The sequence below is a fragment of the Pseudomonas sp. MSSRFD41 genome (genome assembly GCF_014230245.1).
Classification (GTDB): Bacteria; Pseudomonadota; Gammaproteobacteria; order Pseudomonadales; family Pseudomonadaceae; genus Aquipseudomonas; species Aquipseudomonas piscis.
Genome location: NZ_JACKZK010000007.1, coordinates 57,672 through 111,781 on the forward strand (window position 1 = coordinate 57,672; position 54,110 = coordinate 111,781).

Here is a 54,110-nt window from a genome sequence, read left to right on the forward strand (position 1 = left end):
GGGGCCCTGGGCACCGTGGCGCTGTTCCTGCTCTATCCGTTCCTGGCCACCAAGCGCCTGGTGGGCACCGAGATCGCCCACGCCGTGCCCCTGACCCTGGTGGCGGGCCTGGGCCACGCCAGCATGGGCAACATGGACTGGCAGCTGCTGGGGTTCCTGCTGATGGGCTCGCTGCCGGGCATCTGGCTGGGCAGCCACATGACGGGCCGGGTCTCCGACGAACTGCTGCGCCCGTGCCTGGCGGTGATGCTGTTCTCCATCGGCTACAAGCTGGCGTTCTGAGTTTTCGCGCCGGGCCATTCGGGCCCGGCGATCATCCGCGCCGGGCGCAGGCCCGGCGTCGCTTCAAGAAGCCTTGCCCAGCCATTCCTGCGCCGAGCGCCATAGGCAGATCCCGAGGAAATAGGCCGAAGCGGCCAGCCACAGGCCCATGATCGCCGGGTTGTGCTGCGGGTGGCCGAGGATCAGCAGGGCACCGCTGAGCAGCCAGACGAAGGTCACGATGATGTTCACCGGCATCCACTTGCGGACCCGGAACGGATGCAGGAACTGCACCCGGGTGGCCGTCAGCAGGGCCAGGACGACGATGCCCAGGAGGGTGGTCCAGGGGCCCGGCTCGATCAGGTAGAGGCACAGCGCGACCACATTCCAGGCGGCGGGAAAGCCCTGGAAGTAGTTGTCGTGGCTCTTCATGTTGACGTTGCAGAAACACAATAGCGACGACAGCAGGATCAGCGAGGTCGCCAGCAAGGCGCTGTATTCCGGCAGGGGAATGTAGCGGTAGATGAACAGCGCCGGGATGAACACATAGGTCAGGTAGTCGATCACCAGGTCCAGCACCGAGCCGTCGATGTTGGGCAGCACCGAACTGGTCTTGACCTTGCGGGCCAGGGAACCGTCGACGCCATCCACCAGCAGCGCCACGCCCAGCCACAACAGGCAGGCCTTGGGCTGGTTGTCGAACAGCGCCAGGGTCGCCATCAGGGCGCTGAGCACTCCGGTAGCGGTGAAGCCATGGGCGCCCCAGGCTTTGATTCTGGCGATTTGCATTGTCGTGATCACGGGGCGTCTCTCCGGCGGCTTGGGTACCCGGCCGGTTGCCTGCAAGACGCTGGCAACCCCGGCCCGGTTGCAGTTATCGACCGGAAAGCGGCGCGGAAGGTTCAGCGTGCAAGCCTGCGCCTGCAAATCCGCGGGCTCCCGGACCCGGTCATGGCGCAGCCGATCCGCCGCTGGCCAACCTTGCCTGGGTAAACGGTCGAGGGGGATTGATTGAGTCTAGGCGCCCTGGCCAAGGCGACAAGCCAGGCGCCACCTGGCCGTTGCCGGCCCGTGGCGCCTGGCTCGGGGGGCCGTCGAGGAGCGCCCTTAGCGTGCGTTATCCAGGGCTTCGAGGATCCTGTGGGCGGCCTTGATCCGTTCCTCGTTGGGGTAGTTCTTGTTGGCCAGCAGCACGATGCCCACCTGCTGGCCCGGTACGAACAGGACGTAGGCGCCGAAGCCGTTGGTGGAGCCGGTCTTGTTGTACAGCGCGTCGGCCTTGGGCGGCTGGGTCGGGGTCAGCCATTGCACCGGATGCGGCTCCAGGGCCATGGGTGTCGAGTTGCCGGCCATCAGCCGCGCCAGGGGCACGGGGTAGGCATAACGCTCCCAGCCCAGGCCCTGGGTCATGTCGCCCACCTGGTAGTAGCCGCTTTGGGTGCTGGCCAGGGCCTTTTGCAGAGTGCCGTCGAGCTGGCCCGGTTGCAGGTTGTCGGCAACGAACTGCAGCAGGTCCGGGGCGCTGGTCTTGACCCCGTAGGCTTCGGCGTCCAGGGGGCCGGGACCGACGCGCACTGGCCGGTTCTGCTTGTCGTAGCCCTGGGCGTAGTGCTCCAGCTGGTCCTTGGGCACATGGATGTAGCTGTGCTTGAGGGCCAGCTTGGGAAACAGCAAGCCTTGCATCAACTGGTCGAATGGCTGGCCCAGGCTACGGGCGGCCAGGTAGCCGAACAGGCCGATGCTGGGGTTGGAATACTGGCGCTGGGTGCCGGGTTCGAAGCGGGGTTTCCAGGTGGTGTAGTAGTCCAGGGTCTTGGCTTCGCCCTGGACCTCGTCGGGGAACTGCAGCGGCAGGCCGCCAGCGGTGTAGGTGGCCAGCTGCAACAGGCTGACGCCGTCGAAGACGCTGCCGTGCAGGGCTGGCAGGTACAGGCTGGCGGAGTCTTGCAGGGCCAGCTTGCCGCTGGCCTGGGCATAACCGCCGAGGGTCGCGGTGAAGGTCTTGCTCACCGAACCCACCTCGAACAGGGTGTCGTTGTCCACCGGTCGCTGATTGTCCTTGGAGGCGATGCCGTAGTTAAAGTAATGTCGCTGGCCGCCGACGATGATCGCCACCGCCATGCCGGGGATACCCTGCTGGTGCATGAGGGGACGGATGGTGGCATCCACCGTGGCTTTCAGCGCGTGCTCGGGACTGGTTTCGGCCAGGGCCTGGGGCGAGAGGGCGAGCAGCGCGCAGGCGCTGATCATGGCCAATCCGGTCAAGGTTGTTTGCCGCATGATTGTGGGTTTTCCATGTTTTTTAGTGGTATTGGCCGCAGGCTTCCAGCGGCTCCGCAGCCCGCGCGAGCGGCTTGAGTGCTCCGGGGCACAAGGCCCTGGTTCTTTCCTGGCAGGGAAGGACAGCGTGAAGGTCGCACGAGCGCCGCCAAATTTAGGCAGTCTGCGGGGGATCGACAAACGACGATATCTCGCACTAGCCATTAGAAAAACTAAGGCTTTCATATGCTCAGACCTCATCTGCCCCTCAATGCCCTGCGCGCCTTCGAGGCTTCCGCGCGCCATTTGAGCTTCACCCGCGCGGCCATCGAGCTGTGCGTGACCCAGGCCGCCGTCAGCCACCAGGTCAAGAGCCTGGAGACCCAGCTCAACGTCACCCTGTTCAAGCGCCTGCCCCGGGGGCTGATGCTCACCAGCGAGGGCGAGACCCTGCTGCCGGTACTGCGCGAATGCTTCGACCGCATCGCCCAGACCCTGGGGCGCTTCGAGGGCGGCCACTACCGCGAGGTGCTGACGGTGGGGGCGGTGGGCACCTTCGCCGTGGGCTGGCTGTTGCCGCGCCTGGGGGATTTCCAGGCGCGCTTTCCCTCTATCGATCTGCGCCTGAGCACCCACAACAACCGGGTGGACGTGGCCGCCGAGGGCCTGGACTACGCCATCCGCTTCGGCAGCGGCGCCTGGCACGGCACCGAGGCGTTGCAGTTGCTGCAAGCGCCACTGTCGGTGTTGTGCGTGCCGCAGATCGCCCGCCAATTGCAGGCCCCGGCGGACTTGCTGGGCCAGACCCTGCTGCGTTCCTATCGCACCGACGAATGGCCGCAGTGGTTCGAGGCCGCGGGCCTTGGGGCCAATACATTGTTGCCGCAAAGCATCGTCTTCGATTCGTCCCTGGGCATGCTCGAGGCGGCGCTGCAGGGCGTGGGCGTGGCCCTGGCGCCGCCGGTGATGTTCGAGCGGCAGCTGGCCAGCGGCGTGATACAGCGACCCTTCGCGGTAGGCATCGTCACCGGCAGCTACTGGCTGACCCGCCTGCAATCCCGGGCGGAAACCGCGGCCATGAGCGCCTTCAAGGGCTGGCTGCTGGAGCAGGTAGCTTGCCATGCCCCGTGAAGTGTCGATTGCGGCTGTCCCTGGACGTGACTCCGGGTTCAGGTTGCTTGGCCAAGTCCCGGGACCTGGGCACAATCACCGGCCTTGCCGCGCAGCGCCGCATCGCTGGAGCTATTCGAAGACAAGACGCGAGGACAGGCATGTCGAGGTTCGATCCACCGCGCGAGACTGAGGATCCGGACGCCGTCCCGCGTCCGGTTTGCGTGTTGCGCATCTCGGCCCAGGAGGAGCGCTGGGAGCGCCCCTGGCACAGCCACCGCAAGGCGCAGTTGTTGTTTCCCCGGGCCGGGGTACTCAGCTGCGAAAGCGCCGAGGGCCTGTGGCTGGCACCGCCGCAATGCGCGGTGTGGATTCCCAGCACGGTCGCGCACCGGGTCCAGGGGCTCGAGCATGCCCAGGGTTACTGCCTGTTCGTCGAGCCGGAGCAGGCCCGGGACCTGCCCGATGTCTGCTGTACCCTGGCGGTCTCACCCTTGTTGCAGGAGCTGTTGCGTCGTTGTGCGCAGTTGCCGCAGCTCTACGATCTGGACGGCGCCCAGGGGCGATTGATGGCGGTGGCCCTGGACGAACTGGCCGTTGCCCCACGGGAGCAGATCCACCTGCCCATGCCCCGGCATGGGCAACTGCGCCGCCTGGCCCAGCAGATCCTCGAACAGCCGCAGCGGCGCCTGAGCCTGGAGCAGTGGGGCGAGCTGATCGGTCTCAGCGAGCGCAGCCTGAGCCGCTTGATCCTGGCCGAAACCGGCCTGAGTTTCGGGCGCTGGCAGCGCCAGTTGCATATCCTGCTGGGGCTCAAGCAACTGGGGCGCGGCGATTCGGTGGAGCGGGTGGCGCTGAACCTGGGCTATGACAGTGCCAGCGCCTTCATCCGCATGTTCAAGAAGGCCGTGGGCCAGCCGCCCGGGCGTTTTTTCGCCGAGCGCCGCCAAGTCCTGGACAGCGACCTGTAACCCCGATTCACAGCTATTCCTGTAGCCGCCGAGCCTGCGAGGCTGTGCCAAGGCCCGCAGGGCCTTCAGCGATCGACCGACCATCCGGGATCTGCAAGCGCTATGCGCCCGTGCGCAGCCTGCGGCAGCGGCTACACGACGCGGCGGCCTGGCGGGGATCTTTGGCTGGATTGATCAATAACTTGTCGATCTTGACTGATGCGGACAGTTTTTCTCTCGAAGATGATAGGCATTCTTGTTTGGAAGCCATCATGAGGTGTCCCATGTACTTCGATCACCAGCATTTCCCCCTGGTCTGGATGCGTAACGCCGCCCCCGGCCCGGACCTTGAAACCGACCCCTTCCAGCAACTCGAGCAACTCATGGAGCGCGGCCACGCCTTCGTCCTGTTGAGCGAGGGCATGCCCGATCCGCAAGAGCGCGCCAGCGAACAGAGCCTGGCCTTGCTCAAGCAGGGATCGTTGTGGATGAAACGCCACAGGGCGGCGCTGCGGCGATGGATCAAGGCGATGATCGTGGTCGCCCCGGAGCCCGAGGCCCAGGCCGGGGTCGAGGCCTTTGCCGGCAATTACGAGAAGTTCTGGGGGTATCCGCTGTTGCACAGCGCCTCGCCATTGGCGGCGGCGCACCTGGCCCAGCGCCTGCTCACCCCGTCACGTAACAACCAGCACAACTGGTAGGGGCGGCCATCACTCGTGCTGGTGGCCGGGCCAGGTTTCCGTGGGGAAGTAGGCTTCCAGGCCCGGTTCCAGGTGCTCGATCCCGGCCTTGATCCAATAGCAGGTCAGGCGCGAGTAGTTGTCCAGGTCGCCGCGCACCAGGCAGGTGGAACTGTGCCCCGGCCAGCTGAAGCGCAACACTTCGGCTTCGCCCATCACGGCCCGCTCCACCTTGCCGATGGCCGTGGTGGTCTGGCCATTGAGGGTCTTGACCAGGGTCAGGGCCTGGTTCTCGAAGCGGATCACCGCCGTGCCGGAGTAAGTCGGGCCACCGTCGGGCTCCTTGCCGATGAACAGGTAATGCCCGGGCACCAGGCTGTAGTAGATATGCGGTTCGGGAGCCTGGGCGGCGTGGGCGGCCAGGCTGCCCAGCAGCACCCCGAGCAGCGTGGTGGTCAGGCGCGGTAGAAGTGGCATCGGGCTTCGATCCTGTGGGGAGAGGGGGATGATTCCAGACTCGACGGCACAGATAAATACCTGTGCCGTCCGAGGGCACTGCGCTGATCAGGGATGTTCCATCACGACCAGGGCCAGGGTGTCCGGTTCCAGGGCCTCGAACAGATGGGCGCTGCTGGCGCTGTACTTGATGTAGTCGCCGGGCTCCAGGCTCAGCGGCTGGTCCAGCGGGCCGGCCAGGGCTCGGCCGCGGCACAGCAGCACATGCTCCACCGTACCCGGTGGGTGGGCCCGGGAGTGTCGGGGCCGACCGGGCTGGGCGAGCACCCGGTACAGGTTGCGCTGCGCCCCGGGCGGGCAGTTGTCCAGCAGCGTGGCGGCATAGGGTGCATCTTCGGCGTGCACGGTCATGCCTTCGTGCGCGCGGATCACCTTCAACTGCGGGGCGGGCTGCTCCAGGAACTTGGTGACATGCAAGCCCATGGCCATGGCCAAAGCCCACAGTGTCTCGATGCCGGGATTGCCCACCCCGCCTTCCAGTTGCGACAGGGTGGATTTCGCCACCCCGGCCCGCTTGGCCAGCTCCGAGACGGACAATCCAGCGTTCAGGCGTTCGCGCTTGATGGCATGGGCCAGCAGGCCGATGGGGGACAGTTCGTGCATTTCGTTCGTTTTATCGTTCATAACGTCTATTAAATCATCCTTGAAGTGCTTGACGGGCATAAATCGTTCTGTTCATTATGTTGATCTATCGTTCGTTTTAGTGAATATCGCTCGTCGTGTCCCGGAGTTTCTCATACCGGGTCGCCCCCGGGCGCCAGCAAATAGGAAGCACAGGATGCAGACCAAGACTCGCGGAACCCTGGAAATGCTCGCGGCCATGGCTATTTCCGGCACCGTGGGCTGGCTGGTGGTGGGCTCGGGGCAGGCGCCCTGGGTGGTGGTGTTCTGGCGCTGTGTATTCGGGGCGCTGGCGATGCTGCTGGCTTGCGCCGGCCTGGGCCTGTTGCGTGGCTTGCGCCTGAGCGGGCGCCAAGTGGCGCTGATCGCCCTGGGCGGCTGCGCGCTGATGCTCAACTGGGTGTTGTTGTTCAGCGCCTACAGCCAGGCGTCGATCGCGGTGGCCACCGTGGTCTACAACACCCAGCCGTTCATGCTGGTGGCCTTGGGGGCATTGCTGTTCGGCGAGCGCCTGACGCCGGGCAAGCTCGGCTGGCTGGCCCTGGCCTTCGCCGGGATGCTGTCCATCGTCTATGCCCGGCCTGCCTCGGGGATGGTCGGCGGCGACTACCTGCTTGGTGTCCTGCTGGCCCTGGGCGCGGCCTTCTTCTATGCCATCGCCGCGGCCACCACCAAGCATCTGCGCGAAGTCCCGGCGCCCTTGATCGTGCTGCTGCAGATGCTGCTCGGCATACTGCTCAGCGCGCCCTTCGCGCTGGTTTCGCTGCCAGCGCCCGCCGGCGAGGCCTGGTTCTACCTGGTGACCATCGGCGTGATCCACACCGGCTTGATGTCGACCTTGCTCTATGGCGCCATCCAGCGGCTGTCCACGGTGCTGGTGGGGGCCTTGTCGTTCATCTATCCGCTGGTGGCGGTGCTGGTGGACTGGCTGGTTTTCGGCCACCGACTGGGTTGGCTGCAGGTCCTGGGCGGCGCGGCCATCCTGCTGGCCGCTGCCGGGCTCAATCTCGGTTGGAACCTGCGCCTGCGCAGCATCCGCCAGGGTAGGGCGACATGGGACTGAGCCTGCGCCTGCTGGACTTTCCGTATGCCCAGGCGTGGCAGTTGCTGCATTGCCTGGCCCACCTGCAACCGTGCCTGGGGGATTGGCTGGTGGCCGGGCAGACCCACCTGTTCGTCGAACCACCAAGGTTCTATAGCCGCTAGGAGGCGAGCGGTCGGCACGTCCATTGCCGGCATTAATGCGAAGCATTACTATTCCCGCCCCATCTTTCCAGCGCATCGCGATGACAGCCAAGCCGCCCCGCAGACCAGGCTTTTTCGAGCATTACGAAGAGTTGATCGGCACCTGGACCCGGCGCTTGCGCAATCGCCAGCAGGCCGAGGACCTGGCCCACGACACCTTCGTCCGGGTGCTGGAATCCGACGCCGCCAGCGTGCAACAGCCGCGGGCCTACCTGCACCAGACCGCGCGCAATATCGCCGTGGATGCCTTTCGCCGTGAAGACCGGCGCGCCGGCCTGGAAGAACACCAGGCCCAGCTTGGCGTGTCGCCCAGCGGCGATCCCGAACATTTCATGCAGGCGTTGCAATTGGCCGCGTCGGTCGAACGGGCCTTGGGCGAATTGCCGGTGAACTGCCGCAAGGTGTTCGTCTGGCAGAAGATCGAGGGCCTGACCCAGGCCGAGATCGCCGAGCGCCTGGGGCTGTCAAAAAACATGGTGGAAAAGTATATGATCCGCACCCTGCGGCACCTGCGCGAGCGCCTGGATGGGCCGCTGCCATGAATCCCAAGGCTTCTTCACCCTCTGCCAAACAGGAATCCGCATGATGGACAGCCGCGCTTGTGCCTGTGGACAGGCCAGGGTTCGCGATGAGGCGGCGCAGTGGTTCGTGCGCCTGCAAGAGCCCGGGCTGAGCCAGGAACAACAGGCGGATTTTAACCACTGGTTGGTCGAGCACCCGCAACACCGCCATGAGTGGCAAGTGCTGCAGTCGTTGTGGGCCGCTGCCGAGCTGGTGCCGGTGGCGCGCTTGCAGGCCCTGTGCGCCGAGCCTGCGGCAACCGGCAGGCGGCGCCCGTGGTGGCGCGTCGCCGCGGCCGCTGCGGTGCTGGCCGTGGCGGTGGCCCTGGGTACGTTCAGCGGCCTGGGCCCGACGACGTCCTATAGCGCCAGCTTCGCCACCGCCCTGGGCGAGCGGCGCCTGGTGGCCTTGCCCGACGGTTCGCAGGTCGAACTCAACAGCCGCAGCCGGCTTGAGGTCCGTTATGCCCAGGACCAGCGCCTGGTGGAGCTGGAGGAGGGCGAGGCCCTGTTCAGCGTCGAGCACGACAGCGCCCGACCCTTCGTGGTGAATGCCGGCCCGGGCAAGGTCACGGTGACCGGGACCCGTTTCGACGTGCGCCGCGATCCGCAACAGACTCGGGTCGTGGTGGCCCAGGGGCGAGTCAAGGTCCAGGGCCGGCAGGCTGGCGTCGATGACTTCATCACCCTGACCCCGGGCCTTGGGACCCATGTCGACGCCCAGGGCCGGGTGGCCACGGCCTACGCGGTGAATCCCGAGAATTCGACGGCCTGGCGCCACGGCAAGCTGGTGTTCGACAACGCCCGGCTGGCCGATGTGCTGGCCGAGGTCGCGCGCTACCGCCAGCAGCCGTTGCACCTGGCCAGCCCGGCGCTGGGTGAATTGCGCCTGACCAGCGTATTCAAGTCCGATGACACCGACGCCCTGCTCAAAGCCCTGCCGAGCATCCTGCCGGTGGCGGTACGCACCCGGGCCGACGGCAGCCAGGAAATTTTTTCCCGTTAGATTCAGGTTTTTTTTCAGTTCGTCGTCTTCTTGTCCAACGCAACTGGTTTGCATTAACAGACGCACCCTGGTGCGATCCACGGGACAGCCGCCGACGTGACGAAAATAACCGTTCTTCCTGCCGTATCACCCTTGCCCACCCGCCGCTGGCTGCCTCTGGCGCTGGCCCTGGCGGTGTCGGCCGCATGGCCCCAGGCTCAGGCCGCACAGGGCACCAATGCCATCCACATCCAATCCCAGCCCTTGGGCCAGGCCCTGGGCCAGCTGGGTTTGCAGACTTCGCTGCAACTGTTCTTCAGCCCCGAGCTGGTGGCCGGCAAGCAGGCCCCGGCGGTGGAGGGCCACCTCTCCCCGGAGCAGGCCCTGGGCCAGTTGCTCCAGGGTAGCGGCCTGCAGTACCGGATCGACGGCAGCTCGGTGACCTTGAGCCCGGCCCCGACTGCCGCCGCCGGTAGCCTGCAACTGGACTCCACCAGCATCAGCGTGGTGGGCGATTGGCTGGCCGATGCCGATGCCGAGAAAGTCCGGAACCATCCGGGGGCACGCACGGTGATCCGCCGCGAGGCCATGGTCGAGCAGGGCGCGATGAACGTCGGCGATGTGTTGCGCCGGGTGCCGGGGGTGCAGGTGCAGGACGCCAACGGTACTGGTGGCAGCGATATCGCCCTCAACGTCGGCGTGCGTGGCCTGACCTCGCGCCTGTCGCCGCGCTCCACGGTGCTGATCGACGGTGTGCCGGCGGCCTTCGCCCCCTACGGCCAGCCGCAGTTGTCCATGGCGCCGATTTCCTCGGGCAACCTGGACAGCATCGATGTGGTGCGCGGCGCCGGTTCGGTGCGCTACGGGCCGCAGAACGTCGGCGGGGTGATCAACTTCGTGACCCGGGCCATTCCGGAGAAAGCCACCGGGGAAATCGGCACCACCCTGGAAACCTCGCGGCGCGGTGGTTGGAAGCATATCGACACGGCGTTCCTCGGCGGCACTGCCGACAACGGCCTGGGGGTGGCGCTGCTGTATTCCGGGGTCAATGGCAACGGTTATCGCGAGCGCAACAACGGCAACGACATCGACGACGTGATCCTCAAGACCCACTGGGCGCCCACCGACCAGGACGATTTCTCGCTGAACCTGCATTACTACGATGCCACCGCCGACATGCCCGGCGGCCTGACCCAGAAGCAGTACGACGCCCACCCCTACGACTCCGACCGGGATTGGGACAATTTCAGTGGCCGGCGCAAGGATGTGTCGTTCAAGTACTTGCGCCAGGTGGACGACCGTACCCAGTTCGAGGTGCTGACCTACTACTCCGACAGCTTCCGGGGCAGCAACATCGCCGCCCGCGACCAGAAGACCCTGGTGTCCTACCCGCGCACCTACTACACCTTCGGCATCGAGCCCCGGGTGTCCCAGGTGTTCGACCTCGGGCCCACCACCCAGGAGGTGAGTGTGGGTTATCGCTACCTGAAGGAAGGCATGCATGAGCAGGCCAGTCGCGTGGCCCTGGTGAACAACCAGCCGGTGCTGACCAAGGATTCCGATGGCCACGTCTACCAGGATCGCACCGGCGGCACCGAGGCCCATGCCTACTACATCGACGACAAGATCGACGTCGGCAACTGGACCATCACCCCGGGTATCCGCTTCGAGGACATCAGCACCCGCTGGCATGACCGGCCGGTGCCGGGCACCGATGGCGCGCGGGTCCAGGAGAAGCGCCGCAGCATCGACAGCAACGAGGCGTTGCCGGCCCTGAGCCTGATGTACCACCTGTCCGATGCCTGGAAGCTGTTCGCCAACTACGAGACCTCCTTCGGCAGCCTGCAGTACTTCCAGCTGGGCCAGGGTGGCAAGGGCGACCAGACCGCCAATGGCCTGAGTCCGGAGAAGGCCAAGACCTACGAAATCGGCACGCGCTACAACGACGATGCCTGGGGTGGCGAGGTGACGCTGTTCTACATCGACTTCGACGATGAACTGCAATACATCAGCAACGACGTGGGCTGGACCAACCTCGGCGCCACCAAGCACCAGGGTCTGGAAACCTCCATGCACTACGATCTCGCTGCCCTGGACCCGCGCCTGGACGGCCTGACCGCCAACGCCGGCTTCACCTATACCCGGGCCAGCTACGAAGGCCAGATCCCCGGTTTCAAGGGCCGCGACCTGCCGTTCTATTCGCGCCAGGTGGCCACCCTCGGGCTGCGCTACGACATCGACCACTGGACCTACAACATCGATGCCTTCGCCCAGTCCGGGCAGCGTTCGCCAGGCACCGGGGTGAAGAGCAACGGCAGCTTCACCGGCCACTACATCACTGAGGGCAGCGCCGACGGCCAGTACGGCGACATGCCCGGTTATGTGCTGTGGAACATCCGTGGTGGCTATGACTTCGGCCCGCAGCTGTCGAACCTCAAGCTGGGAGCCGGGGTGAAGAACGTCTTCGACCGCCAGTACTACACCCGCTCCAGCGACAACAACTCGGGGATCTACGTGGGCGCGCCACGGACCTTCTTCGTCCAGGCCAGCGTCGGTTTTTGAGACGTACCGCCGCTGCTGGCTTCGTGTAGCCGCTGCCGCAGGCTGCGTACGGCTGCGCAGCAGACGCTGGTGTTGTCGGCGCGTCGGGCCTGGCACGCCGGGTGCTGCGCCCCCGTGCGCAGCTTCGCAGGCTCAACAGCGGCTACCTGGCCGGGGTGCTCAGACCTTGAGCACCCTGCCGCTGGCGGCCACTGCCAGGAGCGCCGCGGCGATCAGGCCGAAGGCCGCGCTCAGGCTGCTGCCATGGGCGATGAAGCCGATCACCGCCGGCCCCGCGAGGATGCCGGCATAACCCAGGGTGGTGATGGCCGGGACGGCGATGGCCTCGGGCATGACCTGCTGCTTGCCCACCGCGGTGTACAGCACCGGCACTATGTTCGAGCACCCCGCGCCCACCAGGGCATACCCCAGCAGCGCCGCTTCCCAGGCCGGGGCCAGGGTGGCCAGCAGCAAGCCGGCCGCCGCGGTGGCGCCACCGCTGACGATCACCCGCCGGGCGCCCAGGCGATGGACGATGGCGTCGCCGGTCAGGCGCCCGACGGTCATGGTCAGGGCGAAGGCGGCATAACCCAGGCCGGCGTAGGCGGTGTCCAGGCCGCGCTCGGCGGTGAGGAACACCGCGCTCCAGTCCAGCACCGCGCCTTCGGCCAGGAACACCACGAAGCACAGGCACCCGATGAACAGCACCACGCCGTGGGGCACGGCAAAGGCCGGTCCCGAACTCTGGCTGCCGTAGGGCAGCATGTGCGGCGCGGACCTGGCCAGGGCCAGCAGCATCAGCGCCACCGCTACCAGGGTCGCCCCCAGGGGCGACAGGCCCAGGCCCAGCAGGGCGCTGACGCCGGCGGCGCCGACGATCCCGCCGAGGCTGAACATGCCGTGGAACCCCGACATCATGGTCTTGCCGCTGGCTCGCTCGACGATCACCGCTTGCAGGTTGACCGTGGAGTCCACGGTGCCGAGCCCGGCGCCGAACATGAACAGGGCGAACATCAGCGACGGCGCCGACGCCAGGATCGCCAGCAAGGGCAGGGCCATACAGATCAGCAAGGTGCCGGCGGCCATCACCCGCCGGCAGCCATGGCGCGCGGCCAGGGCGCCGGCGATGGGCATCGCCAGGATCGAGCCCACGCCCAGGCACAACAGCAACAGGCCCAGGGTGCCTTCGTCGAGTCCGGCCCGGCTCTTGGCGTAGGGCACCAGGGGAGCCCAGGCGGCGATGCCGAACCCGGCGATGAAATAGGCCACGCGGGTGGACATCTGTTCGAGGCGGCCGGGAGTGGCCTGGAAGTGGGTGTTGCTGGCAGTCATAAGAATCCTTGCTGGCCGGGCATCGAGTGGCGGTAACCGCCGCTGGCGCCGGGAGGCCGGTCGTGCTGTTTCCTCGACCCGGAGTGGGTGGGGGGCGGTGTCGGTGGCGTCTTCAATATGGATCGGGAGCATGGGCGAACGGACAGCCAGGGCCGGCCCGTGAGGTCGTTGCCTGAACGGCCCATGGCGGCGGATGACGCTGTCACCTGTGGCCGATTCGTTCGCTGCCGGCCGCCAGGTAGCGCAGGGCATCCCATGCGGCCGAGTCGGGGATTGTGACAAATCCGGCGAGCCAAGGTTGCAGAAATCACCCTGCAAGTCCTGCCCGCGATGAGCGTCGCGGTCGACCAGCCCATGGATGTCGAACAGGTGCCGTGCTGCCCGGGCCCCCCTTGCTCCGGGTGCAGGGCAGGCGCCGGCAGTGCTTGAGGCTGTCATCGAATCAGCTCGCGGGGCCGGAATAACTTGCGCGGGCCGGGTGTTGGTTACGCATAATCGCGAGCCGTCGCGCCATATCCTTTCACTGCCGCCTGCCGTATCCGGAGTCCCCCCCATGACCACCAGCCTCGATGCCTACGACCTCAAGCTGCTCGCCGAGCTGCAGCGCGATGCCAGCACCGCGCAGAGTGAACTGGGGTTGCGGGTCAACCTCTCGACCGCGGCGGTCAACCGGCGCCTCAAGCGCCTGGCCGAGGAAGGGGTGATCGAACGCTATACCGCGGTGGTCGCTCCCGATGCCCTGGGCCATGAGCTGAGCATCATCGTCGAGGTGGAAGTCGAGAGTGAGCGGGGCGACCAGCTCGATGCGCTCAGGCGCAGCTTCCAGGCCTGCCCCCAGGTCCAGCAGTGCTACTACGTGGCCGGCGAGTGCGACTTCGTGCTGATCTTCTGCGTGCGCAGCATGGCCCAGTACAACCAGCTGGCCCGCGAGCTGTTCTTCGACAACGCCAACGTCAAGCGCTTCAAGACCCTGGTGGCGATGAACCGGGTCAAGGTCGGACTGCAAGTCCCCACCGCCTGAGGTTCAGCCTTGCTGCAGGGCCTGGACCAGGAAGTCGACGAATACCCGGACCTTCTGCGACAGGTGCCGCTGGCTCGGATACAGGGCGTAGATATGCCGGCTGGGCAGGCTTTGCTCCGGCAACAGCCGCTGCAACTGGCCGCTGTCGAGCAGCGGTTGGGCGACGAAGCCGGGCAGGGCGCCGATGCCCAGGCCGGCCACCAGCATGTCGGCCAGCATCAAGCTGTTGTCCACCGCGAAGTGCACCGGCAGCTCCAGCCGGGTGTGGCCTTCAGGACCTTCCAGTTGCCAGCGCCCGGGGTGCTCGGCCAGGCGATAGGCCAGCCAGCGATGCGAGTGCAGGTCGGCGATGCCCACCGGTGTGCCCTGGGCCTGGAGGTAGGCCGGCGCGGCGCAGATCACCTGCTCGACCTGGCCCAGGTGGCGGGCGATCAGCGATGAGTCTTCCAGTTGGCGGCGGATCCGCAGCGACACGTCGAAACCCTCGCCCACCACATCCAGCACCTGGTCGTTGAGGGTCAGGTCCACTTGCAGTTGCGGATAGCGCTCCATGAAGGCCACCAGGATCGGCGACAGCACCTTGAGCCCGAACGACAGCGGCGCGTTGACCCGCAGGCGCCCGCCGGGCTCGCTCGACCCGGCCTGGGTGGCGCGTTCCAGGGCGTCCAGTTCGTCCAGCAGGTGGCAGCACTCGGTGAAGTAGCTCTGTCCGGCTTCCGACAGGCTCATGCGCCGGGTGGTACGCAAAATCAATAAGCTGCCCAGGCGCTCCTCCAACTGCCGGACCTGCTTGCTCACCGCGGCGGTGGACTGCCCGAGGTCGGCGGCGGCGAGGCTGAAACTGGCGCGCTCCACCACCCGGCGAAAGGTGCGCATGGCCATCAGTACATCCATATTGTTTCCCCTGGGTTGAATATCTATTCACCAATCGGCTGATTATCTCCGAATGAGCGTCCAATACCATGGCCACTTCTACTTCAAAGGAGTATTGTCATGGGTATCCGCGCAATGTCGAAAATCCTCCCCGGGGTCCTGGCCCTGTCGCTCGTCAGCGCCGCTTGCAGCGCCGCCACCGCGCAGCAGCCAGACGTGGGCATCAGCCCCTGGGGGCCGAAGGACGAGATCGGCCGCCTGAACCTGATCACCCCCGCATCGCGGGCGGCAATCATGTCCCGGGTCAGCGGCGAGCAGGCCTACGACCTGGCGGTGGACTACTTCGTCGGCATGCCCAGCTGGCAGGCCGCCGGCGATCCGCCGTACCAGATGTGGATGACCCACACCCCCCACGGCAATGTGATCGCCGACCCGATGCAGGTCGGCGAGCCGATGAACCAGCACGTCAGCTACAGCGGTTCGGCGGTGTCGATGTACGCCCACATGGGCACCCACATCGACGCCCTCAACCACTTTGGGCTCAACGGCAAGATCTGGAACGGCTTCCGCGCCGACCAGCACCTGGGCGACCGGGGCTGGAATGTCACCGGGGCCGAGAAGCTGCCACCGATCATTGCCCGTGGGGTGATGATCGACGTCGCCGCGGCCAAGGGCCTGGACCAGCTGGCCGACAGCTACCGGGTGACCCGCGCCGATCTCAAGCAGGCCCTGGCCAGGCAGAAGGTGGCCCTGGAGAAGGGCGATGTGGTGTTGATCCGCACCGGGCGCATGCGTGACTACGAGAACGCCCAGGTGTACATGGCCAACCCGCCGGGCCTGAGCCTGGATGCCGCCAAGTTCCTGGTGGAAGAGGGCGGTGCCATGGTGGTGGGGGCCGACAACCTGAGCTTCGAGACCTTCCCGTCCGAGGTCGAGGGCAACTATCTGCCGCTGCACACCTACCTGCTGGCGATGCAGGGCGCGCCGATCATGGAGTTGGTGAATCTCGAGGGCCTGGCCCGGGACAAGGTCTACCAGTTCGCCTTCATCGGTGCCTCGCTCAAGTTGCGGGGTGCCGATGCGGCGCCGATCCGGCCGATGGCCCTGCCGATTCGCTGATCGCCCCTCTGGTACAGCCGCGGCATTGGCCGTAATGTCAGCGGCTGGTTTTTTTCCGGAGATGGGGCGATGGCGGCGTTCTACGATGCACGGGGCAATATCTATGGCGTGGTCTCGCCAGCGGCATTGCGGCGCCTGGGGGTGGCCCTGCCGGGCACTGCGGCCCAGGCGGCGCGGGATCGGCGGCTATGGGCCGAGCAGGCCATTGCCGCCTTGTGCGATTGGACGCCGGGCTGCCGCCCGGCCGGAGCCAAGGCCCATCGCAGCGATGGCCTGCTGGTGGGGCCGTTCCAGGAGGCGGCGCCGTTCGACCTGCTGATCGTCAACACCGACGGCACCCTGGCCGAGCGCAGCGGCAACGGCCTGACGATCTTCTCCCAAGCGCTGACCGAGCAAGGGTTGCTGCAGGGCCCGGGGCAGACCCTATTGCAGGTCCATCACGACCAGGGCGCCGGCCTCTCGCCAGTGACCACGGCCGTGGAGCCGGCCCAGGTGGCGGGTGTGCAGGGCTTCTGGCTGGATCTCGGGCAACCGGCGTTCGGTCCCGAGGCGGTGGCGGCCCTGGGCGTCGAGGCAGTGACGTTCAATGAACGGCAACTGAGCCAGGTCGGCCCGTTGCGGGCCTTGAACCCGCAATGGGAATACAGCCAGTTCGTGCGGGTCGGCAATCCCCATTGCGTGACCCTGGTGGATGAGGCCGGCGCCTTGCCGGACAACCGGCAGATGTTGGAACCGCCCCTGGCCGAGGGCCTGACCGCCACGGCCTTCGCCTTGCCGGTGGGCAGTGGCGAGCCGTGCCCGGCCGGGGTCAACCTGCAATGGGCGGCGCGCGAATCGGGGCAACGCATCGTGGCCCGGGTGTTCGAGCGGGGCGAGGGGCCGACGGCGTCCTCCGGCACCAGTGCCAGTGCGGTGGCCTGCGCCGCCTGGCGGGTGGGTTGGGTCAAGGCCGGCGAGGTCCAGGTGGTGATGCCGGGCGGCACCGCGCCGCTGCGCCTGGAAGAGCGCGACGGAGTGCTGCGCCGCGTGAGCCTGTTCGGCACCGCCCAACGCATGCCCCTGTAGCCGTTGCCGAGCTGGCGAGGCTGCGCACGGGCGCGCAGCGGCCGTGAAGACGGGCGACGCGGTGCATCAGGCGGGCCATGGATGCCGGCCTTGCGGCTCGTGCCGAGCCGTGCGCAGCCTGCGGCAGCGGCTACAGGAAGCGAGGCTGCGCCGCGGCCCTGGGGCTACAGCGGGGTGTCCAGCAACTGCACCTGGGCCATCTGGCGTTGCATCAGCACCTTGCCGTGGCGGATCGAATACAGCGGCAGGCCCTGGCTGCGGAGCATTTCGTAGTCGCTGTCGGCGGACAGGATCAGCAGGTTCGCCGGGCGTCCTTCCTCCAGGCCGTAGCCATCGCCCAGGGCCAGGGCCTTGGCGCTGTTGTCGGTGACCAGGTCCAGGGCGCCTTGCAGGTTGCTGTAGCCGAGCATGTGGCAGATGTGCAAACCGGCTTCCAGCACCCGCAGGATGTTGCCGTTGCCCAGGGGATACCAGGGGTCGACGATGGAATCCTGGCCGAAGCAGACGTTCATGCCCGCCTCCAGCAGTTCCTTGACCCGGGTGACCCCGCGGCGCTTGGGAAAGGTATCGAAGCGGCCCTGCAGGTGGATGCTTTCGGTCGGACAGGAGACGAAGCTGATCCCGGAGTGCCCCAGCAGGCGGAACAGCTTGGCGCAGTAGGCGTTGTCGTAGGATCCCATGGCCGTGGTGTGGCTGGCGGTGACCCGCGAGCCCATGTCGCGGCTGCGGGCCTCTTCGGCCAGCACTTCGAGAAAGCGCGAGTGCGGGTCATCGGTCTCGTCGCAATGCACGTCCACCAGGCAACCGGTGCGTTCGGCCAGGTCCATGAGGAACTTCACCGAGCTCACGCCCTGGTCGCGGGTGTATTCGAAATGCGGGATGCCGCCCACCACGTCGGCCCCCAGGCCAATCGCTTCCTCCATCAGTTGGCGGCCATTGCGAAACGACTCGATCCCCTCTTGGGGAAAGGCGACGATCTGCAAGTCCACCAGGTGCCGGGCCTGTTCGCGCACCTCGAGCATGGCCTTGAGCGCGGTCAGGTCGGGGTCGGTGACATCGACATGGGTACGCACCTGCTGGATGCCATGGGCGGCCAGGGCGCGCAGGGTCTTGTGGGCCCGGGTGCGGGTGTCTTCGGCGGTGATGCTGGCCTTGCGCTCACCCCAGCACTCGATGCCCTCGAACAGCGTGCCGCTCATGTTCCAGCGTGGCTCGCCGGCGGTGAGGGTGGCGTCCAGGTGGATATGTGGCTCGACGAACGGCGGTACCACCAGGTTGCCGCCGGCATCCAGGTGCTCCGGGCCGTGGGCCGGCACCGGGGGCTGCTGTTCCTGGGGCAGGATGCGGGCGATGCGCCCGTGTTCCAGGTGCAGTTGGTGCAGGCCTTCACGGTGGCGCAGGCGGGCGTTGGTGATCAGCATCGCGGTGGTTCCTCGGGCAGGCGGTCGGAAAGGTTGCCGCCGGATCCGGGCCTTGGCCCGGCGGTCATGTTCTGGATGGGGCCATGATAGACCTGCGGCGCAGCGGATAGACAACAGCGCTGGGCGGCTGTCGGCTCAAGCCGTGTCGGCGGCGATCGGCGCGCGCCCGCCCAGCAGCGTCCTGAACAGGATGTAGCCCAGGCTGGCGACGCCGATGCCCACCAGCGGCGCGACCCAGGGCGAGCAGAACGCGGCCAGGGTGCCGAGGCCGTAGGCGCCCAGGCCCGGCCAGTTCCAGGCCGGCAGCTGGCTCTCGGCCAGGCGCGGGTAGCGACCGCGCCAGCGATAGAAAAAGTCGGCCATGATCACTCCGCCAATCGGCGGGATCACCGTGCCCAGCAGGATCAGGTAGGGCACCAGCAGGTCGTACATGCCGAGCATCGCCAGTAGTGTGCCGATCACCGCGCCCACCAGGGTCACGCTCTTGCGTCGGTCGGTGCGCAGCAGGTTGCAGCCGGCCACGGCGAAGTTGTAGATGGTGTTGTCCTGGGTGCTCCAGATATTCAGCAGGAGCATGGCCATGGCTGCCATGGCGAATCCTTGCAGCAGCAGGACTTCGACTACGTCCGGTTGTTGGTAGACGATGGCGCCGTAGGCGCCGATCAGCACCATCAGGCCGTTGCCGATGAAGAAGCCGATCAGGCTGGCGGCTATCGCGACCCGTGCCGAACGGGAAAAACGGCTCCAGTTGGTGGCCTGGGTCGCGCCGCTGACGAAGGTGCCGAACACCAGGGTGATGGCGGTGGACAGGTCCAGCGCGCCGCTGGGTTGCCGTGCCAGCAGGCCGTCGAGCCCGCCGACCTGCTCGGTGGCGGTCCACATCGAGAGCACCAGCAGCAGGCCCATGGCCGGGACCGCGATCCACGACAAAAGCTCCAGCCCGCGATAACCGATGTAGGCCGTGGCGCAGAAACCCATGCCGAACAGCAGCATCAACCCCAGCACCGCGCCCTGGTCGAGCTGGAAGTACTTGCCCAGTACCACGGCGGCGGTGGCGGTGCCCCAGGCATACCAGCCGATCTGGGTGAAGCCCAGGATCAGGTCGCTGAGCTTGCTGCCTCGCTCGCCGAAGCAGAAGCGCCCCATCAAGGCCGAGTTGAGCCCGCTGCTGAAAGCGATGTAGCCCAGGCTCGCGGCGTACAGCCCCAGCAGCAGGTTGCCGAGGACGATCACCGCCAAGAGGGTGGGGAAGTCGTAGGCCACGCCCAGCTTGCCGCCGGCGAACATGGTCGCGGTGAAGAAGGTGAAGCCCAGCAGCACCATGGCCATCGAGGCCAGGCCCTTGCGGGCATGCTGCGGGACTTCGCTCAAGGGGTAGTCGTTGCCGGGTGCGTGCTGGGTCATGGCCTGTCCCTGGTTCGATTGGCGCGACGCGGTGCTGCAGGTGCCGTGCCATTTTCGACGGCCATGGCTGGACGCCGCCGCTGGAGCCGGGGCGCTCCAGCAGTTATAGCCAATCCCCGGGGCAAGACGTTGAAGCACGCTGGGGTAAAACGGTGCGCAGCCCGGTGCAACAGGCCAGGGCGCACCGATAGAGGTCAGTCCGGGTCCGGGCTGAAGATATCTTCGATGGGCATCTGGAAAGCCCGCGCGATCTTGAAGGCCAGGGGCAGGCTGGGGTCGTAGCGGCCGGTCTCGATGGCGTTCACCGTCTGGCGCGACACCTCGAGCCGGGTGGCCAGCTCGGCCTGGGACCAGCCTTGCCGGGTGCGCAGTTCGCGTACCTGGTTATTCATGAGTAGCGCCGCATGCCGACCACCGTGGCCAGGGCCCAGATCAGGCCCATCAGCGGCCACACGTAGAACATCGACAACCTGGGCAGGCCGACGGTCTCCAGGAAGCCGTAGCTGAAGGTGATCAGCGCGGTGCAGACGAAGGACAAGGCCAGGGCCTCGAGCTGGACGCGCCGGACCATTTCGTCCAGGCGCCGCAATTGCCGGACCACCGCCAGGGCCATGGCGATCATCGGCACTACCGGTACCAGGGCCAGGGCGATCTTGCCCGGGCCCGACGCCATGCCTTCCAGCCAATGGCTGCTGAACGCCACGCAGGCGATATAGGCCAGCAGGGTCAGGGTGAATTCCACGATATAGCGCTTGGCGCCCATGAGCGATCTCCTTATGTAAAGTGCGCTTTACATTAGGTGGAGCGACATGCCGCTGTCAAGCTTGCTTTACATCGGCTGGTACTCAGTCGAATTGCACCCGCGCGGTCTTGCCCTGGTGGAAGTCGAACGCTTCGTGGATGTCCCGCTCCACGGTGCGCCCCAGGGATAGCGGCGGCAGTCGGTCCAGGGCGAAGAAGCCGACCTCGCTGGCCTCGCTACCGGCCACCGGTGCCCGGCGCTGTTGCCGGTCACAGAGGAAATACAGCTTGTAGAAATCGCGATGGTCGGCCTTGTAGGGGCCCTTGGCCTTGTGCCGGATGCTGTACAGGCCGCGCACGGCCACCTCGATCCCGGCCTCTTCGTGGATTTCCTTGATCACGTTCTCGCTGGCCGACAGGCCGACATCGGCAAAGCCGCCGGGCAAGGCCCAGAGACCGTCGGTCGTCTCCCGTACCAGGAGGATCTTGTGGTCCTCGATCAGTGCGCCGCGCACTTCCACCATGGGCGTCGAATAGCGCTGGGCGAAGTCCGATACCAGTTCGGTGATGCGTTCCAGCGGCACGTTGCCCAACTGCGCGAGCATCTGGTGGGCGATCTCGGCGACTTCCCGATAGCGCTCGCGATCGTGGGCATCCTTGCAGAAATGCAGGCCGGTGGAGGCGATGGCCTGCAGGCGTTTGGCGTGGGTCAGCCAGCTGCTTTCCATGGGAGAGCTCCTGCGACTTCAAGGCGAAGAGAGTTGTTTTAGACCGCCATGGCCCAGGGATCAAGCCGGGGTTGTACGCGCCAGCCAGCGCCCGAGGTCGCAGATGGCGGCTTCCACACGGGGGCTCAGGCCGCTCCAGCTGCAGGCCAGCATCAGGTTGCGCGGCAGGTTGAAGTCCTCCACCGCCAAGCCCTGGGCGTCGCGCCCGGCGTCATCGTGGGGCACTTGCTGGCGCAGGGTGGCGGGGCCTTCGAAGTAGGCCCACACCGGTTTGCCCAGGGCGATGGCCGCGCCCACTTCGAAGGCGGTGCCGGAATCCGGCTCCAGGCCGCGAAAATCGTTGAGGTTGGCCAGCAGCGCCGTGCAGTCGCGGATCATCTGCAGGTTCTGCCGGCAGATCCACTGCGCGGTGGCCTCTGGCGCGAGGCCCGGTGGCGCCTGGTTATCCAGGGGAAACAGCCCGTGCAGGCCCTGGGCCTGGCACAGCCGCTTGAGGTACTCGCCATGGTCCTGCGCATCGGCGCGGAACACATCGAAGCCTGCAAGGTAGATACGTGGCGGCATGGGAACTCCTGTGCGGTTCAGTCCAGCGGTTTGCTCATGTACACCCGGTGCAGTCCGTTCTCCACCGCGCGGTGGGTTTCCACGTAGCCATGGCGGCGGTACAGGGCGATGTTCTCGGTCATCGCCTGGTTGGTGTAGAGGCGCACGCAACTGTGACCGGCGGCCAGGGCCTGTCGTTCGGCAAAGGCCAGCAGCTGGCGGCCATGACCACGGCCCTGGGCCCCGGGGCTGACCGCCAGGTTGTCCAGCAGCAGGGCCTCCTGGGCATCGAGCAGGACGACGAAGCCGGCGATCGCATCTTGCTCCTCCAGGACCCAGACCTGCCGGGCCAGTACCAGGCAGGAATAGTCCTCGAGCATGGGCGCCGGTTCCCGGCCGAGCCGCGCGATATAGGGCGCATAGGCGTTCTTGGCGATGCGTTCGATGGCGGCCAGGTCAGGTGGCGCGGCGGGGCGGATGGTCGGTGGCGGGGTCGAGGGCATGGCGCGAATGCTCGGGAGGCGGGAGTGGGGCAAGCATAGGCATGAAAAAACCACCCCGTGGGGTGGTTTCAGGTCGACTCATTCGCCGCGATAGATGCAACCGCTGGTGCAGGTCTCGTGGATGCGGATCGCGCTGAGTTCCGGCAGCAGGGGCTTGAGCTCGTTCCAGATCCATTTGGCGAGGACCTCGCTGGTGGGGTTTTCCAGGCCCGGGATGTCGTTCAGGTAGTTGTGGTCCAGGCGCTCGTACAGCGGCTTGAAGATGGCCTTGATTTCCGAGAAGTCGCGAATCCAGCCGGTATGCGGATCGACCTCGCCGCTCAAGTGGATCGCCACCTTGAACGAGTGGCCATGGAGGCGGCCGCACTTGTGGCCTTCAGGCACGAAAGGCAGGCGGTGGGCGGATTCGAAGGTAAATTCTTTGAAGATTTCCACGGTATCGGTCAGCTCTGTCGGATGGCATCGCCCTGGGGCGAATTGAGGCAGTCGGCGAGTTTATCAGCTTGCCCCCGGTTACGGAAAAAACCTGATCGAAGGGTTCTTGCGCAGCGATGTCGGGCATCAGAGGCGCTGCAGGCGCTCGCCCAGGCGACCCTGGCTGGCCAGTTCGAGGAACTCGTCGCCCAGGCGCCGGCTTTCATCCATGGCGCTGCGCCAGTATTTCTGCCGGCTGGCATCGTCGCCCATGAAGCGCTTGAAGTCGTTGCGGTCCGGCAGCTTGCCGTAGGGCAGGCGCGCCAGGTATTCCCGCGATGGCGCCAGCAGCAGGACATCGCGCAGGCGCTCGGGGCTGGCCCGGCGCCAGGGCAGGGTCTTGTCGAACCAGCCGGGGATCACCCGGTCGGTGAAGTGGGGATAGAGCACGATGTCGCTGCCGCTGTAGGGCAGGTCCAGGTGGTAGTCCAGCAGGCCGCCGTCGCGGAAGGTGCCGGCACCGGCGCCGGGCAGCTCGCGCACGCCCTGCATGACCATGGGGATCGAGCCCGAGGCCAGCAGCGCCTGGCGCAGGTTGCCGCGATCCAGGGGGACGAAGCGCGAGGGGAAGTCTTCCAGGGCATGCAGCGGCGGGGCCAGGCGTGGGTCGTGCAGCACCAGGCGTTCGAAATGCCGCGACAGCCGCGCGCGGCCGCGCAGGTTATCGGCGATCACCGAGGACAAGCCCAGGCCCAGGCGCCCGCGATGGTCATCGGCGAGCAGGCCGTGGCTCTTGACCACCATGATGTTCAGTCGGTAGTGGGGATTGTCGAGGATGCTGGCATCGCGGCCCTCGAGCAGGTCGTCGAGCATCTGCCGCGAGCTCTGGCTGATCTGCGCCATGGTCACGCCCTTGGCGAAACTCTGGGCGTTGTACAGCTGGCCCAGGCGGCGGATGCCTGCGGCGGCGTCCGGCAGGCAGGCGCTGGCGAACCGCCAGGAGCCCACCGAGGCGCCGATCAGCGAACGTTCGCGGGGCACCGCTGGCAACCATTCGCCGAACAGGGCCAGGTCGAGCCCCTGGATGCCCAGGGCCTTGGGACCGCCGGCAGCGCCGGGCAAGGTGCCGACTTCACCGGCGTGCAGGCCCTGGCGGCGGATGCGCGCCAAGGCGCGCGGGCCGGCCTTGAGGGTCAGGGCGGGAAACTTGATATGGATGGCAGGCATACCGGGCTCGCTTGCGGATCAGCCGTCGAGTATAGAGAAGCATGGCCATTGGGGCCGAATGAAAGTTCTGCCAGGGCGCTGCGGCAGATTCAGCTTCAATTAAGTTGCCCCGGGTATCGTGGACAGCATTGGCCATTGGCCACTGCCTTGGAGACCTGCCATGAAGACCCTGACCACCCTGTTCGCCACCACCCTGATCGCCCTCACCGCGAGCCTGGCCCAGGCCCGCGACCTGGGGCCCGACGAAGCCCTGCGCCTGCGCGACGCTGGTACCATTGCCTCCTTTGAAAAACTCAATGCCATGGCCCTGTCCCGGCATCCTGGGGCGAGCATCAGCGAAACCGAGCTGGAAGAGGAGTACGGCAAGTACATCTACCAGGTCGAGCTGCGCGACCCGCAGGGGCTGGAGTGGGACCTGGAACTGGACGCCGTGAGCGGCCAGGTACTCAAGGATCATCAGGACACCTAATGAATCGGAGATTGCCCCTCGGCAGCCGGCTGGCCCTGGCGCTGTTGTTGTTCTGCTCGCTGGCGGTGGCCCGCGACCTGGACCAGGACGAGGCCCTGCGCCTGCGCCAGCGAGGGGTGATCCTGCCCCTGGAGCAGCTGCTGCAACAAGCCATGGACCGTTATCCCGGGGCCAAGTTGCTGGAGGCCGAACTGGAAGAAAAACACGACGTGTACATCTATGAAGTCGAGTTGCTGACCGTGGACGGCGTGGTTCGCGAGCTGGACCTGGAGGCCGCCACCGGGCGCCTGTTGAAAGACGAGGAAGACGACTGATGCGCTTGCTGCTGGTGGAAGACCATGTATCCCTGGCCGACGAGTTGCTCGAAGGGCTGAACCGCCAAGGCTATGCCGTGGACTGGCTGGCCGATGGGCGCGACGCCCTGTACCAGGGGGCCAGCGAACCCTATGACCTGATCATCCTCGACCTGGGCCTGCCCGGCGTGCCGGGCCTGGACGTGCTGCGCCAATGGCGGGCCGACGGCCTGGCCACCCCGGTGCTGGTCCTCACGGCCCGGGGCTCCTGGGCCGAGCGTATCGAAGGGCTCAAGGCCGGCGCCGACGATTACCTGAGCAAGCCGTTCCATCCCGAAGAACTGCACCTGCGGGTCCAGGCCTTGTTGCGCCGTTCCCATGGCCAGGCCAACCAGCAGACCCTGCAGGCCGCCGGCCTGCAGCTGGACGAAGGCCGCCAGTGCGTGGTCCGCGATGGCCAGGACGTGCAACTCACTGCGGCGGAATTCCGCTTGCTGCGCTACTTCATGCTGCATCCGCAGCAGATCCTTTCCAAAAGCCACCTGGCCGAGCACCTCTATGACGGCGAGACCGAGCGCGATTCCAACGTACTGGAAGTCCATGTCAACCATTTGCGCCGCAAACTGGGGCGCAGCGTCATCGAAACCCGTCGGGGCCAAGGCTACCTGTTCGGCGGGGCGTCCTCGTGAGGTCGATCCAGCGCCGCCTGAGCCTGGGCCTGGTGGGGGTGATGCTGGTGGTCGGGCTGGCGCTGGCACAGACCAGCCTGTGGTTGTTCGAGGTGGGCCTGCAACGCTACCTGGAGGCTGGCCTGCGCAACGCCAGCGAAAGCCTGCTGCTGGCCCTGGTTCGCGGTCCGCAAGGTTTGCAGCTGGATGAGCGGCGGCTCTCGGCGGCCTATCAGCGGCCGTTCTCCGGGCATTACTTTCGTATCGACTTCGCCAATGTGCACTGGCGCTCCCGCTCGCTGTGGGACCAGGACTTGCCGCAACTGGAGCAGGCCGGGTTGCAAGGCAACCTGCAACTGGGCCCCGAGGGCCAGCAACTGTTGGTGCTGCGCAGCGACTACAAGCGTTTCGGCCAGACCATCAGCATCAGCGTGGCCCAGGACTACACCCCGGTGCGCGAGAGCTTCCAGCGCATGCGCCAGATTGGCCTTGGGCTGGGCCTGGCGGGGTTGTTATTGATCCTGCTGCTGCAACGCCTGACCGTGCGCCGGGCCTTGCGTCCGTTGGAGACGGCCCGCGAGCAGATCGCCCAACTGCAGCTGGGCCAGCGCTCCCAGCTCGATGCCCAGGTGCCGGTGGAGCTGGAGCCGCTGGTGGCCCAGGTCAACCATTTGCTGGCGCACACCGAAGACAGTCTCAAGCGTTCGCGCAATGCCCTGGGCAACCTCGGGCACGCCCTGAAGACGCCCCTGGCGGTGCTGCTGAGCCTGGCCTCGGGACCGAAGCTGGCGGCCCAGCCGCAGGTGCGGCGGATTCTCCTGGAGCAACTGGAACAGGTGCAGTCGCGGCTCAACCGCGAATTGAACCGGGCGCGCCTGGCCGGCGATGCGCTACCCGGCGCGCTGTTCGAGTGCGACGCCGAGTTGCCGGGGCTGCTGGCGACCTTGAACATGATCCACGGCGAGCACCTGGAGCTCAGCTACCACGCGGCGCCGGGGCTGCGCCTGCCCTGGGACCGCGAGGACCTGCTGGAACTGTTGGGCAACCTGCTGGACAACGCCTGCAAGTGGGCGGATGCGCAAGTGCGGCTGCAGGTCGAGGAGGGTGCCGCGGGCTTTTGCCTGGCGGTAGACGACGATGGCCCGGGGATTCCGGAGCAGCGCCGGGATGAAGTGTTCAGCCGTGGCGCCCGGTTGGATGAACAGACCGACGGCCACGGCCTGGGCCTGGGCATCGTGCGCGATATCGTCGAGGCCTGGGGCGGCCGCCTGAGCCTTGGGCAAAGCCCCCTGGGCGGCTTGCGGGTCGAGATCGAGCTGCCCCGGCGCTGAGCTTGCCAGGGGCCACTTTGCGCTGCTGCCGGGGGCCGGGCTGGCGGTGTCGCCGCTGTCGAAGGCGGCAATCGACTCCGAAGAGGACGTCGCCTTCGATGGCACCGAAGGCCCTGCGGGCCTTGTCGCAGCCTCGCAGGCTCGGGAGCGGCTGCGGGGTCAGACGCGGAACTGGTCCATCAGGCCCTGCTGCTGGTTGGCCAGGCTGTTCAGCGACTGGCTGACCCGCGCCGACTCGTTGGCCTGTTCCGACAGCGATTCGGTGACGTCGCGGATGGTCGCCACGTTGCTGTTGATCTCCTCGGCCACGGCGCTCTGCTGTTCGGCGGCGCTGGCGATCTGCAGGTTCATGTCGCTGATCACCGTCACCGCAGCGCCGATCTGGCGCAGGGCGGTCACCGCCTGTTCCACCTGCTCGACGCTGCCCTGGGCCTGGCGATGGTTGTTGCCCATGGAGGCCACCACGTCGCGGGTGCCGTTCTGCAACTGTTCGATCACCTGGCGGGTTTCTTCCACCGATTCCTGGGTGCGCTGGGCCAGGTTGCGCACTTCATCGGCCACCACTGCGAAACCACGCCCGGCTTCCCCGGCTCGGGCCGCTTCGATGGCCGCGTTGAGGGCCAGCAGGTTGGTCTGCTCGGCGATGGCGCGAATCACTTCCAGTACCGAACCGATCTGCTCGCTGTCGCTGGCCAGGCCTTCGACCTGGCCCATGGCGGTGCTCATGTCGGTGGCCAGCAGGTCGATGGCGCGGGTGGTGCGGTCGATCACGGTCAGGCCCTGCTGGGTCGCCTGGTCGGCATCCCGGGCGGCCTGGGCGGCCTGGGCGGCGCTGCGGGCCACGTCCTGGGCGGTGGCGCTCATCTCATGGGAGGCGGTCGCCACCTGGTCCACCTGGCGGTACTGCTGTTCCATGCCGGCGCTGGTCTGGGTAGCGATGGCCGACGACTGGTCGGCGGTGCCCCGGGCGTCCTGCACCGAGCGTTTGACCTCGGCGATGATCGGTTGCAGTTTGTCCAGGAAGCGGTTGAACCAGCCGGCCAGTTGCCCCAGTTCATCCTGCTTGTCGTAGTCCAGGCGGCGGGTCAGGTCGCCTTCGCCGCTGGCGATGTCCTGGAGCATCGCGGCCACGCCGAGGATCGGCCGGGTCACGCCGCGGGCCATCAGCCATACCAGCAGCAGGCCGACCACCGCGGCCAGCAGGCCCAGGCCCAGCTCCATCAGGGTGCCGCTGCTGTTGCTGGCATCCAGTTCGGTCTTCAGCGCCTCGGCCGGGCCCACCAGGACCTTTTCCGGCACGTCCAGCAGCACGCCCCAGGGTTTGCCGCCGGGAATCGGGGTGAACGGCGCCAGCACCTTGAGCTCGTGGTTATTGTGCAGGCTGCGGGTCTGGGTGCTGCTGGCCAGCTGGCGGATCAGCTCGGCGCCGTTGGCGCTGTCGACGCTGTCCAGGCGCTGGCTGAGCTTGCTGGCGTCGGGGCTGTAGCCGGCCAGCAGGCCTTCGGGGCTGACGATGCTGACATTGGTCTGGCCGGCGTAGAGCTTGCGGCTGGCGTTCTGGCTGACCGCCTGCAGGCTGTTGAGGTTGATGTCCACCGACAGCGAGGCGATGACCTTGCCGTCCACCAGCAGCGGGAAGACGATGCTGGTCATCAGCACCTGCTGCCCGGCGATGTCATAGAAGTAGGGCTCGATCACGCAGGGCTTGAGGGTGCTGCGCGGGCAGGTGAACCAGGCATTGGCCGGCTGGCCGCTGGGGCCGGTGCGGGTATTGCTCATGTCGCTTTCCGGCAGCGCCATGGCGGTCAGCTGGCCCGGGGTCGGTTGCGACCAGTACAGGGCGAAGCGGCCTTGCTCGTTGCTGCCCAGTTCGGTCTGGCCGTTGAACAGGCTGTCCTTGCCGTCCAGGGCGTTGGCCTCGAACACCAGGGACAGGCCCAGCAGGTCGGGATTGGCCTGCAGTGCCGACTTGACCTGGCGGGTCAAGTCCTCGCGCAGGTCGAAGGCATCGAGGAAGCGCTTCTCGGCCTGTTCACGCAGGAACAGCACCTGGCGCGAGAAACCGTGGCCGTATTGATAGGCGTCCATGAACTGCTGGCGGATCCCCAGGGCCTGGACTTCGCCCTGGGCCTCGATCCGGGCCTGGGCGGCTTCATTGAGCATCTCCATGCTCGAGGCCTTGACCATCTCGGAGCTGTGCTCCATGCGATACAGCGAAAGCCCCACCAACAGCGACACGATGCCCAACAGGCAGAGTCCGGCCAGCAAGGTGATCTTCCATTGGATGGAAAGTTGTCTGAGCGACATGGAGACGTCCTTTATTCGATAAATATCTGAGACTTTGCACTGTAGCGGCCGTTGATCGGGTTTCTTTAAACGAGCGTTCGAAATCCGTCACCCCCCATATGTGTCGCCGCTGCCGAGCCCGCGAGGCTGCGCCAAGGTCCGCAGGACCTTCAGCGTCCTGGCGACCATTGCGGCCCTGCGAGCCATACGAGGCCGGGTGCCGATGGGCGCCGGGCCGCGGTTTTGACAAGCCGGGCCCACTGCTGCAAAGTGCGCGCCCTCTAACAACAAGCTCTTTCATCCCGATGTCGGCAGCCTGCTGCCCTCCGGTCGGTCACTGGCTTTTGCGCGGCTTTTGCCCGCAGTAATGAGGTAACGATGATTAACGCAGTAATTGCCGCGGTAGGCGTGATGCTGGTGCTCAGCCTGTCCCGCGTGCATGTAGTGATCGCCCTGATCGTGGGCGCGCTGGTGGGCGGCCTCACCGGCGGCCTGGGGATCGAGGCCACGCTCAAGGCCTTCAACAGCGGCCTGGGCGGCGGGGCCACGGTGGCCCTGTCCTATGCCTTGCTCGGGGCCTTCGCCGTGGCCATCGCCAAGTCCGGCCTGGCCCACGCCCTGGCGGACAAGATCCTGCTGCTGGTGGATCGCCAGGACGCCAATGGCGGCGGCCAGGTCAAATGGTTGCTGATCGGCCTCTTGTGGGGGGTGGCCATCGCCTCGCAGAACATCCTGCCGATCCACATCGCCTTTATCCCGCTGCTGGTGCCGCCGCTGCTCTACGTGCTGACCAAGCTGCAGCTGGACCGGCGCCTGATCGCCTGCGTCATCACCTTCGGCCTGATCACCCCCTACATGTTCCTGCCGGTGGGCTTCGGCAACATCTTCCTCAACGAGATCCTGTTGGCCAACGTCGCCCGCAGCGGTGTCGACATCAGCCAGGTCAACGTCACCCACGCCATGGGCATTCCCGCCCTGGGCATGGTCTGCGGCCTGTTGCTGGCGTTCGTCAGCTACCGCAAGAAGCGCGTCTACGACCTGGGCCGGATCGAGAAGGTCGAGCAGGTCGAGGTGCAGTACAACCCGCGGACCCTGCTGGTGGCGGGGCTGGCCATCGTCGCCGCGTTCGTCATCCAACTGTTGCTGGACTCGATGATTATCGGCGCCTTGTGCGGCTTCCTGATCTTCTCGATGTCGGGCATCGTGCGCTGGCGCGAGACCGACGAGCTGTTCACCGAAGGCATGAAGATGATGGCCATGATCGGCTTCATCATGATCACCGCCTCAGGCTTCGCCGAGGTGATGAAGGCCACTGGCCAGGTCAACAGCCTGGTCCAGGCGTCGGCCAGCTGGATCGGCCACAGCAAGGGCGTGGGCGCGCTGCTGATGCTGCTGGTGGGGCTGTTGGTGACCATGGGCATCGGCTCGTCGTTCTCCACCGTGCCGATCCTGGCGGCGATCTTCGTGCCGTTATGCGTGCAGCTGGGCTTCAGCCCGGTGGCCATCGTCTGCATCGTCGGCACCGCCGGGGCCCTGGGCGACGCCGGCTCGCCAGCTTCGGACTCGACCCTGGGCCCGACCTCGGGCCTGAACATCGACGGCCAGCACCACCACATCTGGGACACCGTGGTCCCGACCTTCCTGCACTACAACCTGCCGCTGCTGGCCTTTGGCTGGGTCGCGGCCATGGTGCTCTGAGCAACGTCCCCGCCCGGGGAGCCCCGCCGGCTCCCCTTTGGCCTCAGGCCGTCTTACCGATCACTTGAGCAATGGCTTGCCCGGCGCGGGCGCGCTGCACAGGCGCACGCCCATGGCGGCCAGTACCACGCCCCCCCAGGCCAGCCAGGGCATCGGCTCGCCCAGCAGCAGCCAGGCCACCAGGGCCGCGCAGGGCGGCACCAGGAAAAACACCGCCGACACCCTGGCCGCCTCGTTACGCCGTACCAGCAGCATCAGCAAGGCGATCGCCAGCAGCGAATTGAAGAACGACAGGTAGCCCAGGGAACCGACGAAGGCCCAGTTCCACTGGATCGGCTGGGCATCGAAGGTGAAGGCCAGGGGCGAGACCAGCAGCATGCCCAGCAGGTACTGGCTGAACAGCGAAAGGATGATCGGCTGCGGGGTCGAGGCCTTCTCCAGCAGCACGCTGGCGCTCAGGCCCAGCAGCGACAGCCAGGCCAGGCCCATGCCCAGCGCGGTGAAGCGTTCCACGCCGGACTTGGCCAGGATCACCACCGCCGCCCCGAGGAACCCCAGCAACAGCCCCAGCCATTGGCGGCCGGCCACCGGCGCGCGCAGCAGCAAGGGCGAGGCGACGCCGATCACCACCGGTTGCAGCGAGACGATCAGTGCCAGCAGTCCGGCGCTGATCCCGGCATCGATGGCCAGGTAGGTCCCGGCGAAATACACGCACTGCATGAGCACGCCACTGGCGATCATCGCCAGCAGGGGCCGGCCTCGGGGCAGGGGCGGACGCTGCACCAGCACCACCGGCAGCAGCACCAGCACCACGATCACGTAGCGCAGCCAGAGGAACATCATCGGGCTGCAGTACTGCAGCCCGACCTTGACGATGGCGAAGCCCGACGACCAGAGCAGCAGGAACAGGCCGGAGATCCACAGGTCCGGCCGCTGGCGCAACGTTGGCGGCAGGCTCTTCACTGGACCGCCCCGGCCCGCAGGCCCTCGGCTTGGCGGTCTCGGGCCAGAGCCAGGGCCGTGGACAGGCTGTCGAGGCCCCCATGGTCGAGGACGATGTCGCAGGCCGGCAGCAGCACCGGCTTGGGCCGGAAACCGACGAACAACCCGGCCTGGCGGGCCATGTCCAGGTCGTTGGCACCGTCGCCGACGGCGATCACCTGCCGCGGGGCGATGCCATGGCGGGCGCACAGTCGCTGGACGATGGTGGCCTTGCCCGGGGCATCGATCACCTCGCCGAGCAGGGTGCCGCTCAGGCGCCCGTCGACCACTTCCAGCTTGTGGGCGAACGCCTCGTCCATGCCCAGGCGCTGCCTGATGCCCTGGGCCACCAGGTCGAAACCGCCGCTGACGATGGCGGTCCGCAGGCCGGCCCGGGTGGCGATGGCGATCAGTTCGGCGGCGCCGGGGGACAGCCGCACGGTGCGCTCGATCAGCCGATGCAGGTCGGCCACGGCCAGGCCGCGCAGCAAGCCGATGCGATAGCGCATGCTGGCGGCGTAGTCGTCCCGGGTGTCGCTGATCGCCCGCTCGGTGAGGCGCCCGACTTCCCCGGCGGCGCCGACGAGGCCTGCCAGGGCGACGATGGTCTCGACTTCGATCAAGGTCGAGTCCATGTCGCAGGCCAGCAGGCAAAAGTCCGCCAGGGCCAGGCCCGGGGGCAGCACCGCGAAATCCGTGGCCAGCTCGCGCAGGCCGTTGAACAGTTCCCCGCGCCGCGCTTCATGGCACGGTTGCCACTGGACCCTGAGGCCGCCGTGGTCGTGCCGGGGGGAATCGAAACCCAGCTGGTGCAGGTCGCTGGCCAGGGCCGCCTGTCGTGCCGGGGTGAAGCCGAACAGAATGAGGTGTCGTGTCATAACCTGTCGCCAAGGTGGCGCCGCCTCGGAGCGGCGCCACGTCCATGGGACGATCAGCTCCAGTAGGTCAGGGGCCGGTCGCTGCCATAGCAGCCAATGAAGGCCGCCATACCGATACGATAGCTGTCTTCGCTGGGAGTCACTGCATGCAGCATGCGCGAACTGAAGATAATCAGGTCGCCGGCATCCGGATGCAGCACCAGCGGCGGCGTCTCCACCTTCTCCGGCAGCAGGCCCTCCACATCGCGGATCAGCACCAGTTCCTCGGGGCTCGGGTCACGCAGCCACAGCTGCAGGTCGCCGCCCTGTTGCGGGGTGCGCAGGTACATGTTGGCCACCAGTTGCTCTTCGATGCCCTCCAGTTCCGGCGCATCCGACTCCTCGATGATGGTGTCGTTGTGCGGGTAGAACCGCGATGAGGATGGCTTGAACACGCGGATCGCGCCGACGAAGCAGGCATGGCCGTAGAGCCGCTGGATGTTGGCGCCACCGGGCCAGTATTCCTGCAATTGCAGGCGGATCTTGTCGGCCGGGGTCAGGTGCGGTTCGAACAGGTTGCGCAGGTCCTGGATGTTCTCCACCGCCTCGGCGTGGTACTTGCGACCGGCTTCCTGGTTCCATTCCGAATCGATGTGCGGCGTGCAGATGCGCCCGACGCTGCTGGTGTACTTCTTGTTGTAGTAGCCCAGCTTGGGGTGCTCGATGGCGGCCTCGGCGGCCCGCTCGGCGATCGCCACCGGGTAATAGCCCTTGACGTGGATCGCGCCGATCTCCCGGGCGGCCAGGGCCAGCAGGGTGTCGGTGGTCAGTTCGCTGGCCACCACCGGTGGCGCGGTTTCTCTTCTTGCAGGTTTTACGAGCATGTTCATGCATGGATCCTCTTGGGAAGTGACGTTGCGGGTCAGATGCGTTGCCGCGAAGGGCGGATGCGGATGTCGTCGATGTGCACGTGTGCGGGTTGTTCGAGCACGAAGCGGATGGCGCGGGCCACGTCCTCGGGGCCGAGGAACGGACCCTGGTCGCGTTCCAGGGCGGCGAAGCCTTGCATGTCGTAGCCGGCGGTTTCCTGGAAGCCGGTGCGCACGAACCCGGGCTCGATCAGGGTCACCCGGACCAGGCTGCTGGCCAGCTCTTGGCGCAGGGACTCCACCAGCGAATGCAGGGCGAACTTGGTGGCGCCGTAGACCGGGTTGCCGGCGGACAGTTGGCGCCCCACGGTGGAACCGATGACCACGATGTCCTGGACCCGCTCGCTGTTGCGCCGGCGTTCGAGGAAGGCCTTGGCCGCGGCGCGCAGCTGATGCATGGCGCCCAGCACGTTGACGTCCACCAGCTCTTGCCACTGCGCGCTGTCCGAGCCCAGCAGCGATCCCGGCAGGCCACGCCCGGCGCACAGTACGAAGGCGCTGGGCGGCTCGCCGAAGGCTTGCTCGCCGGCCCGCCACAGTTGCGGCACATGGGCCGGGTCGCAGGCATCCATGGCGATGCCGACGGCCTTTCTGGCGTTGTCGTTGGCCGCTGCGCAGACCTGCTCCAGGCGGGCCTGGTCGCGGCCGCTGAGGGCCACGTTGGCCCCGGCTTGCACCAGCACCTGGGCGACGGCGCGGCCAATGCCCGAGGTGCCGCCGGAGATCGCCACGGTCGAATGATTGTTCATTGCTTGCTCCTTCAAGTGGGGGTGGCCGTGGTCACCCGTTGGTCCGGGCGTACCCGAACAATCCGAGATCCTTCAAGCGCCGGACGAACGTGAACACCCAGTCCCGGGACAGTTGGGAGAACTCGACCCGGTGTTCTTGCAGGCGCGACAGGGTCCGTGAGTGGTCGTAGGTCAGGTTGCGTGCCTCGCGCGAGGCCCAGAACAGGCCCAGCGCCACTTCGGCCTGGGTGGTCTTGCCCGAGCGTTCCAGGGCGTCCTTGAGGCTGTGTGCGTGGACCCGCTTGATCGGGATGCCCAGGTCTTGCAGCGAGGCGACGAACAGGTCCGAGGAAATCGCGTAGGGCGAGTCGACGTGGTAGGTGCCGCTGCGCAGGGACGGGTCCAGGGACAGGCTGACGATGCCCCGGGCGACGATGTCCACCGGGCTGAGTACCAGCGGTTCGTCGTACTGCGCCGGTGCGTAGCCGGCATGGGCGATGGCGTTGATGCACTGTACCCAGCGATTGGCATTGGCGTTGCGCTGGAACATCGCGGTCTGGGAGTGGCCGGTGACGTTGCCCGAGCGGTAGATGAAGGCGCTGTGCCCGCGGTACGCCAGTTCCCGGACTATGCCTTCGGCGAGGAACTTGCAGCGCTCGTATTCGTTGAGGAAGTCCTGGCCCACGTCCAGCGCGTCCTCGTCGAACACCACCGGCTCGGCGCCCCGGTAGCAGCCGCTGACGGCCAGGGTCGACATGAAGTGCAGGGCCTTGGCGTGGCCGCTTTCGACGAAGCGCACCAGTTCATGGGTGGGGAACACGATATTGCGCTGCATGTCGCTGCGGCTGCCCACCAGGCGGGTATCGGCGGCGAAGTGGTAGACCGCATCGATACTCCCGGCCAGGTTGTCCCATTGGGCCTGGGACAGGCCGAAACCGGGCTGGCTCATGTCGCCGACGCAGACCTGCACCCGTTCCCGGGGCAAGGCGCTGGCATCGCTGAAGAAGTGGCTCCAGGCGGCAGCCAGGCGAGCCCGGGCTGCGCTCGGGGAGTCCGCCCGGACCAGGCAATGCAGGGTCGCGCTGCTCTGTTCCAGCAATTCGCGCAGCACATGGATGCCGATGAAGCCGGTGGCGCCGGTCAGCAGGATGTTCTGCGCCGCCTTGCCCGGCAGTGCCACGCCATGGCTGCCGATCACCGTTGCGGGGATGTTCCACAAGGCGCCGCTGGAGCTGCCGCCGGACAGCTGTACGCCGCCCGCCGAGGCCTGGCCGTCGAGCAAGGCCCCGCGCAGGGCCTGGGCGAACTCGCCGATCAGCGCCGCCGGGGTGGCCAGGGCGTTGAAGTTCAGGTCCAGGATCAATTGCTCGCCCACCAGCCGGCCGGTGAGCTTGAACTGGTTGATCCGCGGGTTCTCGCGACCGCGCAGCCCGGCGTAGGTCACGGCCGCCGGGCGCAGTTTCCAGTCATCGCGCAGGCCGAGGCGGGTCTTGCCCAGGTAGTTGAAGCAGTGGCGTGTGGCGAACGCCGGCAGCCCGCTGCTGGCATAGGAGTGTCCGAGGTGGGGAACCGCGGCCAGGGCCTGGCGAACCGTGGCGATTGGCTCGCGGGCCAGCTCGGCGGCGTCCAGGGCCAGGGGAAAGGCGGCGGTGAACCAGCCCACGGTACGCGAGATCTCGGTCTGGTCGTCGAGACTGAGGCGCCCGTGGCTCTCGAAGGTCACGTTGAGCACCGGCTCGGGCCATTGCCGGCTCGCCAGGGCCAGGTAGTGGCCCAGCAGGTACTGGTCGATGGACACCCCGCTGCGCGCCGCGCCAGCCATGATGCGCGCGGTCTGCTCGGCGTCGAAGGCGATCCAGGCGGTCTGGGCGTCTTGTTCCTGGCCGGCGGGGAACGGTTGTTGCGCTGGGCTCGCGAGCCGTTGGCGCCAGTAGCCGGCGTCCCGGGACAGGAGTTCGTGGTGGGCTTGCAGGTGCCCGACCCAGTCGGCATAGCTGGCGCAGCGCAGGGGCGTGGCGCGGTTGTCGCTGGTGTAGCGGATCATCAACTCGTCGAGGATCAGGCTCCAGGACACCACGTCCACGGCCAGGTGATGGGCCACCAGCAACAGGTACTGCTGGTGCCGGTGGGTGATCAGCTCGACGAAGAACAAGCGTCCGGCACTGATGCTCAAGCGGCTTTCCAGTACGGCATAGCGACGGTTGACCAGGTCGTCGAGGCTGGCGTCGACGGCCCCGGCATCCAGTTCGGAGAACACCTCGGCATAGGCGGCGCCGGCTTCCGATACCCAGGCCTGGCGCTGGCCGTCGAAGGCGAAGCGCGAGCGCAGCATCTGGTGGGCCTGCAAGACCTGGAGGCAGGCCTGGCCCAGGCGCTCGGCATCCAGGCGCACTTCGGCTTGCACCAGCATCGATTGGGTCCAGCGGTCGGGCTCGCGCATATCCTGTTGCAGGAACCACTGTTGCGCCGGGCCGGCGATGCCCCGGCTGGCCTGCTCGGCACGGTTGTGCCCGGGCTCGACGGGGGCGCTGGCCTGTTGCAACTGGGCCACCAGGCCGGCGAGGGTGGGGCTGCCCAAAAAGGCCCGGGCGCTGACGTCGAAACCCTCCAGTTGCAGCTCGGAGATCAAGCGCACGGCGTCCAGGGAGTCGCCGCCCAGGTCGAAGAAGTCGCTGTCGGGCGCCACGCTCGTTGCCCGGCAGTGGCGGCGGAAGGCGTTCACCAGCTTGGCGTAGGGTTCGTCGGCCTGGACCTGGTCGTCCAGGGCGCTGGCCATGGTCGCGGCGAAACCTTCCTGCAACCGGCGCTCGACGGCCTGGCGGTCAAGCTTGCCGTTGGCATTCATGGGCAGGTGCGCAAGGTTATCGAAGCGCAACGGCAACATGTAGCCCGGCACCTGCCGAGCGAGCCCGGCGCGCAGCCAGCCGTCGCTCCTGGGCGGCCCTTCATAGGCGCACAGCAGGTAGTCGCGCTCGGCGAAGCGGCGATGGACCACCACCGCCCGCTGTTCCAGCAGCCTTTGCAGCGCGCTTTCGACATGTCCCAACTCGACCCGGTAGCCGTTGACCTTGACCTGGCGGTCGGCCCGCCCGGCGAAGTGCAGGCGCCCCTGGTCGTCGAGCCGGACCCGATCGCCGGAGCGGTAGAACCTGTGGCCCTGGAATTCGACGAAGCGCCCGGCATCCAGGTCCGGTCGCTGCCAGTAGCCCAGGGCCACTTGCGGTCCACCGATGAACAGCTCGCCGATGGCTCCGACCGGACACGGGTTGCCCTGGTCGTCCAGCACCCGCAGCTGGCTGTCTCCCAGCGCCCGGCCAATGGGCACGCTGGCGTCGCCCAGTGCCGCCAACTGTTCGGCCAGCACTGGCTGGACCGTGACGCCGACCGTGGTTTCCGTCGGGCCGTAATGATTGAACAGCCGGGCGACCAAGCCGCTGGCCAGGGTGCTGCGCGCCAGTGGCGGCTCCAGGGCCTCGCCGCCGAGCAACAGCCAGCCCAGGGCCGGACGCGGCCCAGGGGCCGCCGCGGCCTGGTCGAGCAGGGTGCGCCAGTGGGTGGGGGTGATCTTCAGCACGTCGATGCGCTGTTCGCCCAGCAACCGATACAGGGCCCGGGGGTCCTTGCGTTCGTATTCGTCGGCGATGTACAGGCTGCCGCCGGTCCAGAGCGCGAGGAACAATCCGGTGTTGCCCAGGTCGGCCGCCAGGGTGCTGACATGGGCATAGCGCAGGCCGTCGACGATGCCCAGCGCCTGGGCGACGCCCTGGCAATAGTGGGCGATGTTGCGGGCCGATACCGCGACGCCCTTGGGCGTACCGGTGGAGCCGGAGGTATAGAGCACGTAGGCGGCTGCATCGCCTCCGGCACCGGTCGGTTGCGGTGCAGGGGCAGCGGCGCGGCAGTTGGCATCGAAGGCATAGCGCAGCGCGTCGTTCTGCGCATCGCGCTGCATCAGGGCGTAGCCGCCCACGGCCAGCACCAGGTCGGCGCCGATCTGCTCCAGGCGCGGGCTGGCGTCCTCTTCCAGGGAGGCGACCTCGACTATGGTGTAGGCGGCGCCGCTGAACATCACGGCCACCAGCCCGACCACCACTTCCAGGCACCTGGGGCCGACCACCGCCACCAGTTGTCCTGCGCCGATACCGCGTGCGCGGATTTGCCCGGCCAGGTCCAGGGCATCTCGTTCCAACATTGAATAAGTCATTTGCCGGGAGGCATCGCTGAGTGCGACTTGTTCTGCCGACCGTGACATCCATCCGGTCAGCCGCTCTATTAGAAGTTCAGCCATTTCCATCTCCGTTATTAGAACTTTCCTTGTGGCCAAAGTGGCCGGCCTGGAAAACATCAACAGATGAGCGAGTTGGCCTGCAGGCTATGCAGCACGGGACCTTGCGTCCAATATCGGCTGCGTATGCTTTTATATGGGCTATATATAAGTTGCCGTTGGTGAACTTCGGTGTTGACGCTTTTTGGAAGTGGGGATTATAAAAATTAGTTGTTCTTTTAACTTTGGCTTGTAAGGTTTCTTGAACTAGACCGGATAAGGAAATCACTATGAAAGGCTTGGCATTGGTAACCGGTGGCAGTCGTGGAATAGGCGCGGCGGTGGCCCGTCAGCTTGGGCTGCTGGGGTATGAGGTGTGCCTGACCTACGAGCACGACGGCGAGGCGGCCCGGCAAGTGGAGGAGGCGATCGGCGCCGCAGGTGGCGTGGCCTGGAGCTGGCAGCTGGACATCGCTTCGCCGGTGGCGGTCATGGCGTTGTTCGAGGCCCTGGATCGACGCCCGCTACCCCTGGCGTTGCTGGTGAACAATGCCGGGATCACCGAAGGTTTCTCCCGGCTCGAGGCGCTGTCCTATGAGCGCCTGGAGCATGTCTTCCAGGTCAATGTGTTCGGCGCCTTCATGTGTGCCCGCGAAGCGGTGCGGCGCATGGGGCGCTCCCACGGCGGGGCGGGCGGGGTCATCGTCAACCTGTCCTCCCGGGCCGCCGAACTGGGCGGGGGCGGGGAGTGGATCCACTACGCGGCGACGAAAGGGGCCATCGACAGCTTGACCCGCGGCTTGGCCAAGGAAGTCGCCGATGAAGGCATCAGGGTCAATGCCGTGGCTCCGGGTTTGATCGAGACAGGGTTGCACGCCGCAGCCGGAAAACCCGAGCGGTTGGCTGAGATGTCCACGGGAGTGCCCGCAGGCAGGGCAGGATTGCCGGAGGAGGTGGCCGACTGCGTGTGCTGGTTGGCCTCAGCCGCGGCGAGCTATGTCACCGGAGCCGTTATCCCGGTTGCCGGGGGCAGGTAGGGCCTGGGGGTCTTCTCCCAACAGGCTGAGCAGGGGCAGGAAATTGCGCAGGGCCACCGAGTTGGAGCTCGGCAGCCAGGCGGCGCTCAGGGGCGAGTGCAGCGGATTGCCGCGAATTCGCAGGAACACGATGCCCTGGCGCTGCTCGGCGCCGACGCTCTGGGGCACGAAGGTCAGCCCCACCCCGGCCCTGGTCAGGCCCAGGGCGGCTTGCAGGTTCTCGATCTGTTGCACGATGCGCAACTTGATCCCCAGCGGCTCGAGGTGGGACAGGATCCGGTCGGTCAGGCTCGGCAGCGGATAGCGCGGATAGAGCACGGTCTTCTCGTTATCCAGGTCCTTGAGTTCCAGGTGCTTGTGCCCGGCCAGGCGATGCCTGGCCGGGAGCGCCACCACCAGCGGTTCCTTGAGCAGCAAGCGTTGCTCGATCGCCGGGTCGTCATCGATCGGGGGCCGGGCGAAACCCATGTCGATGTGATGCTCCAGCAGCGCCGGGGCGATGTCCGCCGCCAGCAGTTCCTTGAACGATAGTTCCACATCCGGGTGGCACTGCTGGAACAGCCCCAGCACTTCCGGCAGCCGGTTGTACATCACCGAGCCGGCGAAGCCGATGGACAGGCGCCCGGTGTGGCCTTCGGCGAGGCCGCGGATCTCCCTGACGCTGGACTGCACGGCGTCGAGGATGGCCCGGACCTTGAGCAGGAATTGGCCGCCGGCCTCGGTCAGGCGCAGTGGCCGGCTCTGGCGCTCGAACAGCAGGGCGCCGAGATCTTCTTCCAGCTGCTTGATCTGTTGGCTCAGCGGGGGTTGCGCCATGTGCAACTTCTGCGCCGCACGGGTGAAACTCAGCTCTTCGGCCACCGCCTTGAAGTAGCGCAGATGGCGAAGTTCCAGGCGATGTTCCATGGGTCTGGGAGAGAATTGGCTGGCGAGCCGATGCAGATTGGAGTCGGACATAATCAAGACATTCCTTTGTATTTATCGTTGTAATTCTGCTACTGCAGGAGCTGCTTTTTCGCGAACGCGGTCTGCTTTCGCGGCCGAAAAGTATAACGTCCCGCATAGTCCCCAGCCGCGTGGGCCGGGGCAGCCAGGCCCGCTGCTGCGGGCGTTTGCGGGCAGCGGCAGGCCTGATTCAACGATATCCGGGCGGCGGCCGCAGACCGTTGTCGATCATGCTTATCAGGCTTTCGTGACGGGTCCTGGGCAGGACCGCGGGGGATGCCCGCAGCCGGCGTGGTTCACGCCGGGCGGTGCTCGGACAGGGGATGGCGGTGGAAGGTGAGGGCGTTGCGCCTCAGGCGCCGATATCGCGCATCAACAGGCCGAAGCGCAGGTCCACCTGGTCGGGAATCGGCAGGTACACGGTATGGCCGTCGCCCGGGGCCACTGCGATGGCCTGGCCCTGGGCGTCTTGCAGCTCATGCAAGTCGAAGTGGAAGTTGCCCTTGGGCGTCATCAGTTCCATGTGATCACCCAGGGCGAAGCGGTTCTTCACCTTGACCTCGGCCAGGCGGTCGCGGCGCAGTCCGGTGAGCTCGCCGACGAACTGCTGGCGCTCCGACACCGAGCTGCCGTTCTGGTAGTTCTGGTATTCGTCATGCACATGACGGCGCAGGAAACCCTCGGTGTAGCCGCGCTGGGCCAGGGATTCCAGGTCGTTCATCAGGCTGCGGTCGAACTCGCGCCCGGCGGCGGCATCGTCGATGGCCCGGCGATAGACCTGGGTGGTACGGGCGCAGTAGAAGTGGGACTTGGTCCGGCCCTCGATCTTCAGCGAGTGCACGCCCATGCGCGTCAGGCGCTCCACGTGTTGCACCGCCCGCAGATCCTTGGCGTTCATGATGTAGGTGCCGTGTTCGTCCTCGAAGGCCGGCATCTGCTCGTCCGGACGATTGGCTTCCTGGAGCAGGAACACCTGGTCGGTAGGGGCGCCCAGGCCCAAGGTCGGTTCGGGCTCGAAGGTCTGGACGATTTCCCCGAGGTCGTTCTCGGTGGCTTGCTCGGCCTTGTATTTCCAGCGGCAGGCGTTGGTACAGGTGCCCTGGTTGGCGTCGCGCTTGTTCATGTAGCCCGAGAGCAGGCAGCGCCCGGAATAGGCCATGCACAGGGCGCCGTGGACGAAGACTTCCAGCTCCATGGCCGGCACCTGCTGGCGGATTTCCTCGATTTCCTCCAGCGACAGCTCCCGGGACAGGATGATCCGGCTCAGGCCCTGCTGCTGCCAGAACTCGACGCTGGCCCAGTTAACCGTGTTGGCCTGCACCGACAGGTGGATCGGCATGGTCGGGAAGTGCCGGCGTACCAGCATGATCAGTCCCGGATCGGACATGATCAGCGCGTCGGGGGCCATTTCGATCACCGGCGCCAGGTCCTTGAGGAAGGTCTTGAGCTTGGCATTGTGCGGGGCGATGTTGACCACCACGTAGAAGCGCTTGCCCTGGGCCTGGGCCTCGCGGATGCCGAGGGCCAGGTTGGCGTGGTCGAATTCGTTGTTGCGCACCCGCAGGCTGTAGCGCGGTTGTCCGGCATACACCGCGTCGGCGCCGTAGGCGAAGGCATAGCGCATGTTCTTGAGGGTGCCGGCGGGGGCCAGGAGTTCGGGTTTGGCGAGGAGCGTCATGGGGCTGTCGGTCGCAAAAGGTCGCGAGGGTAAGGCAGCGCCCGCGGGCATTCATTGACCTGGGTCTATATCCGCTAGAGAAAATACGGCACTTGGCGACCTGGCGGCGGACTAAATCCCAGGACGCCAACCGGCGTTGACCGACCTGGACCGGACATGAATCAGAACAACCTGCAAAACAAGAGCCTGCTGCTGTTGCTGGCATTGGTCAGTGTGGCCTTCATCTGGATCTTGCTGCCGTTCTACGGTGCGCTGTTCTGGGCGGTGATCCTCGGCATTCTCTTCGCGCCGTTGCAGCGCCGCCTGCTGCTGCGCCTCGGGGGCCGGCGCAACCTGTGCTCGCTGTGCACCCTGGGCATCTGCCTGGTGATCGCCATCCTGCCGGTGATCGCCATCAGCGTGCTGTTGGTCCAGGAAGGCGCCGAGTTGTATCGCAAGATCGAGAGCGGGCAACTGGACATCGCCGGCTACCTGGAGCTGTTCAAACATCGCTTGCCGCCCTCCGTGCAGGGCTTGCTGGACCGCTTCGGCCTCGGCGAGCTCCAGGGCTTGCAGGAAAAGGTGGCCAAGGGGGCGATGCAGGGCAGTCATTACCTGGCGACCCAGGCGTTCAGCTTCGGCCAGGGCACCTTCGAATTCCTGGTGGGCTTCTCCGTCATGCTCTACCTGCTGTTTTTCTTCCTGCGCGATGGCCCGGAGCTGGTGCGCAAGATCCGCGCCGCGGTACCGCTGGCGGAATACCAGAAGCGGCGCCTGCAATTGAAGTTCACCCGGGTGGTGCGGGCCACGGTCAAGGGCAATGTGCTGGTGGCGGTGACCCAGGGCGCCCTGGGCGGGTTGATCTTCTGGTTCCTCGATATTCCCAGCGTGTTGCTGTGGGCGGTGCTGATGGCCTTTCTGTCGCTGTTGCCGGCAGTGGGCGCGGGGCTGGTCTGGGGGCCGGTGGCGGTGTACTTCCTGCTCAGCGGGGCCATCTGGCAGGGCGTGGTGCTGGGCCTGTTCGGGGTGCTGGTGATCGGCCTGGTGGACAACCTGCTACGACCGATCCTGGTGGGCAAGGATACCCGGATGCCGGATTACCTGATCCTGGTCTCGACCCTGGGCGGCCTGGCGATCTTCGGCCTCAATGGTTTCGTCATCGGCCCCTTGATCGCCGCGTTGTTCCTGTCCAGCTGGGGCCTGTTCGTCGAGACCCGGCCACGGGCGCGCTTGCCCTTGCCCTGAACGGCCTGGTGCCGGGGCTGCGGGACATCGTTCTTGCAGTCAACGTTCAGGCAGCTAGGCGTGCACTGGCTGGCGATCCAGTTGCCGGGAAAGGGCCTGGGCGGCGGTTAATGAAGCCAGGGGGCCGCTGACGGTCTCGCCATCGCGGACCAGGTACCAGCAGGCGAGCAAGCCCGATTCCCGCAGTGGGGCGGGGACGGCGCTGCCGACGACGGACATGATCTGAACCTTGGGCATGGGAAGCTCCTTTATGGGAGCGGTTACCTTACAAAGTGCCCAGTGCTACGAAAAATCACCCGGATCGATAATGGACATCGATGGCTGGGCAGGATATTCACCCACGGCGCGCGCGGGATCAGTCCACGACCTGGTCGAGCATCTGCAGCACCTCATGCTCGTTGAGCAGGCCCTTGCGCACCAGATTCTGGGTCAGCAGGGACAGGAACTTGGCGTTGCGATGGCCTTCCAGGTGCTTGAGCTCGGTCAGGGCGTCATACACCCGGCTGGAGGTGCAGAGGCCGGCAACGCGGTGCGGATTTTGCGTAGGCATGGGGAGCGTCCTTGTTGTTATGGGCGTGGGGCGATCGGACTGGATCGATCTTGCAGCCCTGGGATGACACAAACATGACCATCCCATGTCGCCCGGGGCATCCTTGGGATCGGCACACTATTGCCGGATTTGAACGCAAGTACTGTTCCAGCCACGACATTCTGCAGAATTATTCAGACATTCGGCCGGAGCCGGAATGCAACAGGCCCCGCCTTGGAGGGCGGGGCCTGTCGTTTGATCCTGCTGCCCCTTACCAGCGGCCAGGGCCGTAGTAGTAATGAGGATGGCCGTAGTAGCCACGGGGTGGCCCGTAGTAGACCGGTGCCGGGCGATAGTAGATCGGCTGTTGCACATAGACCGGTGCCGGTTGGTAGTAGACCGGAGGGGGCGGTGGGGCGGCGTACACCGGGGCTGGTTGCACATACACCGGGGCCTGTTGCACGTAGACCGGGCGATCCTGGTTGGCGACCACCGAACCCACGACGGCTGCGCCGACGACCGCACCCAGCGCGGCGGGCCCGGCCCAGCCACCGCCATGGGCGGATGCCTGGCCGGCGACAGCGAGTGCACCAATGAGCAGGGCTAGCTTGGGGATTTTGGAGATCATGGTTTTTCCTCGGTTCAACCCCTGCGTTTATGGTCTGCACCAGACTCGAGAACTGACGCGGGGATACTTCTAAGACAGTGGTTATCGCAAAATCTGCACAGCCGTTGAGTAAATGTTGTGTAAGGTCTGTACCGGTCTCTTTACCGTTATCCCTGGACGGCTAGAGCCCTTTGAACAAGCGCCGATATGATCGGGCACAAGCGGCTGGCCGACCAATCCCGTCTATCCGAAAGTGCCCGGCGAGGAGATGAAGATGCAAATGAACCCCAATAAAGACACCCAGTTGTGCATGTCGTTGTCCGGGCGTCCGGGGAACTTCGGCCTGCGCTTTCACAATCACCTGTATGAGCAACTGGGGCTGAACTTCTACTACAAGGCCTTCAGCAGCCAGGACCTGCCGGGTGCGGTCGGTGGGATCCGGGCCCTGGGTATCCGTGGCTGCGGTGTATCCATGCCGTTCAAGGAAGACTGCATCGCCCTGGTGGACGAGCTGGACGACTCGGCCCGGGCCATTGCCTCGATCAACACCATCGTCAACACCAACGGTCATTTGAAGGCCTATAACACCGACTACATTGCCGTGGCGCAGTTGCTGGCGGCCCATGCGGTGCCCAAGGACTGCACCTTCGTCCTGCGCGGCAGCGGTGGCATGGCCAAGGCGGTGGCCAGTGCCTTGCGCGACGGCGGTCATGCCCATGGCGTGATCGTGGCCCGCAACGAGGTGGCCGGCCGTGCCCTGGCCCGCTCCCTGGGCTACCAGTGGCAGGCGGAGCTGGGCAGCCTGCGTCCGCGGATGCTGGTCAACGTCACGCCGATCGGCATGAGCGGCGGCCCCGAGGCGCAGCAACTGGCCTTCGAGGCCGAGGCCATCGCCGCGGCGGATATCGTGTTCGATGTGGTGGCGGTCCCGGCCGAGACGCCGTTGATCGTACAGGCCCGGGCTGCGGGCAAGCAGGTCATCACCGGGCTTGAAGTGATTGCCATCCAGGCCCTGGAGCAGTTCGTGCTGTACACCGGCGTACGTCCGAGCGAAGAGCAGTTCCAGCAGGCCGTGGCCTTCGCCCGGGCTTGAAGGGGCCGGTGAGCCGAAGGCGCGCGAAGTGGTCGCAACCTTCGGCAGTGGCCGAGGCCTAGCCTTCCAGGCGGGCCAGGCGTTCTTCGAGGGCGGCGACCCGCGCTTCCAGTTCTTCGATGCGCTCCAGCGACACATTGGCGCCGCTGCTGCGCTCCACCGGGTTGCCACGGGCGGCGAGGATCGCCTCGATGTCCGCCGGGTCACCCAGGGCATGGGTGTAGCGGTCTTCGCGCTGGCCGGCCTGGCGCGGCAGGTGCAAGGCCAGGCCGCGGGCCACCAGGCGCTCGAGCTGGTGCAGGACCTGCTCGCTGTCTTCGAAGTCGTGCATGCGCCCGCTGCGGCTCAGCAGTTCGTTCACGGTCTGTGGGCCACGCAGGAACATCAGGCCACAGAGGATCAACTGCGCCGGTACCAGTTCCAGGGCTTTTTCCAGGCGCTGCTCCCAGCGGTCGGCGCGGCTGCCCATCTGCAGGCGAGTGAAACCCTGGGCCTCCAGGCTGCGCAGGCTCTGGCCGACCTGGCCCGGGGTCAGGTTCATCACCGGCTCGCGGCTAGTCTTCTGGTTGCAGGCGATGACCAGGGCGTTGAGGGTCAGGGGATAGGTTTCCGGGTTGGTGGCCTGCTTTTCGATCAACGAACCCAGGATGCGGATTTCCGTGCTGCCAAGACGCAGGGGTTCGCTGGAGGTTTCGTGTTCGCTGCTCATGAGTACTGCTCCCTTGGTGTCTGATGGAAAGACGCGTGGATAGCCCGCTCAGGTCGCCTGCTGGGTACTGGGGGTATCCACGGCCATGACGGCCGCTTTCGAGGGGCTCTGTTTTACCCGCAGAAGCGGTTCCTGGCCATCAGAACTTGGTGACAGGCATGCAACCGGGTGGCGGGCCACGCCTGGGCGAGGGCGTGGCCGCTGGCGGTCAACCGGGTTGTGCTTGCGTAGACACTTTTGCCGTCGCAGGTGACCGGCGGGCATCGGCTGCGGGCGGTTGCTCCAGGCACTGGCCGGCGAAGCGCGCCAGGGTGCGCAGGGCATTCCTGGCCGAGCGCAGGTAGAAGGCCTGCAGTTGGAAGACATGCCAGCGCTCGTGGTGAATCTCCAGCTCGCAAGGCACCCCGCAGGCCCGGGCGTGCTCGGCCAGGCGGCAGGCGTCGGACAGCAGCAGCTCCTGGTCACCCACCTGCACCAGCATCGGTGGCAGGCCGTCCAGCTCGGCCTCCAGGGGGCGGTGCAACAGGCCTTGATCGGGCGCGCCATAGGCTTGCAGGGCCTGTTCCAGCCAGTCGCGGCGAATCATCGGGTCCACGCCGTGGCGGCTCTGCAAGCTGGGGCCAGCCAGGGTCGGGTCGGTGACTGGCGACAACAGCATGAGCCCGGCGGCGATGCCGTCGCCCCGTTCCTTCAAGGCCAGGGCCAGGGCCAACGCCAGCGCACCCCCGGCGGAGTCGCCGGCGATCAGCAGTTGTTCGGCCGGGCAACCCTGGGCGCGGATCGCGTCATAGCAGGCCAGGCAGTCGTCCAGCCCCGCCGGGTAGGGGTGCTCCGGGGCCAGTCGATAGTCGGGGACCCAGACGGCACAGCCGCTTTCCTTGGCCAGGCGGCTGGTGACGCTGTAGTGGGTATCCGGGCTGCCGAGGCAGAACGCGCCGCCGTGCAGGTAGAGGATCGTGCCCCTGGCGGCAGTGGCCTTGGGTTCGATGATCTGCACCGGTACCCGGCCCAGGTGCGTGCGCCGCCGAGCGACCCCCAGGGCTGGCGGCATCAGCCAGGACAAGCCGGCGACGAGCTTGCGCTGGCTGGCCAGGGCCCGTGGCGGGCCGATCAGGGCCCTGAAGGTGCAGCGCAGGAACAGCCTGAGGAAGGCCGCGTTGGCCCGCTCCAGCCAGTCCCGGGGGGCGGCGATGCTGCGCCCGCTCGCCGGCGAGGCCGGGTCCAGCGGGCTGGAGAGTTGGTAGGCCGCCAGCCCGGCGTATCGCGCCAGCCAGCGATAGGTGAAGGTGAAGCCGGGCCAATTGGTGCTGTTGTGACCTTGCTCGTCCACATACCAGCTCTTGCAGCCGCTCCACACCGAGTTGGCCAGGCGTTGCTGGATCCGCAGCTGGAAGCGCCGGTGCGGGCGCTCATCCACTTCCACGGTGCGGGCGCCGCTGGCCAGCAGGGCCTGGCGAGCCTTCAGCACATGGGCGATCTGGCTTTCCAGCATATGGATGATGGAGTTGTGGCCCAGGTTGGTGTTGGGGCCGTAGAGCATGAAGAAGTTCGGGAAGCCGGGCACGCTGAGCCCCAGGTAGGCGGCCGCGCCCTGTTGCCAGGCCTGGTTCAGGTCGAGCCCGTTGCGGCCGGTGATGCGCATCGGCGAGAGAAACTCGGTGGCTGCGAAGCCGGTGCCGTAGATGATCGCATCCACCTCGTGCTGCTCGCCGTCCTGAGTCTGGATACCGTGCTCGGTGATGCGCTTGATGCCCTGGGTCAGCAATTGCACATGGGCTTGGTCGAAGGTGGCCAGGTAGTCGTTGGACAGCAGGATGCGCTTACAGCCGATGGGATAGTCCGGGGTCATCTGGCGGCGTAGCCGCGGGTTGGACACCGAAGTCTCCAGCAACTTCTGGAAAGGCCGGCCCACGGCCCAGCGCATCAGGCCGCGCAAGCGGGTGAAACCCAGGGCGCGGGACTCGAAGTGCAGGTAATGGCCGGCGCGCACCAGCTTCATCCACAGCGGGTAGCGGGCGAAACGCTGTTTTTCCCGGGGACTGTAGGGACGGTCGGCCTTGGCCATGATGTAGGCCGGCGAGCGCTGGAAGACTTTCAGCGCCGCGACCTGGGCGGCGACCTGCGGCACGAACTGGATCGCCGAGGCCCCGGTGCCGATCACTGCGACCCGCTTGCCGGCCAGGGAGTAGTCGTGGTTCCAGGTGGCGGAGTGGAATACCTGGCCGGCGAAGCTCTGCATGCCCGCCAGCTTCGGCAGCATTGGACGGCTCAGTTGGCCGGTGGCGCTGATCAGCAGGCGCGCCAGCAGCACCTGGCCGTCGTTGCAGGTCACCTGCCAGCAGCCCAGCTCCTGGTCGAAGCTGGCCTGGCGGACCTCGGCGCCGAACCGGATGAACGGTTCCAGGCCATGGCTTTTGGCGCAGTGCCGCAGGTAGGCGTGGATTTCCGCCTGGGGGGCGAAGGTCCGGGACCAGTGGGGATTGGGCTCGAAGGAAAACGAGTAGAGGTGCGAGGGCACGTCGCAGGCGGCCCCGGGATAGCTGTTGTCGCGCCAGACTCCGCCGACGTCCTGGCCTTTCTCCAGAATGACGAAGCGGCTGGCCCCAGCCTTGCGCAGGGCGATGCCCATGCCCAGGCCACCGAAGCCGGCGCCGATGATGATGGCCTCCAGGGGCTGGCTGGCGTCGGGTGCGGAGTTCGAAGCAGTGGTGGATGCTGGCATGACGACCTCGTTGTTATTGTTGTGGTGGGATGTGGCCACTTCCCGAGGGGAGACTACGAGCCGGGTGGAGCAAGCATGCAGGCAATCCGGCGCCGACCCCATGCTGGAAGGGGACAAGTGCTTTAGTATTTGGGCCAAAGCATGCTGCGACGAGCTGGCCCATGAACATTCAGTCATTCACCCGCGGATCCTCCAGTGCCCTGTTGCTGGTGAACTTCGGCCTCGAGCGGGGCCTGACGCAGACGCGCCTGTTGGCCGGCTCGGGCCTGTCCCTGGAGCAACTGCAGGACCCCAACAGCCTGTTGTCGGCGGCCCAGGAGTTGCGGCTGGTGGGTAACTTGCTGGCTTTGCTGGGGCACCCGCCGGGGCTGGGCCATGAGGTGGGCCTGCGCTATCACTTCTCCACCTATGGCTTGTTCGGCTATGGCCTGATCAGCAGCGCGACCCCGGCCGACGCCTTGCGCCTGGCCCTGCGCTTCTTGCCCCTGACCTATGCCTTCGCCTCTATCGGTTACCACCAGGAGCCCGGCCTTGGGGTGCTGACCTTTGGCGAGCCGGCGGTGGCGGACGAGCGGGTGCGGACGTTCCTGCTGGAGCGGGACATGGCCGCGGCGGCGGTATTGATGAAGGAAATCGTCGGCCAGGATTTTCGCCTGCTGCGGCTGACCCGCCGTGGTGCGCCGCCGGTTCGCCATGGCGTGGATGACGCCCGTGGGATCTTCGGCCTGGTCCCGGAGTTTCGCGCGGCCGATCATGCCCTGGCGTTCGACCGGCGCTTGCTCCAGCGTCCCTTGCCCCAGGCCAATCCGGTCACGGTATCGATGTGCGAGCAGATGTGCGCGCAGTTGCTGGAGCGTCGGCAGGCGCCCCAGGGCAGCGCCGCGCAGGTGCGTCTGCAACTGGACGCGCAGCCCGCCGGCAGCGTGCCGGACCTGCCGGGCATGGCCCGCCTGATTCACACCAGCGTGCGCACCCTCAAGCGGCGTTTGCAGGAGGAGGGCACCAGCTATCGCCAGTTACTGGCCGAGCAGCGTGGGGCCCGGGCGCTGGAGTTGCTGGCCAATCCCGCCTTGAGCCTGGGCCAGATCGCCGAGCGTTTGGGCTTCAGCGACCTGTCGAGTTTTTCCCAGAGCTTCAAGCGCTGGTTCGGCGTGGCCCCCAGCGTCTACCGCCAGAGCATTGCGCAAGACGCACCGGGTCACGGCCTGGGGCTATAATCCGCGCTCGCTGTATTCCCATCACCGTTGATCGAGACTGTCATGACCATTTCCCTGCACGCCGCTTCCGTTCCTGTTTTCAAGCAGATGCTCAAGGCCCTGAGCGATGTGTTGCACAAGGCCGAGGCCCATGCCACGGCGAAGAACATCGAGCCTGCGGCCTTGCTCCAGGCGCGTTTGTATCCGGACATGTTCCCGCTGGTGCGCCAGGTACAGATCGCCGTGGACTTCGCCAAGGGTGTTTCCTCGCGCCTGGCCGAGATCGAGCTGCCCAAGTATGACGACAGCGAAACCACCTTCGCCGAGCTCCAGGCGCTGCTGGCCAAGGTCCTGGCCTTCCTCGACACCATCCAGCCGACCCAGGTCGACGGCAAGGAAGGCATCGAGATCGTCACCCGCCCGGGTACTCCGAAAGAGAAGCGCTTCAGCGGCCAGTCCTACCTGCTGAGCTACGGCCTGCCGCAGTTCTTCTTCCACGTCACCACCACCTACGCCATCCTGCGCCACAACGGCGTGGAAGTGGGCAAGCGTGACTACATGGGCGCCTTCTGATCCCGCTCCCGACTGGGTTGCAGGCATGAAAAAGCCCGGCCAGGTTAACCCTGGCCGGGCTTTTCAATGGGGCGCAATCAGGCGGCTGCCTGGCCCTTGTCTTCCTGGGCCATGCAGGCTGCTGCGGTGAAGAGCACGTCGGTGGAGGAGTTCAGCGCGGTTTCCGCCGAGTCCTGCAGGACGCCGATGATGAAGCCCACGGCCACCACTTGCATGGCGATTTCGCTGGGGATGCCGAACAGGCTGCAGGCCAGCGGGATCAGCAGCAGCGAGCCGCCGGCGACGCCGGACGCACCGCAGGCGCAGATGGCCGCGACCACGCTCAGCAGCACGGCGGTGGGCAGGTCCACGGCGATGCCCAGGGTGTGCACGGCGGCCAGGGTGAGCACGGTGATGGTGATCGCCGCACCGGCCATGTTGATGGTGGCACCCAGGGGGATGGACACCGAATAGGTGTCTTCATGCAGGCCCAGGCGCTTGCTCAGCTCCAAGTTGACCGGGATGTTGGCTGCCGAGCTGCGGGTGAAGAAGGCGGTGATACCGCTTTCGCGCAGGCAGGTCAGCACCAGCGGGAAGGGGTTGCGGCGGATCTTCCAGTAGACGATCAGCGGGTTCATCACCAGGGCCACGAACAGCATGCAGCCGATCAGCACCGCCAGCAGGTGCAGGTAGCCGAGCAGGGCATCGAAGCCGGAAGTGGCCAGGGTCGAGGCCACCAGGCCGAAGATCCCCAGGGGCGCGAAGCGGATCACCACCCGCACGATCAGGGTCACGCCGCTGGACAGGTCCTCGAGCACGTTGCGGGTGGCTTCCCCGGCATGGCGGATGGCCACGCCCATGCCGATGGCCCAGGCCAGGATGCCGATGAAATTGGCGTTCATCAGCGCGCTGACCGGGTTGTCCACCACGCTCAGCAGCAGGCTTTGCAGGACTTCGCTGATACCGCCGGGAGCGCTGACGGCCACGTCGTGGGTGGCCAGCACCAGGGACGACGGGAACAGGCTGCTGGCGATCACGGCCACCACTGCGGCGGCGAAGGTGCCCAGCAGGTAGAGCACCAGGATCGGCCGGATGTGGGTTTCCTGGCCGTGCTTGTGGTTGGCGATCGACGCCATGACCAGCACGAACACCAGGATCGGCGCCACGGCCTTGAGCGCCGAGACGAACACCTTGCCGATGAAGGCGGTGGCCTTGGCCGCCTCGGGCGCCAGCAGTGCCAGGGCGATGCCGGCAATCAGGCCGATGACGATCTGGGTCACCAGGCTCAGGCGTTTGAGGGATTGCAGGAAAGAGGGAGGTGAAGCGCTCATGAAGGTATCTCTGTTTTTTTAATGTGCAGTGCGTATTGGCGGTCCCGCAGGGCGCGGCCTCGGGATTGAACCGCGACACCAGGCTGCGGTCGGAAAAGCAACGGACGCTCGGGCCGGTCACGTGACAGGCGCTTGCCCGGTGTCCGTTTGGGGCAGGGAGCGGACTTTAGCACAGCAGGCCCGGCTTCCCGCGCCGATGTGACGATCTGCCACTTGTCGGCAGCCGGGATAGGCGCCTGAGGTTGCCTTGACCCGGACCCGCTCTGTTAGTATTCGCCATCCCTTTTTTCCTACCGCTCAGCGCGCCCTTCGGGCCTCGCTGTCATGCGTCGTCGCTGGAGTTTTGCATGCTGTTTCCCATCCTGCTGTTATCGGCCGCGGGCTTCACCATCCTGACCACGGAGTTCGTGATCGTGGGCCTGTTGCCGGCGATCGCCCGCGACTTGCAGGTCAGCGTGTCCCAGGCCGGCTTGCTGGTGACCCTGTTCGCGTTCACCGTCGCCGCGTTCGGCCCGTTCCTGACCGCCTATTTCGCGCGTTTCCCGCGCAAGCAGCTGTTCATTGTCGTGCTGGTGCTGTTCGGCCTCTCCAATACCGTGGCGGCCCTGGCGCCGAACATCTGGGTGATGGCCTTCGCCCGGCTGGTGCCGGCCCTCGGGTTGCCGGTGTTCTGGGCCCTGGCCAGTGAAACCGCGGTGGATATCGTCGGACCGGACGATGCCGGGCGTGCCATCTCCAAGATCGGTTTCGGCATCGTCTGCGCCACGGTATTCGGGATTCCGGTGGGCACCCTGATCGCCGACGTCTTCGGTTGGCGCAGCGCGTTCGCCATCCTCGCCCTGGTGGCCTTTGCCAAGGCACTGCTCTTGTACCTCTACTTGCCCAAGACCGCGGTGCATGACGAACAGGCCAGCCTGGGCTCGCAGTTTCGCATCCTGCGCAATCCGCTGATGCTCGGGCATGTGCTGCTGTCGATCCTGGTATTCAGTGGCATGTTCACCGCCTATACCTACCTGGCGGACATCCTCGAGCGCCTGGCCGGCTTCAACGGCACCCTGGTGGGCTGGTGCCTGATGGGCTTCGGCGCGGTGGGGCTGATCGGCAACTCCCTGGGAGGCCGGGTGGTGGACCGCCATCCGCTGATCGCCTCGATGGTGTTCTGTGCCTTGATGATGGGCGGCATGGTGGCCCTGGTGCCGAGCATTCACTCGACCCTGGGGCTGGCGGCGGCCATGGGGGTCTGGGGCATGACCCAGGCGGCGATGTTCCTGGTCAGCCATGTGCGGATGATGAAGGCCGCCCCGCAGGCGCCGGCGTTCGCCGCCTCGCTGAACATCGCCGGGGCCAACATCGGCGTGGGCCTGGGGGCGATGGTCGGCGGCCGGGTGATCGATACCTTCGGCCTGGGCCACCTGGGGTTCACGGCGGCCGGTTTCATCCTGCTGTCCATCGTCCTGGCGATGCTGCTGATGAAGGCGGAGGCCGCTCCCCAGGCCTGCGCGTCCTGAGGTTCAGTGGCCGAGGGGCGTGAACAATTCGCGTCGCGCCCCTTCGGTGATGGCCACGATGCCGGGATGCTTGACCTTGCGCTCCACGGAAATGGCATAGAACGACTCGGCCACGGCGTCGGTCTGGCCAAGCAGCTGCACCCCATATTGCTGGCGCACCTCATCGGCGATCACGCTGGGGGCGATGAAGATACCGCTCCCGGACTGACCGAAGGCCTGCATCAGGGCGCTGTCGTCGAACTCCCCGATGATCCGCGGCTGCAGTTGCTGCTCGGCGAACCAGCGTAGCAAGCGGCTGCGGACCACGGTTTCCTGCCCGGGAATCAGCAGTGGCGCCCCGTGCAGGCCATGGGGAA

At 66.5% G+C, this 54,110-nt stretch carries 53 protein-coding genes and 1 pseudogene (2 of these 54 cut by a window edge); 23 read left to right on the forward strand and 31 right to left on the reverse strand.

Annotation, left to right across the window (positions count from 1 at the left end):
• A protein-coding gene (locus tag H7A76_RS13175; protein WP_185698897.1) for a sulfite exporter TauE/SafE family protein crosses the window boundary here: on the forward strand, window positions 1-282 show its 3' portion. 501 nt of this gene lie to the left of the window's left edge; the window shows 282 of its 783 coding nt (coding positions 502-783); its start codon lies beyond the left edge, outside the window; it ends in the stop codon at window positions 280-282.
• Between the two features lie 63 nt (window positions 283-345).
• Here H7A76_RS13175 and pcsA read toward each other — a convergent pair whose 3' ends face one another.
• Both pcsA and ampC read right to left on the reverse strand, forming a co-directional pair.
• Window positions 346-1,062, reverse strand: a complete 717-nt coding sequence (gene pcsA, locus H7A76_RS13180; RefSeq protein ID WP_185698898.1) for a phosphatidylcholine synthase — start codon at window positions 1,060-1,062, stop codon at window positions 346-348.
• Window positions 1,063-1,368: 306 nt separating this feature from the next.
• Complete coding sequence (gene ampC, locus H7A76_RS13185; protein WP_185698899.1) at window positions 1,369-2,541, reverse strand: class C beta-lactamase; 1,173 nt, start codon at window positions 2,539-2,541, stop codon at window positions 1,369-1,371.
• A gap of 225 nt (window positions 2,542-2,766) precedes the next feature.
• Here ampC and H7A76_RS13190 point away from each other — a divergent pair, with 225 nt between their 5' ends.
• The 3 genes from H7A76_RS13190 (at window position 2,767) to H7A76_RS13200 (ending at window position 5,281) form a co-directional block, all read left to right on the forward strand.
• The gene (locus tag H7A76_RS13190; RefSeq protein WP_185698900.1) at window positions 2,767-3,651 is read left to right on the forward strand and encodes a LysR substrate-binding domain-containing protein; all 885 of its coding nucleotides are present in this window, start codon (window positions 2,767-2,769) and stop codon (window positions 3,649-3,651) included.
• Between the two features lie 140 nt (window positions 3,652-3,791).
• Window positions 3,792-4,601 carry a helix-turn-helix domain-containing protein gene (locus H7A76_RS13195; RefSeq protein WP_185698901.1) on the forward strand — a complete coding sequence of 270 codons (810 nt, stop codon included), beginning with the start codon at window positions 3,792-3,794 and terminating at the stop codon, window positions 4,599-4,601.
• 263 nt (window positions 4,602-4,864) lie between these two features.
• The gene (locus H7A76_RS13200) at window positions 4,865-5,281 is read left to right on the forward strand and encodes a hypothetical protein (RefSeq protein WP_185698902.1); all 417 of its coding nucleotides are present in this window, start codon (window positions 4,865-4,867) and stop codon (window positions 5,279-5,281) included.
• A 9-nt stretch (window positions 5,282-5,290) separates the two neighbouring features.
• Here the strand turns inward: H7A76_RS13200 and H7A76_RS13205 are convergent, their stop codons facing one another.
• Together H7A76_RS13205 and H7A76_RS13210 are read right to left on the reverse strand one after the other, a co-directional pair.
• Window positions 5,291-5,737, reverse strand: a complete 447-nt coding sequence (locus H7A76_RS13205; RefSeq protein WP_185698903.1) for a hypothetical protein — start codon at window positions 5,735-5,737, stop codon at window positions 5,291-5,293.
• Between the two features lie 87 nt (window positions 5,738-5,824).
• Complete coding sequence (locus H7A76_RS13210; RefSeq protein ID WP_185698904.1) at window positions 5,825-6,400, reverse strand: helix-turn-helix domain-containing protein; 576 nt, start codon at window positions 6,398-6,400, stop codon at window positions 5,825-5,827.
• A 154-nt stretch (window positions 6,401-6,554) separates the two neighbouring features.
• Here H7A76_RS13210 and H7A76_RS13215 point away from each other — a divergent pair, with 154 nt between their 5' ends.
• From H7A76_RS13215 to H7A76_RS13235, 5 genes are all read left to right on the forward strand, one after another.
• On the forward strand, window positions 6,555-7,460 hold the full coding sequence (locus H7A76_RS13215; RefSeq protein ID WP_185698905.1) for a DMT family transporter: 906 nt from the start codon (window positions 6,555-6,557) through the stop codon (window positions 7,458-7,460).
• Window positions 7,451-7,603, forward strand: coding sequence for a hypothetical protein (locus tag H7A76_RS13220; RefSeq protein WP_022639787.1), 153 nt, complete (start codon window positions 7,451-7,453; stop codon window positions 7,601-7,603). The genes H7A76_RS13215 and H7A76_RS13220 overlap by 10 nt, the downstream gene beginning before the upstream one ends.
• An 80-nt stretch (window positions 7,604-7,683) precedes the next feature.
• A complete protein-coding gene (locus H7A76_RS13225; RefSeq protein WP_185698906.1) occupies window positions 7,684-8,184 on the forward strand; it encodes an RNA polymerase sigma factor in 501 nt (166 codons plus the stop codon).
• Between the two features lie 40 nt (window positions 8,185-8,224).
• Window positions 8,225-9,208, forward strand: a complete 984-nt coding sequence (locus tag H7A76_RS13230; protein ID WP_185698907.1) for a FecR family protein — start codon at window positions 8,225-8,227, stop codon at window positions 9,206-9,208.
• A 96-nt stretch (window positions 9,209-9,304) separates the two neighbouring features.
• On the forward strand, window positions 9,305-11,749 hold the full coding sequence (locus H7A76_RS13235; RefSeq protein WP_185698908.1) for a TonB-dependent receptor: 2,445 nt from the start codon (window positions 9,305-9,307) through the stop codon (window positions 11,747-11,749).
• A 159-nt stretch (window positions 11,750-11,908) separates the two neighbouring features.
• On the opposite strand, the gene H7A76_RS13240 is transcribed toward H7A76_RS13235, so the two are convergent.
• Window positions 11,909-13,060 (reverse strand): MFS transporter, encoded by a 1,152-nt coding sequence (locus H7A76_RS13240; RefSeq protein ID WP_185698909.1) that lies wholly within the window; start codon window positions 13,058-13,060, stop codon window positions 11,909-11,911.
• A 553-nt stretch (window positions 13,061-13,613) separates the two neighbouring features.
• Here H7A76_RS13240 and H7A76_RS13245 point away from each other — a divergent pair.
• Window positions 13,614-14,081: an Lrp/AsnC family transcriptional regulator gene (locus H7A76_RS13245; RefSeq protein WP_185698910.1), complete on the forward strand. Its 468-nt coding sequence runs from the start codon at window positions 13,614-13,616 to the stop codon at window positions 14,079-14,081.
• A 3-nt stretch (window positions 14,082-14,084) separates the two neighbouring features.
• Here H7A76_RS13245 and H7A76_RS13250 read toward each other — a convergent pair whose 3' ends face one another.
• On the reverse strand, window positions 14,085-14,975 hold the full coding sequence (locus H7A76_RS13250; RefSeq protein WP_185698911.1) for a LysR family transcriptional regulator: 891 nt from the start codon (window positions 14,973-14,975) through the stop codon (window positions 14,085-14,087).
• A gap of 99 nt (window positions 14,976-15,074) precedes the next feature.
• Between H7A76_RS13250 and H7A76_RS13255 the strand changes: the two genes are divergently transcribed.
• Together H7A76_RS13255 and H7A76_RS13260 are read left to right on the forward strand one after the other, a co-directional pair.
• Window positions 15,075-16,073 (forward strand): cyclase family protein, encoded by a 999-nt coding sequence (locus H7A76_RS13255; protein ID WP_185698912.1) that lies wholly within the window; start codon window positions 15,075-15,077, stop codon window positions 16,071-16,073.
• 69 nt (window positions 16,074-16,142) lie between these two features.
• Window positions 16,143-17,138, forward strand: a complete 996-nt coding sequence (locus H7A76_RS13260) for a diaminopimelate epimerase (protein ID WP_185698913.1) — start codon at window positions 16,143-16,145, stop codon at window positions 17,136-17,138.
• A 164-nt stretch (window positions 17,139-17,302) separates the two neighbouring features.
• Here the strand turns inward: H7A76_RS13260 and codA are convergent, their stop codons facing one another.
• The 9 genes from codA to H7A76_RS13305 all read right to left on the reverse strand — a co-directional run bounded on the left by codA (window position 17,303) and on the right by H7A76_RS13305 (window position 24,119).
• On the reverse strand, window positions 17,303-18,559 hold the full coding sequence (codA, locus tag H7A76_RS13265) for a cytosine deaminase (protein ID WP_185698914.1): 1,257 nt from the start codon (window positions 18,557-18,559) through the stop codon (window positions 17,303-17,305).
• Window positions 18,560-18,694: 135 nt separating this feature from the next.
• Entirely contained in the window at window positions 18,695-19,963 is a 1,269-nt protein-coding gene (gene codB / locus H7A76_RS13270; protein WP_185698915.1) for a cytosine permease, read from the reverse strand.
• A 194-nt stretch (window positions 19,964-20,157) separates the two neighbouring features.
• Window positions 20,158-20,355, reverse strand: a complete 198-nt coding sequence (locus H7A76_RS13275; protein ID WP_022639774.1) for a helix-turn-helix transcriptional regulator — start codon at window positions 20,353-20,355, stop codon at window positions 20,158-20,160.
• The gene (locus tag H7A76_RS13280; protein WP_185698916.1) at window positions 20,352-20,726 is read right to left on the reverse strand and encodes a hypothetical protein; all 375 of its coding nucleotides are present in this window, start codon (window positions 20,724-20,726) and stop codon (window positions 20,352-20,354) included. The genes H7A76_RS13275 and H7A76_RS13280 overlap by 4 nt, the downstream gene beginning before the upstream one ends.
• 82 nt (window positions 20,727-20,808) lie before the next feature.
• On the reverse strand, window positions 20,809-21,432 hold the full coding sequence (locus tag H7A76_RS13285) for an NUDIX hydrolase (RefSeq protein WP_185698917.1): 624 nt from the start codon (window positions 21,430-21,432) through the stop codon (window positions 20,809-20,811).
• A gap of 60 nt (window positions 21,433-21,492) precedes the next feature.
• Entirely contained in the window at window positions 21,493-21,996 is a 504-nt protein-coding gene (locus H7A76_RS13290) for a nucleoside 2-deoxyribosyltransferase (RefSeq protein WP_185698918.1), read from the reverse strand.
• 17 nt (window positions 21,997-22,013) lie between these two features.
• Window positions 22,014-22,478, reverse strand: a complete 465-nt coding sequence (locus H7A76_RS13295) for a GNAT family N-acetyltransferase (RefSeq protein ID WP_185698919.1) — start codon at window positions 22,476-22,478, stop codon at window positions 22,014-22,016.
• 78 nt (window positions 22,479-22,556) lie between these two features.
• Window positions 22,557-22,913 (reverse strand): 6-carboxytetrahydropterin synthase QueD, encoded by a 357-nt coding sequence (gene queD, locus H7A76_RS13300; RefSeq protein WP_022639769.1) that lies wholly within the window; start codon window positions 22,911-22,913, stop codon window positions 22,557-22,559.
• 126 nt (window positions 22,914-23,039) lie between these two features.
• Entirely contained in the window at window positions 23,040-24,119 is a 1,080-nt protein-coding gene (locus H7A76_RS13305; protein WP_185698920.1) for a patatin-like phospholipase family protein, read from the reverse strand.
• Window positions 24,120-24,279: 160 nt separating this feature from the next.
• On the opposite strand from H7A76_RS13305, the gene H7A76_RS13310 reads away from it, so the two are divergent.
• The 4 genes from H7A76_RS13310 to H7A76_RS13325 are packed head-to-tail and all read left to right on the forward strand — an operon-like array spanning window position 24,280 to window position 26,880.
• The gene (locus H7A76_RS13310; protein WP_185698921.1) at window positions 24,280-24,588 is read left to right on the forward strand and encodes a PepSY domain-containing protein; all 309 of its coding nucleotides are present in this window, start codon (window positions 24,280-24,282) and stop codon (window positions 24,586-24,588) included.
• Window positions 24,588-24,902 (forward strand): PepSY domain-containing protein, encoded by a 315-nt coding sequence (locus H7A76_RS13315; RefSeq protein ID WP_031320197.1) that lies wholly within the window; start codon window positions 24,588-24,590, stop codon window positions 24,900-24,902. The genes H7A76_RS13310 and H7A76_RS13315 overlap by 1 nt, the downstream gene beginning before the upstream one ends.
• Window positions 24,902-25,570, forward strand: a complete 669-nt coding sequence (locus H7A76_RS13320) for a response regulator transcription factor (RefSeq protein ID WP_185698922.1) — start codon at window positions 24,902-24,904, stop codon at window positions 25,568-25,570. The genes H7A76_RS13315 and H7A76_RS13320 overlap by 1 nt, the downstream gene beginning before the upstream one ends.
• Window positions 25,567-26,880: a sensor histidine kinase gene (locus tag H7A76_RS13325; protein ID WP_185698923.1), complete on the forward strand. Its 1,314-nt coding sequence runs from the start codon at window positions 25,567-25,569 to the stop codon at window positions 26,878-26,880. The genes H7A76_RS13320 and H7A76_RS13325 overlap by 4 nt, the downstream gene beginning before the upstream one ends.
• A 159-nt stretch (window positions 26,881-27,039) precedes the next feature.
• Here H7A76_RS13325 and H7A76_RS32780 read toward each other — a convergent pair whose 3' ends face one another.
• Window positions 27,040-27,795: a methyl-accepting chemotaxis protein gene (locus H7A76_RS32780; protein WP_409301049.1), complete on the reverse strand. Its 756-nt coding sequence runs from the start codon at window positions 27,793-27,795 to the stop codon at window positions 27,040-27,042.
• A gap of 102 nt (window positions 27,796-27,897) precedes the next feature.
• Window positions 27,898-29,187: pseudogene (locus H7A76_RS32785) on the reverse strand (HAMP domain-containing protein); the annotation flags it as partial.
• A 360-nt stretch (window positions 29,188-29,547) separates the two neighbouring features.
• Here H7A76_RS32785 and H7A76_RS13335 point away from each other — a divergent pair.
• Window positions 29,548-30,864: a Na+/H+ antiporter family protein gene (locus H7A76_RS13335; RefSeq protein ID WP_185699046.1), complete on the forward strand. Its 1,317-nt coding sequence runs from the start codon at window positions 29,548-29,550 to the stop codon at window positions 30,862-30,864.
• 60 nt (window positions 30,865-30,924) lie between these two features.
• On the opposite strand, the gene H7A76_RS13340 is transcribed toward H7A76_RS13335, so the two are convergent.
• Genes H7A76_RS13340 through H7A76_RS13360 form a run of 5 tightly spaced genes read right to left on the reverse strand, consistent with a single transcriptional unit; the run spans window position 30,925 to window position 38,704 of the window.
• Complete coding sequence (locus H7A76_RS13340) at window positions 30,925-31,827, reverse strand: DMT family transporter (RefSeq protein WP_185698925.1); 903 nt, start codon at window positions 31,825-31,827, stop codon at window positions 30,925-30,927.
• On the reverse strand, window positions 31,824-32,723 hold the full coding sequence (gene serB, locus H7A76_RS13345; RefSeq protein ID WP_185698926.1) for a phosphoserine phosphatase SerB: 900 nt from the start codon (window positions 32,721-32,723) through the stop codon (window positions 31,824-31,826). Before serB ends, H7A76_RS13340 begins: the two co-directional genes overlap by 4 nt.
• Window positions 32,724-32,776: 53 nt before the next feature.
• Window positions 32,777-33,592 (reverse strand): 2OG-Fe(II) oxygenase, encoded by an 816-nt coding sequence (locus H7A76_RS13350; protein ID WP_221775222.1) that lies wholly within the window; start codon window positions 33,590-33,592, stop codon window positions 32,777-32,779.
• Between the two features lie 32 nt (window positions 33,593-33,624).
• Window positions 33,625-34,380, reverse strand: a complete 756-nt coding sequence (locus H7A76_RS13355) for an SDR family oxidoreductase (protein WP_185698927.1) — start codon at window positions 34,378-34,380, stop codon at window positions 33,625-33,627.
• A gap of 31 nt (window positions 34,381-34,411) precedes the next feature.
• A complete protein-coding gene (locus H7A76_RS13360) occupies window positions 34,412-38,704 on the reverse strand; it encodes an amino acid adenylation domain-containing protein (RefSeq protein WP_312026255.1) in 4,293 nt (1,430 codons plus the stop codon).
• Between the two features lie 209 nt (window positions 38,705-38,913).
• Here H7A76_RS13360 and H7A76_RS13365 point away from each other — a divergent pair, with 209 nt between their 5' ends.
• Window positions 38,914-39,660: an SDR family oxidoreductase gene (locus H7A76_RS13365; RefSeq protein WP_185698929.1), complete on the forward strand. Its 747-nt coding sequence runs from the start codon at window positions 38,914-38,916 to the stop codon at window positions 39,658-39,660.
• On the opposite strand, the gene H7A76_RS13370 is transcribed toward H7A76_RS13365, so the two are convergent.
• Together H7A76_RS13370 and yegQ are read right to left on the reverse strand one after the other, a co-directional pair.
• Complete coding sequence (locus H7A76_RS13370) at window positions 39,604-40,617, reverse strand: LysR family transcriptional regulator (protein WP_185698930.1); 1,014 nt, start codon at window positions 40,615-40,617, stop codon at window positions 39,604-39,606. The genes H7A76_RS13365 and H7A76_RS13370 overlap by 57 nt on opposite strands.
• A gap of 340 nt (window positions 40,618-40,957) precedes the next feature.
• Entirely contained in the window at window positions 40,958-42,283 is a 1,326-nt protein-coding gene (gene yegQ / locus H7A76_RS13375) for a tRNA 5-hydroxyuridine modification protein YegQ (protein WP_185698931.1), read from the reverse strand.
• Between the two features lie 156 nt (window positions 42,284-42,439).
• Between yegQ and H7A76_RS13380 the strand changes: the two genes are divergently transcribed.
• The gene (locus tag H7A76_RS13380) at window positions 42,440-43,507 is read left to right on the forward strand and encodes an AI-2E family transporter (RefSeq protein WP_152899428.1); all 1,068 of its coding nucleotides are present in this window, start codon (window positions 42,440-42,442) and stop codon (window positions 43,505-43,507) included.
• 54 nt (window positions 43,508-43,561) lie between these two features.
• On the opposite strand, the gene H7A76_RS13385 is transcribed toward H7A76_RS13380, so the two are convergent.
• From H7A76_RS13385 to H7A76_RS13395, 3 genes are all read right to left on the reverse strand, one after another.
• Complete coding sequence (locus H7A76_RS13385; RefSeq protein WP_185698932.1) at window positions 43,562-43,744, reverse strand: hypothetical protein; 183 nt, start codon at window positions 43,742-43,744, stop codon at window positions 43,562-43,564.
• 118 nt (window positions 43,745-43,862) lie between these two features.
• A complete protein-coding gene (locus H7A76_RS13390; protein WP_022639748.1) occupies window positions 43,863-44,057 on the reverse strand; it encodes a hypothetical protein in 195 nt (64 codons plus the stop codon).
• 250 nt (window positions 44,058-44,307) lie between these two features.
• Window positions 44,308-44,664 carry a hypothetical protein gene (locus tag H7A76_RS13395; RefSeq protein ID WP_185698933.1) on the reverse strand — a complete coding sequence of 119 codons (357 nt, stop codon included), beginning with the start codon at window positions 44,662-44,664 and terminating at the stop codon, window positions 44,308-44,310.
• A 253-nt stretch (window positions 44,665-44,917) separates the two neighbouring features.
• Here H7A76_RS13395 and H7A76_RS13400 point away from each other — a divergent pair, with 253 nt between their 5' ends.
• Window positions 44,918-45,736, forward strand: coding sequence for a shikimate 5-dehydrogenase (locus H7A76_RS13400; protein ID WP_185698934.1), 819 nt, complete (start codon window positions 44,918-44,920; stop codon window positions 45,734-45,736).
• A gap of 58 nt (window positions 45,737-45,794) precedes the next feature.
• Here H7A76_RS13400 and H7A76_RS13405 read toward each other — a convergent pair whose 3' ends face one another.
• The gene (locus H7A76_RS13405; RefSeq protein ID WP_185698935.1) at window positions 45,795-46,445 is read right to left on the reverse strand and encodes a YceH family protein; all 651 of its coding nucleotides are present in this window, start codon (window positions 46,443-46,445) and stop codon (window positions 45,795-45,797) included.
• 208 nt (window positions 46,446-46,653) lie between these two features.
• Window positions 46,654-49,167 (reverse strand): flavin-containing monooxygenase, encoded by a 2,514-nt coding sequence (locus H7A76_RS13410; RefSeq protein WP_185698936.1) that lies wholly within the window; start codon window positions 49,165-49,167, stop codon window positions 46,654-46,656.
• A gap of 161 nt (window positions 49,168-49,328) precedes the next feature.
• Here H7A76_RS13410 and H7A76_RS13415 point away from each other — a divergent pair, with 161 nt between their 5' ends.
• Together H7A76_RS13415 and H7A76_RS13420 are read left to right on the forward strand one after the other, a co-directional pair.
• On the forward strand, window positions 49,329-50,384 hold the full coding sequence (locus tag H7A76_RS13415) for an AraC family transcriptional regulator (RefSeq protein ID WP_185698937.1): 1,056 nt from the start codon (window positions 49,329-49,331) through the stop codon (window positions 50,382-50,384).
• Window positions 50,385-50,426: 42 nt separating this feature from the next.
• Entirely contained in the window at window positions 50,427-50,936 is a 510-nt protein-coding gene (locus tag H7A76_RS13420; RefSeq protein ID WP_185698938.1) for a DUF1993 family protein, read from the forward strand.
• A 77-nt stretch (window positions 50,937-51,013) separates the two neighbouring features.
• Here the strand turns inward: H7A76_RS13420 and sstT are convergent, their stop codons facing one another.
• Window positions 51,014-52,246, reverse strand: coding sequence for a serine/threonine transporter SstT (gene sstT / locus H7A76_RS13425; protein ID WP_185698939.1), 1,233 nt, complete (start codon window positions 52,244-52,246; stop codon window positions 51,014-51,016).
• Between the two features lie 347 nt (window positions 52,247-52,593).
• Between sstT and H7A76_RS13430 the strand changes: the two genes are divergently transcribed.
• Complete coding sequence (locus H7A76_RS13430; protein ID WP_185698940.1) at window positions 52,594-53,754, forward strand: MFS transporter; 1,161 nt, start codon at window positions 52,594-52,596, stop codon at window positions 53,752-53,754.
• Between the two features lie 3 nt (window positions 53,755-53,757).
• On the opposite strand, the gene nhaR is transcribed toward H7A76_RS13430, so the two are convergent.
• A protein-coding gene (nhaR, locus tag H7A76_RS13435) for a transcriptional activator NhaR (protein ID WP_185698941.1) crosses the window boundary here: on the reverse strand, window positions 53,758-54,110 show its 3' end. The gene runs 553 nt beyond the window's last position; the window shows 353 of its 906 coding nt (coding positions 554-906); its start codon lies beyond the right edge, outside the window — the gene reads right to left on this strand; its stop codon occupies window positions 53,758-53,760.

What these genes read in the sequence shown, in the direction of transcription:
- ampC (WP_185698899.1), bottom strand. Translation starts at nt 2,541, where the DNA reads ATGCGGCAAACAACCTTGACCGGATTGGCCATGATCAGCGCCTGCGCG.
- H7A76_RS13190 (WP_185698900.1), top strand. Translation starts at nt 2,767, where the DNA reads ATGCTCAGACCTCATCTGCCCCTCAATGCCCTGCGCGCCTTCGAGGCT.
- H7A76_RS13195 (WP_185698901.1), top strand. Translation starts at nt 3,792, where the DNA reads ATGTCGAGGTTCGATCCACCGCGCGAGACTGAGGATCCGGACGCCGTC.
- H7A76_RS13200 (WP_185698902.1), top strand. Translation starts at nt 4,865, where the DNA reads ATGTACTTCGATCACCAGCATTTCCCCCTGGTCTGGATGCGTAACGCC.
- H7A76_RS13205 (WP_185698903.1), bottom strand. Translation starts at nt 5,737, where the DNA reads ATGCCACTTCTACCGCGCCTGACCACCACGCTGCTCGGGGTGCTGCTG.
- H7A76_RS13210 (WP_185698904.1), bottom strand. Translation starts at nt 6,400, where the DNA reads ATGAACGATAAAACGAACGAAATGCACGAACTGTCCCCCATCGGCCTG.
- H7A76_RS13215 (WP_185698905.1), top strand. Translation starts at nt 6,555, where the DNA reads ATGCAGACCAAGACTCGCGGAACCCTGGAAATGCTCGCGGCCATGGCT.
- H7A76_RS13220 (WP_022639787.1), top strand. Translation starts at nt 7,451, where the DNA reads ATGGGACTGAGCCTGCGCCTGCTGGACTTTCCGTATGCCCAGGCGTGG.
- H7A76_RS13225 (WP_185698906.1), top strand. Translation starts at nt 7,684, where the DNA reads ATGACAGCCAAGCCGCCCCGCAGACCAGGCTTTTTCGAGCATTACGAA.
- H7A76_RS13230 (WP_185698907.1), top strand. Translation starts at nt 8,225, where the DNA reads ATGATGGACAGCCGCGCTTGTGCCTGTGGACAGGCCAGGGTTCGCGAT.
- H7A76_RS13240 (WP_185698909.1), bottom strand. Translation starts at nt 13,060, where the DNA reads ATGACTGCCAGCAACACCCACTTCCAGGCCACTCCCGGCCGCCTCGAA.
- H7A76_RS13245 (WP_185698910.1), top strand. Translation starts at nt 13,614, where the DNA reads ATGACCACCAGCCTCGATGCCTACGACCTCAAGCTGCTCGCCGAGCTG.
- H7A76_RS13250 (WP_185698911.1), bottom strand. Translation starts at nt 14,975, where the DNA reads ATGGATGTACTGATGGCCATGCGCACCTTTCGCCGGGTGGTGGAGCGC.
- H7A76_RS13255 (WP_185698912.1), top strand. Translation starts at nt 15,075, where the DNA reads ATGGGTATCCGCGCAATGTCGAAAATCCTCCCCGGGGTCCTGGCCCTG.
- H7A76_RS13260 (WP_185698913.1), top strand. Translation starts at nt 16,143, where the DNA reads ATGGCGGCGTTCTACGATGCACGGGGCAATATCTATGGCGTGGTCTCG.
- codA (WP_185698914.1), bottom strand. Translation starts at nt 18,559, where the DNA reads ATGCTGATCACCAACGCCCGCCTGCGCCACCGTGAAGGCCTGCACCAA.
- codB (WP_185698915.1), bottom strand. Translation starts at nt 19,963, where the DNA reads ATGACCCAGCACGCACCCGGCAACGACTACCCCTTGAGCGAAGTCCCG.
- H7A76_RS13275 (WP_022639774.1), bottom strand. Translation starts at nt 20,355, where the DNA reads ATGAATAACCAGGTACGCGAACTGCGCACCCGGCAAGGCTGGTCCCAG.
- H7A76_RS13280 (WP_185698916.1), bottom strand. Translation starts at nt 20,726, where the DNA reads ATGGGCGCCAAGCGCTATATCGTGGAATTCACCCTGACCCTGCTGGCC.
- H7A76_RS13285 (WP_185698917.1), bottom strand. Translation starts at nt 21,432, where the DNA reads ATGGAAAGCAGCTGGCTGACCCACGCCAAACGCCTGCAGGCCATCGCC.
- H7A76_RS13290 (WP_185698918.1), bottom strand. Translation starts at nt 21,996, where the DNA reads ATGCCGCCACGTATCTACCTTGCAGGCTTCGATGTGTTCCGCGCCGAT.
- H7A76_RS13295 (WP_185698919.1), bottom strand. Translation starts at nt 22,478, where the DNA reads ATGCCCTCGACCCCGCCACCGACCATCCGCCCCGCCGCGCCACCTGAC.
- H7A76_RS13305 (WP_185698920.1), bottom strand. Translation starts at nt 24,119, where the DNA reads ATGCCTGCCATCCATATCAAGTTTCCCGCCCTGACCCTCAAGGCCGGC.
- H7A76_RS13310 (WP_185698921.1), top strand. Translation starts at nt 24,280, where the DNA reads ATGAAGACCCTGACCACCCTGTTCGCCACCACCCTGATCGCCCTCACC.
- H7A76_RS13315 (WP_031320197.1), top strand. Translation starts at nt 24,588, where the DNA reads ATGAATCGGAGATTGCCCCTCGGCAGCCGGCTGGCCCTGGCGCTGTTG.
- H7A76_RS13320 (WP_185698922.1), top strand. Translation starts at nt 24,902, where the DNA reads ATGCGCTTGCTGCTGGTGGAAGACCATGTATCCCTGGCCGACGAGTTG.
- H7A76_RS32780 (WP_409301049.1), bottom strand. Translation starts at nt 27,795, where the DNA reads ATGGAACAGCAGTACCGCCAGGTGGACCAGGTGGCGACCGCCTCCCAT.
- serB (WP_185698926.1), bottom strand. Translation starts at nt 32,723, where the DNA reads ATGACACGACACCTCATTCTGTTCGGCTTCACCCCGGCACGACAGGCG.
- H7A76_RS13350 (WP_221775222.1), bottom strand. Translation starts at nt 33,592, where the DNA reads ATGAACATGCTCGTAAAACCTGCAAGAAGAGAAACCGCGCCACCGGTG.
- H7A76_RS13355 (WP_185698927.1), bottom strand. Translation starts at nt 34,380, where the DNA reads ATGAACAATCATTCGACCGTGGCGATCTCCGGCGGCACCTCGGGCATT.
- H7A76_RS13360 (WP_312026255.1), bottom strand. Translation starts at nt 38,704, where the DNA reads ATGTTTTCCAGGCCGGCCACTTTGGCCACAAGGAAAGTTCTAATAACG.
- H7A76_RS13365 (WP_185698929.1), top strand. Translation starts at nt 38,914, where the DNA reads ATGAAAGGCTTGGCATTGGTAACCGGTGGCAGTCGTGGAATAGGCGCG.
- H7A76_RS13370 (WP_185698930.1), bottom strand. Translation starts at nt 40,617, where the DNA reads ATGTCCGACTCCAATCTGCATCGGCTCGCCAGCCAATTCTCTCCCAGA.
- yegQ (WP_185698931.1), bottom strand. Translation starts at nt 42,283, where the DNA reads ATGACGCTCCTCGCCAAACCCGAACTCCTGGCCCCCGCCGGCACCCTC.
- H7A76_RS13380 (WP_152899428.1), top strand. Translation starts at nt 42,440, where the DNA reads ATGAATCAGAACAACCTGCAAAACAAGAGCCTGCTGCTGTTGCTGGCA.
- H7A76_RS13385 (WP_185698932.1), bottom strand. Translation starts at nt 43,744, where the DNA reads ATGCCCAAGGTTCAGATCATGTCCGTCGTCGGCAGCGCCGTCCCCGCC.
- H7A76_RS13390 (WP_022639748.1), bottom strand. Translation starts at nt 44,057, where the DNA reads ATGCCTACGCAAAATCCGCACCGCGTTGCCGGCCTCTGCACCTCCAGC.
- H7A76_RS13395 (WP_185698933.1), bottom strand. Translation starts at nt 44,664, where the DNA reads ATGATCTCCAAAATCCCCAAGCTAGCCCTGCTCATTGGTGCACTCGCT.
- H7A76_RS13400 (WP_185698934.1), top strand. Translation starts at nt 44,918, where the DNA reads ATGCAAATGAACCCCAATAAAGACACCCAGTTGTGCATGTCGTTGTCC.
- H7A76_RS13405 (WP_185698935.1), bottom strand. Translation starts at nt 46,445, where the DNA reads ATGAGCAGCGAACACGAAACCTCCAGCGAACCCCTGCGTCTTGGCAGC.
- H7A76_RS13410 (WP_185698936.1), bottom strand. Translation starts at nt 49,167, where the DNA reads ATGCCAGCATCCACCACTGCTTCGAACTCCGCACCCGACGCCAGCCAG.
- H7A76_RS13415 (WP_185698937.1), top strand. Translation starts at nt 49,329, where the DNA reads ATGAACATTCAGTCATTCACCCGCGGATCCTCCAGTGCCCTGTTGCTG.
- H7A76_RS13420 (WP_185698938.1), top strand. Translation starts at nt 50,427, where the DNA reads ATGACCATTTCCCTGCACGCCGCTTCCGTTCCTGTTTTCAAGCAGATG.
- sstT (WP_185698939.1), bottom strand. Translation starts at nt 52,246, where the DNA reads ATGAGCGCTTCACCTCCCTCTTTCCTGCAATCCCTCAAACGCCTGAGC.
- H7A76_RS13430 (WP_185698940.1), top strand. Translation starts at nt 52,594, where the DNA reads ATGCTGTTTCCCATCCTGCTGTTATCGGCCGCGGGCTTCACCATCCTG.